Genomic DNA, 55,245 nt, shown 5'->3' on the forward strand with positions numbered 1-55,245 from the left:
CGGCCCGGGTTGCCGGGCGTTGGGGTGAGGAGTGTCGATGAGGTGAACGGCGGTCGGCGACCCGTGGCGGTGCCGGCCGGCGGGCGTGCGAGGCTGCCGGGGGCGTACCGGCGACGGGGCCGGACGCCGCGCTGCGGGAGGTTCTAATGATCATCGAGTCGCGCCACAACGGGCCGCCCGGCTCGGGCAACGGCGGCTGGAGCGCCGGGGTCTTCGCCGCCGCGTCCGGCGCCCCGGGGCCGGTCGAGGTGACGCTGCGCCGCCCGCCCCCGCTGGAGATCCCGCTCACTCTCGTCGAGGGGGAGGTCCGCGACCCGGAGGGCCTGGTCGTGGCCCAGGTCCGCCCTACGGAGGACCCCCGCGCGGTCGTGCCGCCGGTGGACCTGCCGGCCGCTCGGGCCGCGTCGGCGGCGTACCCCGGACTGGTCGACCACCCCTTTCCGGGCTGCTACGTCTGCGGCCCGGACCGCCCCGACGGACTGCGGATCTTCCCCGGCCGGCTGCCGGACGGCCGGACCGCCGCGCCGTTCCGCGTCCCCGCCACGGTCGCTCCCGCCACGGTCTGGGCGGCACTGGACTGCCCCGGGGGCTGGGCGGTCATCGCCCCCGGCCGGCCGTACGTCCTCGGCCGGATCGCGGCGGTGGTCGCGGCGCTGCCCGAGCCGGGCGACGAGTGCGTGGTGACCGGCGCGATGGTCGGCGGCGAGGGCCGCAAGGCGCTCGTGCACACCAGCCTGTACGCCCCCGACGGCACCCTCCTGGCCTGGGCCCGCGCGACCTGGATCGCCGTGGCGGCGACCGGCGCGTAGTCGTCCCTGGGGAGGAGGGCCTCCTGCCTGAGGCGGAGGTGGATCTACGGAGCGCGCCTGATTGACCTCGTTGCGCCCGCCCGCCACGCTGTGTCACGGCGTACCCCGAAGCCCCCGCACGAAGGAGAGCAATGACTGACGGGCAGCGAAGCCCCACCGGCGACGGTCAGATCGTGGTGTCCGGCCTGACGAAGCAGTACAAGAACGTCCGGGCCGTGAACAATCTGTCCTTCACGGTCGAGCCGGGGCGGGTGACCGGGTTCCTCGGCCCCAACGGTGCCGGCAAGACCACCACCCTGCGCATGCTGCTGAACCTGGTCACCCCGACCGGCGGAGAGGCGACCATCAGCGGCCGCCGGTACGCCGACCTGGCCGACCCGCTGCGGCACGTCGGCGCGGTGCTGGAGGCGTCCAGCGCGCACAAGGGCCGCACCGGGATCAACCACCTGCGGGTGCTCTGCGCGGCGGCGGGGCTGCCGAAGCGGCGGGCCGACGAGGCGCTGGCGCTGGTCGGGCTCACGCCGGCGGCGAATCGCAAGTTCAAGGGCTACTCGCTCGGCATGAAGCAGCGGCTCGGCATCGCCGCCGCGATGCTCGGCGACCCCCAGGTGCTGATCCTCGACGAGCCGGCCAACGGCCTGGACCCGGAGGGCATCCGGTGGATGCGCGGGTTCCTCAAGAACCTCGCGCACGAGGGCCGCACCGTGCTGGTCTCCAGCCACCTGCTGTCGGAGATGCAGCTGCTCGCCGACGACGTGGTGATCATCGCCGCCGGCCAGCTCGTCCGGCAGGGCACGGTCGAGCACGTGATCGGGTCGATGTCGCAGGGCGTCCGGGTCCGCGTGCGCACCCCGCAGGCCGACGCGCTGACCGTCGCGCTGAAGGACGGGCCGGCCACCGTCGACGTCGACGAGCACGGCGTCCTGCTGGTGGGCGGGGTGGACGCCCCGACCGTGGGCCGGGTCGCCCTCGCCGCCGGCGTCGAACTGCACGAACTGACCACGGAACGGCCCGACCTGGAACGGGTCTTCCTGGAGCTGACGGCCGGAAAGGCGGGCATCCGATGAACCTCGTCCGAGCCGAACTGCTCAAGATCCGCACCACCAGCACCTGGTGGTGGCTGGCCATCGGCGCGTTCCTGTCGATCGCGCTGGCGTTCTCGTTCAACGCCTGGGTCGCCAACGAGACGTTGAGCGGCAAGGGCGAGAGCCTGGGTATGACCGGCGACCTGGCGACCGAGGCGTCGCAGGCCGCCAACCTCTACACCTCCGGGCAGTACCTGGGCCTGATGTTCGTGATGCTGATCGGCATCCTGATGGTCACCAACGAGTTCTTCCACCAGACGGCCACCACGACGTTCCTGTCGACGCCGCGGCGCACCTCGGTGATCATCAGCAAGCTCGTCGCGGCGAGCGTGCTGGGCTTCGGTTTCTGGCTGGTGACCACGCTGATCGACCTGGCCGCCGGGGCGGTCTTCCTGTCGATCAACGACTACGGCACCCTGCTCGACGAGTGGGCCGTGCAGCGGGCGCTGCTGCTCAACCTGCTGGCGTACGCGATCTGGACGGTCCTCGGCGTGGGCATCGGCACGCTGATCACCAACCAGCTCGGCGCGGTGATCACCGCCGCGGTGCTGTACCTGGTCGGCACGCAGGTGGTGGGGCTGCTGTTCATGCTGCTGGCGAACGTGCTGGACAACATGGCCGTGGCCAAGTGGCAGGTGCTCTGGCCGGCCGTCGCCTCGACGGTCATGGTCAGCGAGGGCCAGACGGAGTTCACCCCCGAGTGGTGGGTCGGCGCGCTCGTGCTGATCGGCTACGCGGTGGTCAGCGGCGTGGTCGGCATCATGATCACCCGCCGGCGCGACATCTCCTGACGCCTCGGACGGCGGGGGCGGGGGTGGTGCCGGGCACCACCCCCGCCCCCGTCGAACCGGGCGCCGGCGACACATCGGGCCTTAGCAGCAGTCGGCGGAACACGCAGCGTTTGGCGAACTTCTGGCATCTTCTGTGAAACGGACCACGCAGCGGAGGCGGAAATGCCTGCGGCATCCGCACGGCGTAGCCTGGGAGCCGTCTCGTGCGCGCCCGCAGGCAGGGCCGCACGGCGACGTCGCGTGACACACAAACCCGCGTGAAAGAGGCGATTACCGGCCGTGTCGACCCAGCAGACTTCGCAGGAGAACCCACTGGCGGGTTTCGGCCCGAATGAGTGGATCGTCGAGGAGATGTACCAGCGCTACCTCGCCGACCCCACCAGCGTCGATTCGGCCTGGCACGACTTCTTCGCGGACTACCGTCCGGCGCCCGGCGCCGGGACGCCCCGCGCGGAACAGCAGGCCCCGAAGCCGGCCGCCCGGCCGGAGCCCGCCGGGCAGCAGGAGGCGGCCACCTCGGTCGCGCAGCCGGCCGCCGCCAAGCCGGCGGAGCCGAAGCCGGAGGCCAAGCCGGAGAAGCCGGCCGCCAAGGCCGCCCCGGCCAAGCCTGCGCCCGCCAAGGCCGCCCCGGCCAAGCCCGCGCCGACCAAGCCGACCGCCGCCGGCCCGCAGACCACCCCGCTGCGCGGCGTGGCGGCGAAGATCGTCCAAAACATGGACGCCTCGCTGGCCGTGCCGACCGCCACCAGCGTGCGCGCCGTCCCGGCCAAGCTGCTGGTCGACAACCGCATCGTGATCAACGACCACCTCACCCGTGGGCGCGGTGGCAAGGTCAGCTTCACCCACCTCGTCGGGTACGCGATGGTCCGGGCGCTGGTCGCCCACCCGGAGATGAACAACTCCTACGCCGAGGTCGACGGCAAGCCGGTCATGGTCCGGCCCGAGCACGTCAACCTGGGCATCGCGATCGACCTGGTCAAGCCGGACGGCAGCCGCAACCTGGTGGTCCCGTCCATCAAGGCCTGCGAGCAGATGGACTTCCGGCAGTTCTGGCAGGCGTACGAGGACGTGGTCCGGCGCGCCCGCCGCAACGAGCTGACCATGGAGGACTACTCCGGCACCACGATCTCGCTGACCAACCCCGGCGGCATCGGCACCGTGCACTCGATGCCGCGCCTCATGCAGGGGCAGAGCGCGATCATCGGCGTCGGCGCGATGGAGTACCCGGCCCCCTACCAGGGCATGTCCGAGGCCACCCTCGCCGAGCTCGCGGTCAGCAAGGTCATCACCCTGACCAGCACGTACGACCACCGGATCATCCAGGGCGCGCAGTCCGGCGAGTTCCTCAAGGTCATGCACGAGCTGCTGCTGGGCGAGCACGGCTTCTACGACCAGATCTTCACCTCGCTGCGCATCCCGTACGAGCCGGTGCGCTGGATGCGCGACGTCGCGGTCAACAGCGAGGGCCAGATCAACAAGACCGCCCGGGTGCACGAGCTGATCCACGCCTACCGGGTGCGCGGGCACCTGATGGCCGACACCGACCCGCTCGAGTTCAAGATCCGCAAGCACCCGGACCTGGACGTCCTCCAGCACGGGCTGACCCTGTGGGACCTGGACCGCGAGTTCCCGGTCAACGGCTTCGCCGGCAAGCAGCGGATGAAGCTGCGCGACATCCTCGGCGTGCTGCGCGACTCGTACTGCCGCCGGGTCGGCATCGAGTACATGCACATCCAGGACCCGGAGGAGCGGCGCTGGATCCAGGAGCGGATCGAGCGCAAGTACGAGAAGCCGTCGGCCGACGAGCAGAAGCACGTGCTGAACCGGCTCAACGCCGCCGAGGCGTTCGAGACCTTCCTGCAGACCAAGTACGTCGGGCAGAAGCGCTTCTCGCTGGAGGGCGGCGAGTCGCTGATCCCGCTGCTCGGCGAGGTGCTGGAGGCCTCCGCAGAGGACGGGCTGGACGAGGTCGTCATCGGCATGGCCCACCGCGGCCGGCTCAATGTGCTGGCGAACATCGTCGGCAAGCCGTACGAGAAGATCTTCTCGGAGTTCGAGGGGCACCTGGACCCGCGCTCCACGCAGGGCTCGGGCGACGTGAAGTACCACCTGGGCCAGAACGGCAAGTTCACCACGCCGGACGGCGACCACGCGGTCAAGGTCTCGGTGGTGGCGAACCCGTCGCACCTGGAGGCCGTCGACCCGGTGCTGGAGGGCATCGTCCGGGCCAAGCAGGACCGGATAGACCTCAAGCTGGAGGGCTACACCGTGCTGCCGCTCGCGGTGCACGGCGACGCCGCCTTCGCCGGTCAGGGCGTGGTGGCCGAGACCCTCAACCTCTCCCAGCTGCGCGGCTACCGCACCGGCGGCACCGTGCACGTGGTGGTCAACAACCAGGTCGGCTTCACCACCGCCCCGGAGTACAGCCGCTCCAGCCTCTACAGCACCGACGTCGCCCGGATGATCCAGGCACCGATCTTCCACGTCAACGGCGACGACCCCGAGGCCGTGGTCCGGGTCGCCCGGCTGGCCTTCGAGTACCGGCAGGCGTTCAACAAGGACGTCGTCATCGACATGGTCTGCTACCGCCGGCGCGGGCACAACGAGGGCGACGACCCGTCGATGTCCAACCCGCAGATGTACAAGATCATCGACTCGAAGCGGTCCGTCCGGAAGCTCTACACCGAGGAGCTGATCGGGCGCGGCGACATCACCGTGGAGGACGCGGAGGAGCTGCTGCGCGACTACCAGGCGCAGCTGGAGCGGGTCTTCAAGGCCACCCGCGACGCGGCCACCACGCCACGGCAGCTCAGCCGCCCCAAGCGGGAGGACGAGCCGGAGCCGCAGGTGGAGACCGCCACCGACGCCGCCGTCGTCAAGGCCGTCGGCCAGGCGCACGTCAACCTGCCGGAGGGCTTCACCCCGCACAAGCGGATCCAGCAGTTGCTCGACCGGCGGGCCAAGATGTCCGTCGAGGGCAACATCGACTGGGGCTTCGGCGAGATCATCGCGTTCGGTTCGCTGCTGCACGACGGGGTCACCGTCCGGCTCGCCGGTCAGGACTCCCGCCGGGGCACCTTCGTGCAGCGGCACGCCGCCGTGGTCGACGCCGAGACCGGCCAGGACTACCTGCCCCTGCAGTCGCTGACCGGCGACGGCGAGCGGTCCCGGTTCTTCGTGCACGACTCCCTGCTCAGCGAGTACGCGGCGATGGGCTTCGAGTACGGCTACTCGGTGGAGAACATCAACGCGCTGGTCTGCTGGGAGGCGCAGTTCGGCGACTTCGTCAACGGCGCCCAGTCGGTGATCGACGAGTTCATCTCCTCGGGCGAGGTGAAGTGGGGCCAGCGCTCCGCCGTCACCCTGCTGCTGCCGCACGGCCACGAGGGCCAGGGCCCGGACCACACCTCCGGCCGCCCGGAGCGGTTCCTGCAGATGTGCGCCGAGGACAACATGCGGGTGGCCATCCCGACCACCCCGGCGAACTACTTCCACCTGCTGCGGCGCCAGGCGCTCTCGCCGAAGCGCAAGCCGCTGGTGGTGTTCACGCCGAAGTCGCTGCTGCGGCACAAGCTCTGCGTCTCCTCCGTCGAGGAGTTCACCACCGGCAGCTTCCAGCCGGTGCTGCGCGACCCGGGCGCCCCGGCGCCGGAGTCGGTGAAGCGGGTGCTGCTCTGCTCGGGCAAGGTCTACTACGACCTGTTCCAGGCCCGGCAGGAGCGCGGCATCACCGACACCGCGATCATCCGGCTGGAGCAGCTCTACCCGATGCCGGTGGAGGAGATCCGGGCCGCGCTGGCGGCGTACCCGAACGCCGAGGACTACGCCTGGGTGCAGGAGGAGCCGGCCAACCAGGGCGCCTGGTCGTTCGTCGCGCTCAACCTGCTGGAGCACCTGGCCGACGTCCGGCTGCGCCGCATCTCCCGCCCGGCCGCGGCCGCCCCGGCCGTCGGCTCGGCGAAGATGCACGACGTGGAGCAGACCGCGCTGATCGAGGCGGCCCTCCCCCGCCCGTGACCTGAGCAGCGCACCGACAACCGGGGCAGAGACCGTCGCGCCGACGGTCTCTGCCCCGTCGGCGTCCCGGCCCGTCCGGGGCGGTCCCGGCCGGCGTCCGCCCGGACGGTCGGACGCCCACCCACAGCAGACAGACGAGCGAGGAACGGACAGCATGTACTTCACGGACCGTGGGATCGAGGAACTGGTGCAGCGGCGGGGCGAGGAGTCCGTCAGCGTCGAGTGGCTCGGCGAGCGGCTGCGCGACTTCGTCGACCTCAACCCGGAGTTCGAGACCCCGATCGAGCGCTTCGCCACCTGGCTCGCGCGCCTCGACGACGAGGACGACGAGTGATCCGACCCGCCCAGGGTGCGTTGATCATGGCGTTGTCCCACGCGGCGAGGCGGGCGGCGGCAACTTCATGATCAATGGCCCGGGTGGGTGGGGGCTAAGGTCCCGGGCGGGCGGCAACCCGATCTTCTAGGGTGGGTGCGTGGCCCGGAGTGTGTACCTGACCAGCGTGGGATCCGGCGGGGGCAAGTCGACCGTCGCGCTCGGCCTGGCGGAGCTGTTGTCCCGGCAGGTCGAGCGGATCGGGGTGTTCCGGCCGCTGGTGGGCGGGCACGGCCCCGACCCGATCCTCGCCCTGCTCAGCGACCGGTACCGGGTCGAGCTGCCGCTGGCCGACCTGAGCGGCACCACCTACGCCGAGGCGACCGCGCTGGTCGCCGACGGGCGGCGGGAGGAACTCGTCACCGGCATCGTCGAGCGCTACCGGGCGGTCGAGCGACGCTGCCCGGCGGTGGTCGTGGTGGGCAGCGACTTCGCCGACGGCGGCGACGGCGCCGGCCCCCGCGAGCTGGCCTTCAACGCCCGGCTGGCCACCGAGTTCGGCAGCGTCGTGGTGCCCGTGGTCGACGGCTTCGGGCAGGAGCCGGCGGCGATCGCGGCGGCGGCGCGCGGGGCGTACCACGATCTGGCGGACCTCGGGGCGACGGTGCTGGCGGTCGTCGCCAACCGGGTGCCCGGCCCGATGACCCTGCCCGAGCTGCCCGTCCCCGCGTACGCCATCCCGGAGGTGCCGACCGTGTCGGCGCCGACGGTGGCCGAGGTGGCGGCGGCGCTCGGCGCCACCCTGCTGGCCGGGGACGACGACTCGCTCGGCCGCGACGTGCTCGACTTCGTGGTCGGGGCGGCCCACGTGCCGACGCTGCTGGACCACCTGACCGAGGGCGCCCTGGTGATCATGCCGGGCGACCGGGACGACCTGCTGGTGGCCACCAGCGCCGCGCACGTGGCCGGCCGGGTCTCGGTCGCCGGGATGGTGCTCACCCTCGGCGAGCAGCCGGATCCGCGGGCGATGCGGCTGGTCGAGGCGCTGAAACCCGGCCTCGCGGTGCTCTCGGTGGCCAGCGACAGCTACGACACGGTGGCCGCGTCCAGCCGGATCGAGGGTCGGCCCAGCGCCGACAACCCGCGCAAGGTGGAGGCCGCGCTCGGCGCGTTCGAGCGCTGCGTGGACACCGACGACCTGGCCCGCCGGCTGCGGGTCAGCCGCTCCGAGCGGGTCACCCCGCTGATGTTCGAGTACGACCTGATCGACCGGGCCCGGGCACAGCGCCGGCACCTCGTGCTGCCCGAGGGGGCGGAGGAACGGATCCTGCGGGCGACGGAGATCCTGCTGCGCCGGGGCGTCGCCGACATCACCCTCCTCGGGCGCCCCGACGACGTCGCGCGGCGGACCCGCGAGCTGGGCATCGACATCGGCGGCGCGCGGGTGGTCGACCCGGTCACCAGCGAGTGGCGGGACCAGTTCGCCACCGAGTACGCGAAGCTGCGCGCCCACCGGGGGGTCACCGCCGAGCTGGCGCACGACATCGTCGCCCAGCCGAACTACTTCGGCACCCTGATGGTGCAGACCGGGCACGCCGACGGGATGGTCTCCGGCGCGACCCACACCACCGCCGCCACGATCCGGCCGGCCTTCGAGATCATCCGTACGGTGCCGGGCGTTTCGGTCGCCTCCAGCGTCTTCTTCATGCTGCTCGCCGACCGGGTGCTGGTCTACGGCGACTGCGCGGTCAACCCCGACCCCGACGCCGCCCAGCTCGCCGACATCGCCATCTCCTCGGCGGACACCGCCGCCCGGTTCGGCATCCAGCCCCGGGTCGCCATGCTCTCCTACTCCACCGGCAGCTCCGGAGCGGGCGCCGACGTGGAGAAGGTCGCGGCGGCCACGAAGCTGGTCCGGGAGCGCCGCCCCGACCTGCTGGTCGAGGGGCCGATCCAGTACGACGCGGCGATCGACCCGGCGGTGGCGGCGACGAAGTTGCCCGGCAGCGAGGTCGCCGGCCGGGCGACGGTCTTCGTCTTCCCCGACCTGAACACGGGCAACAACACGTACAAGGCGGTGCAGCGCTCCGCCGGGGCGGTGGCCGTCGGGCCGGTGATGCAGGGCCTGCGCCGGCCGGTGAACGACCTGTCCCGGGGAGCCACCGTGCCGGACATCGTGAACACCGTGGCGATCACCGCCATCCAGGCGGCCGCCGCCGGAAGGAGTCGCCTGTGAGCCGGGTGCTCGTACTCAACTGCGGGTCGTCGTCGGTGAAGTACCGGCTCTTCGACGGGGACCGGGTGCTCGACAAGGGCACCGTGGAGCGGGTCGGCGAGCCGGGCGGCGGCCCGGCCGACCACGAGACCGCCGTCCGGGAGATCCTCGCCGGGCTCGACCTGGCCGGCCTGGCCGCCGTCGGGCACCGGGTGGTCCACGGCGGCAAGCGGTTCGGCGAGCCCGTCCTGGTCGACGACGCGGTGCTCGCCGCGATCCACGACCTGATCCCGCTCGCGCCGCTGCACAACCCCGCCAACCTGACCGGCATCGAGGTCGCCCTGGCCGCGCTGCCGGACGTGCCGCACGTCGCCGTCTTCGACACCGCGTTCCACACCACGCTGCCCGAGGCCGCCGCGACCTACGCGGTCGAGCGGGAGACCGCCGAGCGGTACGGCATCCGGCGGTACGGGTTCCACGGCACCTCGCACGCGTACGTGTCGCGGCGCACCGCCGAGCTGCTCGGCCGCCCGTACGCGGAGGTGAACACGATCACCCTGCACCTGGGCAACGGGGCCAGCGCCTGCGCGGTCGCCGGCGGCCGGAGCGTGGCCACCTCGATGGGCATGTCCCCGCTGGAGGGCCTGGTGATGGGCACCCGCAGCGGCGACCTCGACCCGACCGTCATCTTCCACCTGCGCCGGGAGGGCGGGCTCTCCGTCGACGAGATCGACGACCTGCTCAACCACCGCAGCGGCCTGCTCGGGCTGACCGGCGCCAACGACATGCGCGAGGTCCTCGCCCGCCGGGCGGACGGCGATCCGGCCGCGACGCTCGCCTTCGACGTCTACTGCCGGCGGATCACCGGCTACGTCGGGGCGTACTACGCGCTGCTCGGGCGGGTGGACGCGATCGCCTTCACCGCGGGCGTCGGCGAGCACGCCGCGCCGGTGCGCGCCGCCGCGCTGGCCGGCCTGGACCGGCTCGGCATCGCGGTGGACGCGGAACGCAACGCCGGCAGCGGCGACCGGATCATCTCACCGGAGGGCGCCGAGGTGACGGTCTGCGTCGTCGGCACCGACGAGGAGCGCGAGATCGCCCTCCAGACCCGCGCGGTGGTCGACGCCGCCGGCTGACCCGGGCCCGGGCGTCAGCCCAGCGTGAGCCAGGCGAGGAGGGCGACCAGCACGACCGCGACCGCCCCGGCGCCGACGAGCAGCGGCGTGCGGGACGCGCCGGCCGGCGCCTCGGGCTCGGCGGTGTTGGCGAAGGCGCGGAACGCCGCGGTGTTGCCGCTCGGGTCGGTGTGGTTCTCAGGCATGCCGGTGACCCTAGCCAAGCCGTTACCGCCCGGCCGTCCCTCACGCGCCGCCCGGCCCCAGGTCCGGCCGGCCGGTGGACCGGGTCCGGCCGGGTGGCGGGGATGTCCGGGCCGGACGGCGGGGACGATCCGGGCAGTCGGGCACCTACCGTGGAACGGTGGGGGTGAAGCGGCTGGTCGCCGTGCTGATGACGGCGCTGCTGGCGGGCTGCGCGCCGGCCACCGCCGCGCCCGGAACCAGCGCACCGCCGGCCCGCCCGGCCCCCGAGACGACGTACGCCGTCGGGGTGCGGACGTTCACCCTCGACCCGGCCTCGGCCCGGCCGCTGCCGGTGACGCTCTGGTACCCGGCGGACGGGGACGCGGTGGCGGCCGGACGCTTCCCGGTGGTGGTCTACAGCCACGGGCTGCACAGCCTGCCCGAGCTGCACGCCGGGCTGACCGCGCGCTGGGCCGCCGCCGGGTTCGTGGTGGCCGCCCCGGCCTACCCGCACACCCGGCGCGGGACGCCCCGGTTCAGCCGTGCCGACGTGCGCCACCAGCCGGCCGACGGCTGGCGGGTGATCCGGCACCTGGTGCGGCTCGACGCCCGACGCGGTGATCCGCTCGCCGGGCACCTCGACGTCACCCGGTTCGCCGCCGCCGGCCACTCGGCGGGCGGCTTCACCACGGCCGGCATGTTCACCTCCGGCCGGTCGGGCCGGCTGCGGTCCGGCATCGTGATCGCCGGCGGCGGGATGGCCGGCGGCTTCGCCGCACCGGCGGCCCCGCTGCTGTTCGTGCACGGCACGGCCGACCCGGTCGTGCCGGCGTCGGTCGGTCGGGCCGCGTACCACCGCACGACCGGCCCGGCCGCCTTCCTGAGCCTGCTCGGTCAGGGCCACGGCGAGTACCTGGCCCCGGGGCGGCCCGGCTTCGACCAGGTCCTCGCCACCACCACGGACTTCCTCCGCTGGACCCTCTACGGCGACCCGGACGCCGGCCGGCGCCTGCCCGGCGGCGCCCGCTTCCCGGGCGTCACGGCGTACGAGACCCGCCCCGCCCGCTGACGGGGTCGCGGCGGTGCGGGGCGTCGGGCTACGGTCCGGCGATGGACGGTCTCGCGGGACGACAGCTCGACGGCATCGCCGAGCTGGCCGGGCTGGCGTCGGCGGCCGGCATCGAGGTGTGGCTGCGAGGCGGCTGGGCGATGGACTTCCACCTCGGCGAGGTGACCCGGCCGCACGTCGACGTCGACTGGTACTGCTGGCGGGCCGACGCCGAGCGGCTGGCCGGCCTGCTGCGGGCGCACGGCTGGCGGCCCGACCCGAGGATGCCCGTCGACCTGCAGCTCGACCTGGTCCGCGACGACGTCGAGGCGAGCGTCGCGTACCTGGCGCGGGACGCGGCCGGGCGGGTGGTGGTGGGCGCCGGCCCGTGGGCGGGCACCCCGCTGCCCGACGGCATGCTGACCGGCCCGCCCGGCCGGATCGGCCCGCTGACCGTCCCGGTGATCTCGGTGGCCGCCCAGATCGAGTTCAAGGAGATGTTCCCCGTCTGGATGCCGGAGCGCCCCCGCCGCCCCAAGGACGCCGCCGACCTGGCCCGCCTCCACGCCGCCCCCGGGATGCCTGCGATCGGTTGACGGCGGGGCGGGTGGCGCGGCGAGGCACAATCGGAGCCATGTCGCGTCGCGCCACCCCAGCCCTGCTCGCCACGGCCCTGCTCACCGCCGGTCTGGTCGGCTGCTCCGCCGACGCCGCGCCGGTCGCCCGCCCGGCCGCTCCCGTCGAACCGCCGAAGGCGAGCACCCCGGCGCCGCGCGTGCCCGCCGGCACCGCCCCCGACAAGGCTTTCGCCGTCGGCGTACGCACCCTCAAGCTGAACCGCGACGCGGACCGGCCGCTGCCGGTGACCGTCTGGTACCCGGCGACCGGCAGGGCCGGTGGGCAGCCCGGACGGTCGGCGACGGCCGCCACGGGGAAGTTTCCCGTCGTCATGTTCAGCCACGGCCTGAACGGGCGGCCCGCCGACTACGAGACGCTGCTGACCCGCTGGGCGGCGGCCGGGTTCGTGGTGGCCGCCCCGACCTTCCCGCACACCGCCCGGGGCGGCGACGGCAACGTGCTCGACGTGCTCAACCAGCCCGCCGACGTGTCGTACGCGCTGACCCAGGTGCTCGCCCTCGACGCGAAGTCGGGCGACCCGCTGCGTGGCCGGCTGGCCACGCAGCGGGTGGCGGCAGCCGGGCACTCGGCCGGCGGGGTGACCACCATCGGCCTCTTCACCGCCGGCCGGGACGAACGGCTGGACGCCGGCGTGGTCTTCGCCGGCACCGCGCTCGGCGTCGGCACCGCCTTCGCGGGCGCCGCAGCCCCGCAGCTCTTCGTGCACGGCGAGGCCGACGAGGTGGTCGGGTACGCCGCCGGCAAGGCCGCCTACGACAAGGTGCCCTGGCCGAAGGCGATGCTGAGCCTGCCGAAGGGCGACCACGGCCGGGCGCTGCTCAGCGACGGCGCCGCGCTGCGGGTGGTCTCGGACACCACGGTCGAGTTCCTGCGCTGGTCCCTCTACGGCGACGAGGCCGCCAAGCGCCGCATCCCCACCGACGCCGCCCGCAGCGACATCGCCACCCTCGACAACCGCCTCTGAACGGCCGCGCCCGCCGCAGGGGCGAACGGGCGCGGCCGCCGGGGAACGTCAGGCGGTGTGGTCGACGACGACCTTGCCGAAGACGTCGCCGGAGTGCAGGCGGGCGAAGGCGTCGGCGACCCGGCTGAACGGGACGACCGAGTCCACCACCGGGCGCACGCCCCGCTCGGCGCAGAACGCGAGCAGGGCGGTCAGCTCCTCGGGCGTACCCATCGAGGTGCCCAGGATCTCCAACTGCATGGCGAAGACCCGGCGCAGGTTGACCTTCGGCTCGTGCCCGGCGGTCGCGCCGGAGACGACGATCCGGGCCATCGGCGCGGCGGACTTCAGCGAGTGGTCGAAGGTGGCCGCCCCCACCGTCTCGATCACCACGCCGACCCGCTCGGGCAGCCGCGCCCCGGGCTCGACGGCGGTGGCGCCCAGCTCGGCGATCCGCTCCCGCTTGGCGGCGTCGCGGCTGGTCGCGTACACCCGCTTGCCCATCGCGGCGGCGAGCGCGACGGCCGCGGTCGCCACGCCGCCCCCGGCGCCCTGGACCAGCACGGCGTCGGCCTCGTCGATCCGGCCCCGGGTGGTCAACATCCGCCACGCGGTCAGCCAGGCGGTCGGCAGGCAGGCCGCGTCCGTCACGGTCAGGCCCGCCGGCAGCGGCACCAGGTTCGACCGGGGTACGGCGACCCGCTCGGCCAGCGTGCCGGGAAGGTGCTCGGAGAGGATGGAGACGCCGCGCGGGTCGCCCGGGGTGGCGACCACCGGGTAGACGACGACCTCGTTGCCGTCCGGGTCCACCCCGACGGCGTCGCAGCCGAGGATCATCGGCAGCTGCTCCGCGCGCAGCCCCACGCCGCGCAGCGACCAGAGGTCGTGGTGGTTGAGGGAGCTGGCCCGCACCTGCACGGTCACCCAGTCGTCGGCCGGGTGGGTGGGCTCGGGCTGCTCGCCGACGGTGAGCGCGGCGAGCGGGTCGGCGTCGTCGAAGCGGGAGGCGAAGGCGGCACGCATGATCGGCACGGTAACAAGCCGAGCGGCCGACAAGAAGGCCTGCTCGCTGTGCGACAGGTGATAGGAAGGGCCCTTCCTATCGCTATGCGACAGGAAGGGGCCCTTCCTTACACCTCAGCGGGTGACGCCGTCGCGGCGGGCGGCCTCGGCGACCGCCTCGGCCACCGCGGGGGCGACCCGGGGGTCGAGCGGGGACGGGACGATCGCCTCGGCGGTGAGCGACTCGGCCACGACACCGGCGATGGCGTCGGCGGCGGCCACCTTCATCCCGTCGGTGATCCGGGTCGCCCGGGCGTCCAGCGCGCCCCGGAACACGCCCGGGAACGCCAGCACGTTGTTGATCTGGTTGGGGTAGTCGCTGCGGCCGGTGGCGACGACCGCCACGTGCCGGGCGGCCACCTCGGGGTGCACCTCGGGTGTCGGGTTGGCCAGCGCGAAGACGATGCCGCCGGACGTCATGCCGGCCACCGCCTGCTCCGGGATCTGCCCGCCGGAGACGCCGATCAGCACGTCCGCGCCGCGCAGCGCCTCGGCGATGTCGCCCTCGCGGCCCTCGGCGTTCGTCATCGCGGCCAGCTCGGCCTTGGTGCCGGTCAGCCCGGCCCGGTGCCGGCCGATGATGCCCTTGGAGTCGCAGACCACCACCCGGTCCGGGTCCACGCCGCCGGCGACCAGCATCTTCGTCACCGCCACCCCGGCCGCGCCGGCGCCGCTGACCGCCACCCGCAGGTCGCCGAGCTTGCGATTGAGCAGCGTGGCGGCGTTGCGCAGCGCGGCGAGCACGACGATCGCGGTGCCGTGCTGGTCGTCGTGGAAGACCGGGATGTCCAGGGCCTCGTCGAGCCGGCGCTCCACCTCGAAGCAGCGCGGGGCGCTGATGTCCTCCAGGTTGATCCCGCCGAACGACGGCGCCAGCGCCCGTACCACCGCGACGATCTCGTCCACGTCCTGCGTGTCCAGGCAGACCGGCACGGCGTCGACGTCGGCGAACTGCTTGAACAGCACCGCCTTGCCCTCCATCACCGGCAGCGCCGCGCGCGGGCCGATGTTGCCCAGCCCGAGTACGGCCGAGCCGTCGGTGACCACGGCCACGGTGTGCGCGGCCCAGGTGTAGTCGTCGGCGAGGCCCGGGTCGGCGGCGATCGCCTCGCAGACCCGGGCCACACCCGGGGTGTACGCGAGGGAGAGGTCCTCCCGGCTCGTCAGCGGGACGGTCGAGGCGACGGCCATCTTGCCGCCCCGGTGCAGCCGGAAGACGGGATCAGCGGGGTCCACGGTGGACAGCGACATGGTGACTCCAGGATCTGTCGAGCAGACGGGGCGGCGGCGCGGACGCGAGGTGAGGCGCCGAGCGGCGACACGCGGTGCGGGGGTCACCCGGGCACGCCCCGAGCATAATGTTGCCACCGTCACACCGATGTGAGCGGGGTCATAACCGACGCGGGCGCACCCGCCCCGGCCGGGGCCAGTAGCGCGCGACCACCCGGCCCCGCACGTCGGCCACCCCGTACGCCCGGGAGTCGTCGGTGACCAGGTCGTTGTCCCCGACCAGCCACCAGCCGCCGTCCTGGGCGCGGACCGCCCGCTTGACCACGAGCAGCTCGGGGCGGCTGCGGAACACCGCGACCACGACGTCGCCGGGGCGGACGGCCCGCCCGCCGGGGCGGACCAGCACCGCGTCGCCGTGCCGCAGCGTGGGGGACATGGACGGACCGGTCACCAGCACGGCGGTCAGCGGCCACCGCAGCCGGGGTGCCCCTGCCGGGTGAGCGGCCCCCATCGGTTCACCTCCACCCGGCCTCTCGGCACGCGTCCAGGAGTAATGTCGTGTTGGATCATCGCAAACTTCCCATGGAGGATCCTGATGCGACTTCCACGCATCCTTACGCCCCGCGTGACCGCCAGCGCCCACTGCGACCTGCCCTGCGGCGTCTACGACCCGGCGCAGGCCCGGATCGAGGCCGAGTCGGTGAAGGCGATCTGCGAGAAGTACCAGGCCAACACCGACCCGGAGTTCCGCACCCGCGCCATCCTGATCAAGGAGCAGCGCGCCGACCTGGTGAAGCACCACCTGTGGGTGCTCTGGACCGACTACTTCAAGCCGGCCCACTTCGAGAAGTACCCGCACCTGCACCAGCTCTTCAACGAGGCCACCAAGCTGGCCGGCGCCGCCGGCGCCAAGGGCGGCACCGACCCGACCAAGGCCGACGAGCTGCTGCAGAAGATCGACGAGATCTCCAAGATCTTCTGGGAGACCAAGAAGGCGTGACCCTCGCCGGTCCGCCGACGATCCGGCCGGCACGTCCCGGGGACGTGCCGGCCGTCGTCGCCATGGTGCACGAGCTGGCGGCGTACGAACGCGCCTCCGACGAGTGCCACCTCACGGAGGAACAGCTGACCGCCGCCCTGTTCGCGACTGCTCCGGGTCGCGGCGCGGCGTCAGACGCGCCGAGCTGGAGCAGTCGTAGCCCGGCCCCGGCGCTCTACGGGCACGTGGCCGTCGACGCCGACGACGAGCCGGTGGGCTTCGCGCTGTGGTTCCTCAACTTCTCCACCTGGGCCGGGGTGCACGGTATCTACCTGGAGGACCTCTACGTCCGCCCGGCCGCCCGGGGCACCGGCGCGGGCCGGCTGCTGTTGGCGACCCTCGCCGCGATCTGCGTCGAGCGGGGCTACCGGCGGCTGGAATGGTGGATGATCGACTGGAACCCGGCCGCCGGCTTCTACGCCTCGATCGGGGCGCGGCAGATGTCCGAGTGGGTCCCCTACCGGCTCGACGGGGACGCCCTGGCCGGCCTGGCCGCGCAGGCACGTGGCGGCCCCCACACGTCCGGGCGACCGAGCGGGTAGAGTCCCCGACCGGGGGGATGAGTGGTGACTCAACTGACCGGGCAGCCGACGAGCGAGGACGACGTCGTGCACCTCACCGTGCCCGCGGACGGGGGCTACCTCGGGGTGCTGCGGACGGCCACCGCCGGGCTCGCGGCGCGGCTCCAGTTCGCCCTCGACGAGATCGAGGACCTGCGCATCGCCGTGGACGAGGCGTGCGCCATGCTGCTCGCCATCGCCACCCGCGACGCCGAACTCGACTGCCGGTTCGCGGTCACCGACGACGCGCTCACGGTCGAGGTCACGGTGCCGACCGTCCGGGGCGCCACGCTGCCGGCGGAGTCGTCGTTCGCCTGGAAGGTGCTCACCGCGCTCACCACGTCGGCGTCCGCGAGCGCCGCCGACGGCCGGGCCACCATCTCGCTGCTCACCCGGCGCGCCTCCGGGTACTGAGCCGCCGGTCGCCCCGGCACGCCGGCGGCGGGGCGTCACTCGAAGCCGAGGGCCCGCGTGGTCGGGGTGCTCACCAGCAACGCGGTGACGCCGAGACCGAGCGCCATCAGCGGTACGCCGAGCCACGCCACCCCGCCCTGAAGCATGAACCACCCGACCGGCAGCAGCATGAGCTGAAGCACTATCGCCGGGGCGCGGGCACCCGCCCGGCGTCGGGCCAGCGCGCCGCCGAGCGCCCAGAGCGCCGCCGCCGCACCCACCGCGAACGCGGTCACCAGCAACGCCGAGGTGAGGTCGGTGGTGGCGGCGGTGAGATCGGCCCAGACCAGCCACGCGGCGACCAGCCCCACGGCGACCGCCTCGCCCCATAGCAGCCGGACCGCCCAGCGGAGGGTGACGGGAATCGGGTCCGAGTCGATGGTCACGCGCGCCACGATACCCGGGCTACCGCGGGGTACAGTGCCGCCCATGCGGGCCGTCCTGGTGGTCAATCCGAAGGCCACCACCACCAGCGAGCGCAGCCGGGACGTGCTGGTCCGGGCGCTGCGCAGCGAAGTCGACCTCTCCGTGCGCTACACCCGGCGGCGCGGGCACGCGACCGACCTCGCCCGCGAGGCGGCCGAGGAGGGCGTGGACGTCGTCGTCACGCTCGGTGGCGACGGCACGGTCAACGAGGTGGTCAACGGCCTGATGACGGCCGAGCCGCCGACCGTGCCGGGCGCCGCCACGCCGGCCGAGCGGCTGCCTGCCCTGGCGACCGTGCCCGGGGGCTCGACCAACGTCTTCGCCCGGGCGCTCGGCCTGCCCCGGGACTGGCCGGACGGCACCAGCATGATCCTGGAGGGCCTGCGGCTGGGCCGGTACCGGACCATCGGGCTCGGCCGCGCGGACGACCGCTACTTCACCTTCTGCGCGGGCTTCGGCATCGACGCGGCGGTCATCCACCGGGTGGAGCAGTCCCGCCGGCGGGGCCGGGTCTCCACCCCCGCGCTCTACTTCCGCTCCACGGTCGCCCAGTACTTCCTCAACTCGGACCGACGGCATCCGGCGATCAGCCTGGAGCAGCCGGGCGAGCCGGCGGAGGGCGAGCTGGCCACGGTCATCATCCAGAACACCGCGCCGTGGACGTACCTGGGCGACCGGGAGGTCAACCCGAACCCGGAGGCGTCGTTCGACCTGGGCCTCGACGTGTTGGCACTGCGGCAGCTCCGGGTCGCGAGCACGACACGCACCGTGACGCAGTTCTTCGCCCGGACGCCCGACCCGCACGGCCGTCAGGTGCTGCGGCTGCACGATGTTGCCGAGTTCACCCTGCTCTCAGCCCGTCCGCAGGCGTTCCAGCTCGACGGGGACTATCTCGGCGAGCGGGAGAAAGTTAGATTCACATCCGTTCCCGCCGCACTGAGAGTAATCTGCTAGGTCTCGGGTACTGCCCTAGGTCGACGCGGCGACGACCGCACGGACGAGGCGGCCGCCACACCGAGAGGCAGGTGTCGGAAATGTCAGCAATGTCACGCGGACTGTACTATATTGATCCTCGACTGTGGTACGCCGGGTAACCAGGAAGGCACTGGAATCCGGACAAATGGGTTGTGGGCTTGCTCACCGCCCGGAGTTTTTCCGAGCGCCACCCTTGACATTCAGAGCGTTCGTGAAAGTATTCACAAGCGAACTTGAGTTACCGGGACATTGCCTGGATATGCTCGGCAGGTTGAGCTGTTCCAGCAGGTCCGCGGGGCCAACGACAGCCTGCTCACGCACTGCCGAATAAGCGGACGCGAACCGTCACCGTCGGCGCTGCGGATGCATATAGGAAAAGCACCAAAGCAATATCTGCCACCCACCCAGAATGAGGAGTGTTGCCGCCATGGACTGGCGTCACCATGCTGTCTGCCGCGACGAGGACCCGGAGCTGTTCTTCCCGATCGGGACGTCCGGACCGGCTCTCCTGCAGGTCGAGCAGGCCAAGGCCGTCTGCCGGCGCTGCTCCGTGACCGACCAGTGCCTGCAGTGGGCGCTGGAGTCCGGTCAGGACGCTGGCGTCTGGGGCGGGATGAGCGAGGAGGAGCGGCGCGCCGTGAAGCGTCGCGGTGGCCTCCGGGTGCTGCGCGCTCACTCCGCCTGATCCCACGCACCACAGCTGCACGCCCCGGCCGGGTCCGCCCGCCGGGGCGTCTCGCTGTCCGCACCCCGGTCACCTACCCACCGGGGTGCCCTACCGATCATGAATGGGCTGTGACCCCGGCCACCCGGGCGGTGGCGTCGACGCGCCGCAGGACCAGGTCGGCCAGCTCCGGGGCGTCGGTCAGCGGGGCGGACACCGCCACCGCGCCGGCGTCCCGCGCCGCCGCGGCCACGGCGTCGTGGAAGAGGCCGGGCGCCAGGAAGTACGCCGACACCGCCACCCGCCGGGCACCCCGGGCGCCTAGCCGGGCCACCGCCGCGTCGACGGCCGGCGGGGCGGCCGAGGCGTACGACACCCGGGTGGGCACCCCGAGACCGGCGCACAGCGCGGCGGCCACCCGCCCCACCGACCCGCGCGCCCGGGCGTCCCGCGTGCCCGCGGCGGCGAGCACCAGCCCGTCGAACCGCCCCGGCTCCGCCTCGCGCAACCGCCGGCGCAGGCCCGCCAGCAACCCGCCGTCGACCTCCCCGTCGGCAGGACCGAGCACGTCGGTCACCCGTACCGCGATCGGCGGCCCCGCCGCGCGGGCCGCCGCCACCGCCGCCGGGATGTCCACCCGCCGGTGGTACGCGGCGGTGAGCAGCAGCGGCACCAGCACCGCCCGGGGATGCCCGGCGCCGGCCAGGTCCCGCAGCACGGTGGCGGGTCCCGGCTCGGTGTGGTCCAGCCAGCTCGCCAGCACCGGCGTGCCGGGCCGGGCGGTCGACACCGCCCGGGCCAGCGCGCGGGTCGCCTCGGCGGCCCGCGGATCCCGGCTGCCGTGGGCCACCAGGACCACGGGGTCGGCCGCCCCCCACGGCCCGGGCGCCCCCGGTGCGGGAGCGGCCGGGCCCGGCCCGGTCAGACGTGCAGGCCGCACTCGGTCTTCTCGAACATGGCCCAGCGGCCGGCCCGCGGGTCCTCCCCCGCCTTCGTGCGGCGGGTGCAGGGCCAGCAGCCGATCGAGCCGTAGCCCTGCCGGAACAGCTCGTTCACCGGCACGTTCCAGCGGGCGACGTAGGCGTCCACGTCCGCCTGCTTCCAGGCCGCGATCGGGTTGACCTTGACCTTGCCCCGGCGGGCGTCGAAGGTCACCACCGGCGTGTTCGCCCGGGTCGGCGACTCGTCCCGGCGCAGCCCGGCGGCCCAGGCGTCGTACCCGGCCAGCGCCCGCTCCAGCGGCTCGACCTTGCGGAGCTGGCAGCAGTCGTCGGGGGACTTGTTGAACAGCCGGGGGCCGTACTCGCCGTCCTGCTGGCCGACGGTCAGCCGCGGCCGGATCGACCGGACGTTCACCGGCAGGGTCCGGGCCACCTCGTCGCGGACCTTCAGCGTCTCCGGGAAGTGCAGGCCGGTGTCGAGGAAGACGACGTCCACCCCGGGGGCGACCCGGGAGACCAGGTGGGCCAGCACGGCGTCGGCCATCGAGCTGGTGACGCAGAACCGGTCGCCGAAGGTCTCGGCCGCCCAGCGGGCGATCTCCAGCGCCGGTGCGCCCTCCAGCTCCCGGCCGGCCTCCTCGGCCAGGGCGCGCAGCTCGTCGGGGCCGCGGCGGGCCGGGTCGGCCGGCTTCGGGCCGCCGACGCCGACCAGGCCCAGGTCCGCCGCGGAGACGAGGCCCGCCGGCTCCCCCGTGCCCCCGCTCACCGGGCCACCGCCCGGCTGAGCAGGCCGGTGAACCTCACCGAGAACACCCGGGCGCACGCGTGGCACTCCCAGGCGCCGTGGCCGGCCTCGCTCGGCCGCAGGTCCTCCTCGCCGCAGTAGGGGCAGTACAGCGGCGCGGAACGGGTCTCGCTCATCGCGTCACCCCGCTGTGGCCGACGCCGCGACGGCGCTCCACGACACTCGGCCGGCTGACTCGTTCGCTCATCGGAGTTCCTCCTCGTCGACCCTGATCACCCAGTTGGCGAACGCCTCGCCCGCTTCCCGGCCGGCCAGGTAGCGCCGGGCGAGGCGTTCCACGTACTCCGGAAGCTCCTCGGCGGTGGTCTTCAGGCCGCGCAGCTTGCGGCCGAAGCCGGCGGTCTGCCCCTCGGCCATGCCCAGCCCGCCGCCGAGGTGGACCTGGAAGCCCTCCACCTGACGGCCGTCCGGGCCGACCACCAGCTGGCCCTTCAGGCCGATGTCGGCGACCTGTGTGCGGGCGCAGGCGTTGGGGCAGCCGTTGAGGTGGATGGAGATGTCGGCGTCGAAGTCGCGCAGCCGCTCCTCCAGCCGGGCCACCAGCTCCTCGCCCCGGGCCTTGGTCTCGACGATGGCCAGCTTGCAGTACTCGATGCCGGTACACGCCATGGTGCCGCGCCGCCAGGCCGACGGCTGCGCCTCCAGCCCGATGCCGCGCAGCGCGGTGACCAGGGACTCCGTCCGCTCCGGCGCCACGTCGAGCACCAGCAGCTTCTGGTACGGGGTCAGCCGCACCCGGTCGCTGCCGTGCGCCTCGACGACGTCGGCGAGCCGGGCGAGCTGCCCGCCGGAGACCCGCCCGACCACCGGGGAGGCGCCGACGTAGTTACGCCCGTCGCGCTGCGGGTGCACGCCGATGTGGTCCACCGGCCTGTCGGGAAGCTGCGGGGCCGGCCCGTCGAGCAGGGCGCGGCCCAGGTACTCCTTCTCCAGCACCTCGCGGAACTTCGCCACACCCCAGTCGGCGACCAGGAACTTCAGCCGCGCCCGGTTGCGCAGCCGGCGGTAGCCGTAGTCGCGGAAGATGCCGACCACGCCGGCCCAGACGTCCGGCACCTCGGCCAGGGGCACCCAGACGCCGAGCCGCTGGGCCAGCATCGGGTTCGTGGACAGCCCCCCGCCCACCCAGACGTCGAAGCCCGGACCGTGGTCCGGGTGGTCCACCCCGAGGAACGCGACGTCGTTCGCCTCGTACGGGGTGTCGACCAGCCAGGAGATGGAGGTCTTGAACTTGCGCGGCAGGTTGGAGAACGCCTGGTCGCCGACGTACCGGCGGACGATCTCGTCGACCGCCGGCGTCGGGTCGACCAGCTCGTCGCGGGCGACGCCGGCCACCGGGCTGCCCAGCACGACCCGGGGGCAGTCGCCGCACGCCTCCGTGGTCTGCAGGCCGACGGACTCCAGCCGGCGCCAGATCTCCGGCACATCCTCGATCCGGATCCAGTGGTACTGGATGTTCTGCCGGTCGGTGATGTCGGCGGTGTCCCGGGCGAACTCGCGGGAGATGTCCGCGACCACCCGCAGCTGCGCCAGGCTCAGCTCGCCCCCGTCCACCCGGACCCGGAGCATGAAGAACTCGTCCTCCAGCTCGTGCGGCTCCAGCACGGCCGTCCGGCCGCCGTCGATGCCCGCCTTGCGCTGGGTGTAGAGCCCCCACCAGCGGAACCGGCCGCGCAGGTCCTGCGGGTCGATGGAGGCGAAGCCGCGGTGGGCGTAGATGTTCTCGATCCGGGCCCGCACGTTCAGCGGGTCGTCGTCCTTCTTGATCCGCTCGTTGGCGTTGAGCGGCTCGCGGTGGCCGAGCGCCCACTGGCCCTCGCCGCGCGGGCGGCGCGGGGCCCGGGCCGGTCGGGGGGCCGTCGGATCGCCGGCCCGGGCCGGGATGCTGCTGACCGCCATGGCGGCGTCCTCCGTTGTCTGGGGGGTGCCTCAGGATGCGCGGACGCGGCGGCCGGCCCGTGGGAACGGGCTGGAGACAACGGTGTCGGAACAGCCGGCGCGGGGGCGCGCCCGAGACAGATTGGTCGGGCGTCGTCAGTGGGCCGGACAGATGGCGCTGCGCACGCGGCCGTAGTCGACGTGGCGGCGGGCCACGAAGCGTCGGACGACGGCGGCGGTCATGGAGTCATGCTGCCACACCCGGCGGGGGCCGGCCAACGAGCGCGTGCGTGATCCCACATCACGGGCGACGCGCCCGTCACCGCGCGGCGCGGCGACCCCGGCGGCTGATCGGTGGACCGGCACAACGGCACGGCCCGGCTGTGTGACGCTGCGGTATGTGACCGGTTCTTCTGATTTGTCGGCCGACGGCACGCGCCGGCTGACCGCGCCGCCGGCGCCCGCCGGCGCCCCGGTCCACGCGGGCCGGCTGGTCTGGCTCGGCCCGACGCTGGTGACCCTGGCCGTCGTGCTGGCCGGGATCGGCCACGCCCAACCGTGGCGCGACGAACTGGCCACCTGGAGCGCGGCGACCCGGTCGCCCGGGGACCTGATCCGGCTCGCCGGCACCATCGACGCCGCGACGGGCCCGTACTACCTGCTCATGCACGCCTGGGTGGCGCTCGCCGGCGACTCGGTCACCGCGCTGCGGCTGCCCGCCGCACTGGCCATGGCCGCCACGGCCGGAGCGACCGCCGTACTCGGGCAGCGGCTGGTCGGCACCCGGGCGGGGCTGCTCGCCGGGCTGTTCCTCGCGATGCTCCCGGGCACCTCGCGGTACGGCCAGGAGGCCCGTCCGTACGCGCTGGCCGCGTTCTTCGCGGTGCTGGCGACCCTGCTGCTGGTGACGGCGCTGCGCCGGCCCGGGTGGGCGCGCTGGGCCGGGTACGCCGCCGCCGTGGCCGCCCTCGGGCTGACCCACCTGGTCGCGCTCACCCTGCTCGCCGCGCACGCGGTGGCGGTGCTCACCGCCCGCCGCGAGGGGCCTGCGAGCCGCCCGCTGCGCTGGGTGCTCGCCCTGGTGCCCGCCGCGCTGCTGGTGACCCCGCTGGTGCTGCTGGCCAGGGGCCAGCGGGCCCGGCAGCTCGACTGGGTGGACACGGTCCGGCCGACCGACCTGACGGCGCTGCCGGGCGGGGTGGCGCAGAGCGGCGTGGTGGGCGGGCTGCTGGTCGGCCTCGCCGCGCTCGGGGCGGCCCGGCTCGGCCGGCGTGCCCTGCTGCCCGGGTGCGCCGTGCTGCTGCCGGTGCTGCTGCTCTTCACCGCCGGCCTGGTCGTGCCCCTCTGGGTGCCCCGCTACCTGTTCTTCGTCGTGCCGTTCGCTTGCCTGCTGGCCGGCGCGGCGCTCGCGACGGTGCCGCTGCCGCCCGCGTTGGCGGTGGTTGCCCTGGCCGGGCTGCTCGGCCTGCCGGACCAGGCGGCGCTGCGGCGTACGCACGAGTGGCCGCGCAGCGCCCCGGTCGACTACCGCGGGGCGGCCCGGGTCGTCGCCGACGGCCAGCGGCCCGGCGACGCCGTCGTCTACTCGCCCCGGGAGAGCTGGCTCTTCCTCGACCTCGGCCTCGGCTACCACCTGGGCGACCGCCGCCCCCGGGACGTGCTGGCGACCGAGGACCAGGCCCGCCGGGGCGACCTGTGGGCCGCCGAGTGCGCCCAGCCGGCCGGGTGCCTGGCCGGCACGCAGCGGGTCTGGCTGATCGTGGCCGGCCGCCGCGACGACCCGCTGGCCGCCGTGCCGGGCGCCAAGGGCGACGCGCTACGCGCCGGCTACACCGTCGAACGGGTCTGGCACCGCCCCGGCCTGACCGTCGCGCTGCTCACCCGCTGACCCGTCCCGCCCGCGGCGGGTCAGCCGGCGGCGCGGCCCTCCGGGGCGCTGCGGGCCAGCGGCACGACGAGCGTCGCCTCGGTGCCGCCGTTCACGCCGTCGCGCAGCTCGATGGTGCCGCGCAGCTCGCCGGTCACCAGCGCCCGGACGATCTGCAGACCGAGGTTGCCGCCCCGCTCGGCGTCGAAGTCGGGCGGCAGCCCGCGCCCGTTGTCGGTCACCGAGACGTGCAGCATCTTCCGGAACCGGTGCGCCGACACCACCACCTCGGGCGCCGCGCCGACGGTGCCGGCCGCGGCCGGCGCGGCGGCCGCGTCGGCGGCCGGCGGGAAGCCGTGCTCGACGGCGTTGAGCAGCAGCTCGTTGAGGACCATCACCAGCGACGTGGCGACCTCGGCGGGGAGCACCCCGAAGCTGCCCGTCCGCCGCATCCCGACCGTCGACTCGGCCGCCGCCACCTCGGTCGCCGCGCTGGCCACCCGGTCCACGATGCCGTCGAACTCGACCGCCTCGTCGCTGGACAGGGAGAGGGTCTCGTGCACCAGCGCGATGGAGGCGACCCGGCGTACCGACTCCTCCAGGGCGACCCGCGCCTCCGGCATGGACACCCGGCGGGCCTGGAGGCGCAGCAGGGCGGCGACGGTCTGGAGGTTGTTCTTCACCCGGTGGTGGATCTCCCGGATGGTGGCGTCCTTGGTGATCAGGGCGCGGTCCCGGCGGCGCACCTCGGTGATGTCCCGGACCAGCACCAGCGCGCCGATCGGCACCCCGGCGGGCATCAGCGGCAGCGCCCGGGTGAGCATCGTCGCGCCGCGGGCGTCGATCTCCCGGCGGGGCGGCGCCTCGCCCCGCAGCGCGGCGAGGATGCCGTTCGCCGCGTCCGTCCCCTCCAGCGGGTCGCCGGCCAGCCGGCGGTGCAGCGCCGCCAGGTCCTCGCCCACCAGGTGCGAGGCGTAGCCGAGCCGCCGGTACGCCGACTGCGCGTTCGGGCTGGCGTAGGTGACCTTGCCGCCGGCGTCGAGCCGGACCAGCCCGTCGCCGACCCGGGGCGCCGAGGTGGTCTCCCCCGGGTGGCGCGGCGGCGGGAAGGTGCCGTCGGCGATCATCTGCGCCAGGTCGTCGGCGGTGGTGAGGTAGTTCAGCTCCAGTTGGCTCGGGGTGCGCGCGGTGGAGAGGTTGGTGTCCCGCCCGACCACGGCGACCACCTCGCCGGCCTCGCCGTCCGCCGTACGCAGCCGGACGGGGATCGCCTCGTGCCGGGCGGGCACGTCGCCGTACCAGACCGGGTCGCCCTCCCGCCAGATCCGGCCCTGCCGGTGGGCCACCTCCAGGTGGGCCACCTCCGGCCCGCCGACGATCCGCCCCACCTGGTCGTCCAGGTACGCGGTGGGGGCGGTCGTCGGCCGGACCTGGGCGACGCAGAGGAACGTCCCGTCACCGTCGACGGGCACCCAGAGCAGCAGGTCGGCGAAGGACAGGTCGGACAGCAACTGCCAGTCGCCGGCGATCCGGTGCAGGTGGTCGATGTCGGCCGGACGGAGGCGGGTGTGCTCCTCGGCGAGGTCGCGCAGCGTGGACACGCTGACCAGCGTGCCACGCCGGGCGTCACATCGTCGCGGTGACCTTCTTCAGCCCCCGCGGCGCGTCCGGGTCCTCGCCCCGGGCCAGCGCCAGCGCCAGCGCCAGGCGCTGCAACGGCAGGATGTCGAGCAGCGGGGCGTACCGCTCGTCGACCTCGGGGACGGCCATCCGGGTGGCGCCCTCGACGTCGGCGGAGCCGACCACCACCACGTCGGCGCGGCGCTCGCCGAGCCGGGGCAGCACCTCGCCCATCGACCGGCCGCCCGGCCCGGAGCCGACCACGGCGAGCACCGGCACGTCGGGGTCGGTCATGGCGAGCGGGCCGTGCAGCAGGTCGGCGCCGGAGAACGCCAGCGCCGGCAGGTAGGAGGTCTCCATCAGCTTCAGCGCGGCCTCCCGGGCGGTCGGGTACGCGTATCCCCGGCCGGTGGTGACGAGCTGGCCGGCGAACCGGTAGCGGGGCGCGAGCTGGGTCGGGGTGGGGTCGTCCAGGGTGCGGGCGGCCAGCTCGGGCAGGGCGGCGAGCGCGTCACGCTCGTCGGCGGGCAGCGTGCCGTCGCCGGCCCGGACGCCCTCGACGAGCATCAGCAGGGCGAGCAGCTCGGCGGTGTACGTCTTGGTGGCGGCCACCGCGCGCTCGTGCCCGGCGGCGATGTCGACGCTCAGCTCGGCGACGCCGGCCAGCGGGGAGTCGGGCGCGTTGGTGACGGCCAGGGTCAGCGCGCCCGAGGCGCGGGCGGTGCGCAGCACCTCGGCGAGATCCGGTGAGCCGCCGCTCTGGCTGACGCCGACGACCAGCGCGTCGGAGAGGTCCGGGCGGGCGCCGTAGACGGTGACGGCGCTGGGCGAGGCGAGCCCGGCGGGCAGGCCGAGCCGGATCTCGGTCAGGTACGCCCCGTAGAGGGCGGCGTGGTCGGAGGTGCCCCGGGCCGTGAAGACCACGTGCCGGGGTCGGCGCTCCGCGATGACCGCCGCCACCCGGGCGATCGCCCCGGCGTGTTCGGCGGAGAGCAACCGGGCGTAGCCCGCCGGCTGCTCGTCGATGTCGGCGGCCATGCCAGCCCCTGCACGCGTCACGGAAACTCCTCCCACTGCGCGGTTGCCGCGCGTTTCCTGCTCAGTCTTGCATCTTTGATCTGATCAGAGCAATCGAACGAGCAGGACTGCGCAGTGGATCACCACGTCGGTGCAACATCACCTACGCTTGCCCGGCCCACCGGAGCACCGACGAGCGAGAGGACGACGTGGCCGAGGACGACCGGGCGCTGCCCGCGGCGGAGGAGCTTGCCCTCGCCCGGCTCGCCATGGACTCCGGCGACCTGGAGCACGCGGCCGGGCACGTCGCCGCCGCGCTCGCCCAGGCCCCGACCCTGCCCGAGGTGCACGAGACGCTCGCCCGGCTCGCCGCCGCCGACGGCGCCGGCGGCGTGGACCTCTTCCCGCTGCACCGCCACGCCTTCGTCGGCGCCGTCGTCGCCCGCGCCCACCTGCTGGCCGCCACCGGCCGGCCCGCCGAGGGACTGGACCTGCTGGTCGCCGCGACCGGGCACGCCCCGGGGACGGACTGGGCCGGGGTGCCCTGGGTGACCGCCCCGGAACTCGCCGAGCGCCTCGAACCGGACCGCACCGCCCGCATCCTGATGCAGGTCTGCGCCGCCGTGCCCGACCCGGCGCCCCGGGCCGACCGGGCGGCCCTGGCCCCCTACCTGACGCTGGCCCGCAACGCGGTCACCGTCCACGCCGAGCACGGCCTGCTGCTGGGCGCGGCGTCCGCGCTGGCCCGGCGGGTCGGCGAGGTCGACCTGGCGATCCGCTGGGCCGCCCGGGGCGTACGCGCGGAGCCGTCGAAGATCGGCGAGGTGTGGCTCGGGTACGCGTACCGCAGCGGCGGCCGCACCCGGGAGGCGCTGGCGGCACTCGGCCGCGCCGTCGCGCACGACCCCGACGACCTCGCCGTGTACGCCGACATCGCCGGCACCCTGGCCGACATCGGACGGCTCGACGAGGCGCTCGACTGGATCGACCGGGCCCTCGCCCGGGATCCCACCTTCGACTGCGCCGTGCACACCGCCCACCGGCTGCGCCACCAGCGCGACGGCGACGTGGCGCACCTGGTCGCGCTCGCCGACTTCGTCCGTGACCACCCCGACGACTCGCACGAGCACGGCGACCTGGCCGAGTGCTGCCGCGGCCGGGCCTGGCTCGGGCAGGTGACCCCGGCGACCGGGACGGTGGTGGACGCGCTGCGTCGGGCCGTCGCCGACGACCACGGCGGCGTCGGCGCCGCCGTGCTGCTGGACTCACCCGCGCCGCCGAGCGCGCTGCGTACCGCCGCCACGACCGCGCCGGCGATGCGGGTCGAGGTGGCCGGCGTGCCGGAGCCGGACCCGCGCGAGCCCCGGCGGGCGGACGCCCGCCAGCTCTGGCGCTGGGACGGGGCGACGGTCGCGCCCGCGGTGCCGGCGCCCTCGGCGGAGGCGGCCGCGAAGCTGCGGCAGCTCGCCCACCCGGCGTGGCCGCACCCCCCGGCGGCGTACGACGCGGCGGTCGGCCTGGCCACCCTGGACCTGGCCGATCTGGTGGGCCTGCTGGCGCACCCGCCGGACGCGCCGCGCACCGCCCTGGGCCAGGTGCTGGGGCAGGACCCCTCGCTCTGGGTGCGCTGCGTCCAGGTGTGGGCCTGCCTCGGCCTGCTGCACCACCGCACCGACGAGCCGTGGGCGACCTCGACGCGCCGCCGGGTGCTGCTGGACCTCGTCTGGGGCGTCGAGGACTGGGTCACCGAGGCGGCCCTGTTCGCCATGGTTACCGCCGCCTGGGTCGACCCGGAGGTCCGCCCCGACGTGGCGCGGGTGGTGGCCGAGCGGCTGGCCGACCTCGCGGCGGTGGCGCGGCTGCGCCCGGTGCCCATCGCGGCCTCCCTCGCCCATCTGGCCCTGGCGACGCCGGCCCTGGACGCGGAGACGGCGGCCCTGGCGACCTCCCTGGTCGCCACCCCTCTGGTCCCCCGCCCCCGCGCCGGGCTTCACCGCCTCTGGCGCCGCCTCACCAGCCCCTTCCGACGGCGCTGAGGCGGGTCAGGAGACGGGGGCCTTGCCGAGGGCGGCCTCGGCCTGCTCCTCGCCGGCGCCCTGCGGGGCCGGCGGCTCGTTGGCGGTCCGCAGCGGGATCTCCCTGACGAACCAGGCCAGCACCGGCACCGCCACGGTGAACAGCACGGCCCACCAGAAGACGTGCGAGATCGCGTCGGCGAGGCCGCCGAGCACCAGCTCACGGGCCTGCGTCGGCAGTTCCTTGAGCTTCGCCAGGTCCATCGCCGCGCCGGCCTCGCCGCCGCCGCTGAAGGCGCCGCCGGCCGGGGAGTCGGCCAGCCGGTTGGCGAAGATCGCGCCGAACAGCGAGATGCCGAACGAGCCGCCGATCGAGCGGAAGAAGGTGGCGGCGCCGCTCGCCGCGCCCAGGTCCTTCTGCGCCACGCTGTTCTGCGCGATGAGCATCGAGGTCTGCATGAGGAAGCCCATGCCGACGCCGAGCACGACCATGTAGAGCGAGGACTCCAGCTTGCCGGTGTGCAGGTCGAGCAGGGTCAGCAGCGCCATGCCCACGGTCATCACCACGCCGCCGACGATCGGGTAGATCCGGTACCGCCCGGTCTTCGTGATCGCCCGGCCGACCACCAGCGAGACCACCAGCATGCCGAACATCAGCGGGAGCAGCAGCAGCCCGGAGTTCGTCGCCGAGGCGCCCTGCACGGTCTGCTGGTACAGCGGCAGGAAGTTCATCGCGCCGAACATCGCGAAGCCGAGCAGGAAGCCGATCACGGAGATCAGCGCGAAGTTGCGGTTGGCGAAGAGCCCCAGCGGCAGGATCGGTTCGGCGGCCCGCCGCTCGACCAGACCGAAGACCACCAGCGCGACCACGGCGAGCGCGGCCAGGCCGAGGATCTGCGGCGACACCCACGCGTACTCGTTGCCGCCCCAGGTGGTGATGAGCACGATCGCGGTGATGCCGACCGACAGCAGCCCGGCGCCGAGCCAGTCGATCCGGTGCTCGGTGCGGTACCTCGGCAGATGCATGGTCGTGGCGAGGACCAGCAGCGCGACGCCGCCCAGCGGCAGGTTCACGTAGAACGCCCAGCGCCAGGAGAGGTGGTCGGTGATGAAACCGCCGACCAGCGGGCCGGCCACCATGGCGATGGCCATGATGCCGGCGATCATGCCCTGGTAGCGGCCCCGCTCCCGGGGCGGCACCAGGTCGCCGATGATCGCCATCACGCCGACCATCAGGCCGCCGGCGCCGAGGCCCTGCACCGCCCGGAAGGCGATCAGCTCGACCATGCCGTCGCCCGGCCCGCCGAGCAGGTCGGAACCGGCCATTCCGCACAACGCCGAGCCGACCAGGAAGACGACCACCGAGGTGAGGAAGACGGACTTGCGACCGTAGAGGTCGCCCAGCTTGCCCCAGATCGGGGTCGAGACCGTCGTGCCCAGCACGTACGCCGTCACCACCCAGGTGAAGTGGTCGAGCCCGCCGAACTCGCCCACGATCCGGGGTAACGCCGTGCTGACGATCATGTTGTCGAGCATCGCCAGCATCATGGCGATCATCAGACCGAAGAGGACGACCCGCACGTTGGGTCGCGCTGGTGCCTGTGCCTGGCCTGCCTGCGTCATGGGTAAGCTCCCCCGAGATGTGCCGCACTTACTTGCCGCCCGGCTAGTTAACTTACTAGCCGCACGGTAAGTTGGGCGGCAGGACCGGTCAAGCGAATTGGGTGGTACGCGTGAGGGAGAGCACAGGCGGCACGCGGGAGCGCATCAAGTCCGTCGCGCTGGAGCTCTTCACCGAGCAGGGGTACGAGAAGACCTCGCTACGCGAGATCGCCGAGCGGCTGAACGTGACGAAGGCCGCGCTCTACTACCACTTCAAGAGCAAGGACGAGATCGTCACCAGCGTCGTCGAGGACCGGCTCGAGCGGATGGACGCCCTCATCGCCTGGGCCGAGTCGCAGCCGGCGAGCCTGGCCACGCGGCGCGCCGTGATCGGCCGGTACGCCGACGCCATGTTCACCGGCGACGAGCCGTCGGTGATGCGGTTCTTCGAGCAGAACCAGACGGTGCTGAAGAGTCTCGCCGCCGGGCAGCAGATGCGCGGCCGGATGCTGCGGCTGGCCGAGATGCTCTGCCGGGGAGACGACTCGCCCGCCGCGCAGCTCCGCGCGATCCTGTCGCTCTTCGCCGTGCACAGCAGCTGGTTCGCGATCCGTACGCCGGACATCACCGACACCGAGCGGCGGAAGCTCGCGCTGGAGATGGCCGACGAGCTGCTCGCCCCCATCGGGACCGGGCCCGACGCCGCCGCGACGGAGGCGCCCTGACGCCCGCCGGTCCCAGCGACCGGCGCCAGGCCCGCCTGGTCCGGGCCGGCTCAGGAGGCGGTGAGTTCCAGCCGGAGACCGAGCAGTCGCACCCCGGCGAGGGGTGACCAGTCCAGCTCCGGCACTCGCACGAAGCCCCGGCGCTGGTAGAGCCGCTGGGCGGAGGCGGCGAAGCCGCTGCGGACGCAGATCACCACCGCCGAGCAGCCCAGCTCTCCCGCCCGTGACACGCACGCCTCGACCAGGGCCACGCCGACGCCCCGGCCCTGCGCGGCCGGGTCCACGGCCAGCATCCGGAACTCCGCCTCGCCCGGCCGGGACAGCTCCGCGTACGGCGTGCCGGGAAGGACGAAGGTCACCGAGCCGAGCGCCGCGCCGGTCTCCTGGTCGACGGCGACCAGGACCTCGCCGTGCTCCGCCCGGCCCGCCACGTCGGCGAGCACGGCGGCGTAGCCGTGCTCCCCCTTGAGCTGGCCGTCGGCCTCGTACGCGGCGACCGTCAGCCGGGCCACCGCCGCGAAGTCGGCCGGCCCGGCCCGCCGCACCGAGAGGCCGGTCAATCGATCACCGCGATGAGGTCGCCGTCCTGCACGACGTCACCCTCGTTGACCGCGAGCTGCTTGACGACACCGTCGGACTCGGCGACGACCGGGATCTCCATCTTCATCGACTCCAGGATCACCAACGTGTCCCCCTCGGACACGGTGTCCCCGGCCGACGCGACGACCTTCCAGACGTTCGCCACCATCTCGGCGCGGATCTCCTCGGCCATCTCCACGGCCCCTTCCCTCGCGTTTGCCTGCCGACGTATCCAATCATGCGGACCCCCCGCCGGGGGCGTGGAGCGGTCGCGTCCGGATAGTCCACTGTCGGTCGGGCGTGCCGCGGCGTCCCCACCGGCCGGGACGCGGCGACGCCGGGAGACGGCGACGGGCGGCGACGCCGAAGAGGCGGGCGACGGCGACGGGCGGCGACGCCGGGGAGGCGGGCGGCGTGTCGCGCGGCGCGGCGTACGGCCGACGGCCCCGGCGCACGACGGCGCGCGGTGGCGGCACTAGCATCAGCGGGTCGGACCCCGGCGCCGGGAGGACCGGTGCGTGCACCGGCGCCGAGGTCGTGCGCAGGCGGATCCGACCATCACGAGGAGGTCACCATGGCGAAGAAGGCCCGGAAGAAGAAGGCCCGTAAGAAGAGCGGCGCCAACCACGGCAAGCGCCCCAACTCCTGACCGGCGGCCGGGCCCACGGTCCGGCGTCGATCAGCCAGCGAAAAGCCGGTGGCCCGGGTCGTCTCCGACCCGGGCCACCGGCGTTGCTGTCGGTGCCGCCGACCTCAGTCGGCCAGCTCCCGCGACTCGCTGTTCTCGAACACGACCAGCTCGGTCAACCGGACCCGGAGCCGCTCCCGCAACTCGTCGGGCGCGGTCTCGTTGCCGCAGCAGCGGGCGACCAGCGCCCTCACCTCCTGCTCGATGCCGTACTCGCGCAGGCACGGCCCGCACTCGTCGAGGTGGTAGCGGATCAGCGTGCGCCGCTCCTCGGCGCACTCCAGATCCAGGTAGAGGTAGACCTCCGCCAGCACCTCACGGCAGTCCGTCTCGTGCGGTTCCCCACAGCTCACGTCACACCTCCCGGCCGGCGGCAGCGGTTGAGCCCTTCTTCGACGACGCGGAGGTGAAGCCCCGCTCCGCGGCGTACTGCTCGAGCAGCTTGCGCAGATTACGTCGACCCCGGTGCAGTCGCGACATCACCGTGCCGATCGGCGTGCCCATGATGTCGGCGACCTCCTTGTAGGAGAAGCCCTCGACGTCGGTGAGGTAGACGGCCAGGCGGAACTCCTCCGGCAACTGCTGGAGGGCCTCCTTGACGTCGCTGTCCGGCAGCCGGTCCAGCGCCTCGGTCTCGGCCGAGCGCAGCCCGCTGGAGGTGTGCGACTCGGCCTCGGCGAGCTGCCAGTCGGTGATCTCGTCGGTCGGCGCCTGGACGGGCTGGCGCTGCCGTCGCCGGTAGGAGTTGATGTAGGTGTTGGTCAGGATCCGGTAGAGCCAGGCCTTCAGGTTCGTGCCCTGCTCGAACTGGTGGAAGGCGGCGTACGCCTTCAGGTAGGTCTCCTGGACCAGGTCCTCCGCATCCGCCGGGTTGCGGGTCATCCGCAGGCCGGCAGCGTAGAGCTGATCGACGAAGGGCATTGCGTCCCGCTCGAAGCGGGCCCTGCGCTCGTCCGTCTTTTCGGTGGTCAACCGCACATCCCCTCGCGTCGGATGCTTTCCCGCCGAGGATACGCGCACGAGCCTGCCCACAGATTCACTTCCGGCGGGTGTGCTGGTGCTCACCGCGGCCACGCCGACCGGCGGCGCCGTCGCCGGCCAGTCCGGAGCCCCCAGCAACTGTCGCAGCTGCCGCGCTCCCCGCTCGTCCCGTTCCCGGGCCTGCGTCTCGATCGGCACCCGGTCACCCCCTCGCCAGAAATGTCGTCCGGGGGGTGCAACGCGCACGGACGGGCAGGACATTCCGGCCGGGCCTCCCGTTCCTGGCCCCGGCCCCGGCGGGACGCCGACGCTGGGACCAGGAAGGGCCTGGGAGGACCGGCGCCGCCGCCCGAACCGGGCATCCGGCGCCATCCGATGCAACGACCCGCCGCGGCCACCGGACACGGCCGGCCGGAGCGCCGCCCCTCCCCCGGCGCGCGTCGTCGCCCGCCGGGATCAGGCCCGCGCCCAGCCCCGGTCGCGCAGCCAGTCGCGCACCACCGCGGCCGTGCCGGTCGGATCGCCCCGCAGGTCGTGCCGCTCCCCGGGACGGGTGACCACGCGCACCGCGGGCCCCGGATCCGGCACCCCGAACGGGTCGCGGTCGCCGTTGACCACCAGGGTCGGCAGGCCGGTCCCCAGTTCCGCCGCCCGGGACCGCTCCGGGCGGCCGGGCGGATGCAGCGGGAACGCGAGCGCGACGACGCCGGCGGCGCCGACCGCCCGCGCGGTGCGGCAGGCCACCCGCGCGCCGCTGGATCGCCCACCCACCAGCAGGGGTACGCCGGGATGCCGTTCCCGCAGCACGGCGAGCACGGCGGTCCACGCCTCGTCGAGGTGCCCGGCCGGGGCCGGGGCGCGCCGGCCGGCCACCCGGTACGGCTGCGTCACCCGGGCCACCACCAGGCCCGCGCCGGTCGCCGCGTCGCGGAGCGCGAGCAGGTCGGGAGCGTCGACGTCACCGCCCGCGCCGTGGCCGAGCGCCAGCACGGCGGTCGGCGGCCCGGCCGGCAGGTCGGTGGCGACCCGGGCGGGCCCGCGCGGGGTGGGTAGCTCGTCGGTCTCGGGCACCCGCCCATTCTCGGACGTCCGGGACGCGACGCGGGGCCGGCCCGCGCGATCGCGGACCGGCCCCGGCCGGTCGGTCGACGGTCAGCTCAGCGGCACCAGCGTGAGCAGGCGGTCCCGGACCGGCGGACCCGCCTCGTCGGCGGCGTCCGGATCCGGTTGCACCTCGTCGCGCCAGGCGACCAGCATCGCCCGCCGCTCGCGCGGGGTCGTGCCGCCCCAGACGCCGTGGCAGTCACCCACGTCCAGCGCCCAGGCCAGGCAGGAGCCCTGCACGTCACAACTTCGGCAGAGCGCGACAGCCGCGTCGGCCGGCTCGTTCGGCGCCGGAAAGAACGTTTCCGGGTCGACACTCTGGCAGGTTCCTCTGGTCCGCCACGCCTCGTCCTGCCGCCGCTCCCGCAACGCCCGCAGCAGTCGCGGATCTCGTCGTGCGGCGGCCACCTCGTGCGGGCGGGGCATGCGTGCCCGTGTCATCCACCCACCTCCCCCGTGGGACCGGCAAGATCGGTGAGCGTCGTCCGCCCCGTGCGAGTCGCGCCCACTACCGGCGCTGTGTTCTATCGCACTTCCGGACACGGAGACAAGCCTCTACGGCAAATACGGGTAAACAAGCAGGCGACGTTTCATCCGCAACTCTGGCAAATCACGCCCGACAATGTGCCGGCACTGTCAGAAGAGCGTCATTTCCTCCGGCGCGGCGGCGCGGGCGACCGGCACCCTGGCGGTCAGCTCCGGCCCGTCGTTGCGCACGTCGCCCACCGCCGGCCCCACTGGGCGGACCTCCAGCCCGGCCAGCCAGTCGAGCGGGGGCGGGGCGAGCAGGCCCGCCGGCTCGTCGGTGGCCGCCAGCCACGACCCCCACCGCTGCCGGGGCAGCAGCAGCGGCATGCGCTCGTGCACCTCGGCCAGCTCGCCGAGCGCGGCGGTGGTCAGCACGCTGCACGTCAGCAGGGGGCCATCGGGGCCCTCCCAGACCGACCAGATGCCGGCGAAGGCGAGCACCGAGCCGTCCAGCGGAGTCATGTAGTACGCCTGCTTGCCCCCGCCGGGCGAGCGGACCCACTCGTACCAGCCGTCGGCCGGGACGAGGCAGCGGCGGCGGGCGAACGCTCCGGCGTACGCCCGGCTGGTGGCGACCGTCTCGGCGCGGGCGTTGATCATGCGGGCGGCGCCGGCGGGCGACCGGGACCAGGCCGGCACCAGCCCCCAGCGCCCGACCGACAGCGCGCGGTGGCCCTCCGGGCTGACCCGCACCAGCGGCACCGGGTCGGTGGGCGCGACGTTGTGGTCGGGGCCGAGCCGGCCGCCGGTCTCGTCGTGGGACTCGAACAGCGCGCTCAGGTCACCCGCGCTCCGGGTCGTCGCGTACCTCCCGCACATGCCGCACACGCTAACCCGCCGGGCGTCGCCCGGCTGTCCCGCTGACCGGGAGCCGGGACGGTGGCCGGGGTCATCCACCGGCGGACACGGCAGAATGTAACCGTGGGGAACCTGACCGCGACCCGGCCGCCGCAGCCGTGGACCGCTCCGACCGCCTCCGACCCGGTGGCGGCCACGCTCCGCCTGCCCGGCTCCAAGTCGATGACCGCCCGCGCCCTGGTGCTGAGCGCGCTGGCCAGCGGTCCCTCGACGCTGGCCGGGCCGCTGCGCGCCCGGGACACCGAGCTGATGGCCGCCGGGCTGCGCGCGCTGGGCGCGCACATGTCGATCAGCGACGACGAGCGCTGGCTGGTCCGGCCGCACCCGCTGGTCGGCCCCGCGCACGTCGACGTCGGGTTGGCCGGCACGGTGATGCGCTTCGTCCCGCCCGTGGCCGGCCTGGCCGACGGGCGGATCACCTTCGACGGCGACCCGCAGGCCCGCATCCGGCCGCTCGGCCCGCTGATCGGCGCGCTGCGCTCCCTCGGCGTACGCGTGGACGCCCCCGCCACCGGCAGCCTGCCGCTGACCGTGCTCGGCGCGGGTCGGGTGGCCGGCGGCGAGGTGGTGATCGACGCCTCGGCCTCCAGCCAGCTCGTCTCCGGGCTGCTGCTGGCCGCCCCGCGCTTCGACCGGGGCGTCGTGGTCCGGCACGTGGGCCCGCCGGTGCCCTCCGCGCCGCACCTGCGGATGACGGTGCAGATGCTCCGGGCCGCCGGGGCGGCGGTCGACGACGGCACCCCCGATGTCTGGGCGGTCGAGCCGGGCCCGCTGAGCGGGCGCGGCTGGGAGATCGAGCCGGACCTGTCCGGGGCGGTGCCGTTCTTCGCCGCAGCGCTGGTCACCGGCGGCGAGGTGACCCTCCAGGGCTGGCCGCGCAGCAGCGCGCAGCCCGTCGAGCAGCTCCGCTCGCTGCTGCACCGGATGGGCGGCGAGGTGACCCTCTCCACCGCCGGGCTGACCGTCCGGGGCACCGGCGCGGTGCACGGCCTGGACGCCGACCTCTCCGACGTCAGCGAGCTGACCCCCGCGCTGACCGCGCTGGCGATGCTCGCCGACTCGCCGTCCCGGTTCACCGGCGTCGGCCACATCCGGGGTCACGAGACCGACCGGCTGACCGCGCTGGCGCGGGAGTTCACCGCGCTCGGCGCGGACATCACCGAGTCCCCCGACGGGCTGGAGATCCGGCCCCGGCCGCTGCGCGGCGGGGTGTTCGAGACCTACCACGACCACCGGATGGCGCACGCCGCGGCGGTGGCCGGCCTGGCCGTGCCGGGCATCGAGCTGAGCGACGTGGCGTGCACCTCGAAGACCATGCCCGAGTTCCCGGCACTATGGTCGGCGATGGTGACCGGCAAGAGCTGACACGACGGGGGGCGGGTCCTGGCGACCAGACGGCGGGAGTACGACGAGGACGACGTCCGGGTCCGACCCGGGAAGTCGTCGCGCCCGCGTACGCGCACCCGCCCCCGGCACGAGAACGCCGTCGACGGCTTCGTGACCGCCGTCGACCGGGGCCGCTACACGTGCGTGCTGCCCGACGCCGGGCCGGACGCGCCCACGGTCACCGCCATGCGGGCCCGGGAGCTGGGCCGCAAGTCGGTGGTGGTCGGCGACCGGGTCGGCCTGGTCGGGGACACCTCCGGCACGGCCGGGGCGCTGGCCCGGATCGTCCGGATCGCCGAGCGGACGTCGGTGCTGCGGCGCACCGCGGAGGACGACGCGACCACCGCCGAGGGGCGGCTGGAGCGGGTGGTCGTCGCCAACGCCGATCAGTTGGTGATCGTCAGCGCGCTGGCCGACCCGCCGCCGCGCACCGGGTTCATCGACCGCTGCCTGGTGGCCGCGTACGACGCCGACATCGAGCCGCTGCTCTGCCTGACCAAGGCCGACCTGGCCGGTCCCGAGGGGGTGCTCGGCTACTACGCCGAGCTGGAGCTGCCGTACGTGCTGATCCGGCCGGACTCCGACCTCGACGCCCTGCGCAGCCTGCTCGCCGGCCGGATCTCGGTCATGGTGGGGCACTCCGGGGTGGGCAAGTCGACGCTGGTGAACCGGCTGGTGCCGGACGCCGCGCGGGCGGTCGGCACGGTCAGCGCGATCGGCCGGGGCCGGCACACCTCCACGAGCGCGGTGGCGCTGCGCCTGCCCCCGTTGCCGGACCGCGACGGCGGCCCACGGCAGCCCCAGCCCGGCGCGTCTCCCACCGCGCCGCGCCCCGGAGCCGCCGCCGGCTGGATCGTCGACACCCCGGGGGTGCGCAGCTTCGGGCTGGCCCACGTCTCCGCCGACAGCCTGCTGCACGGCTTCCCCGATCTGGTGGAGGGCACGGTCGACTGCCCCGCCAACTGCCCGCACACCGCCGAGACCCCCGACTGCGGGCTCGACGCCTGGGTGGCGGCCGGCAAGGCCGACCCGCGCCGGCTGGCCTCGTACCGCCGGCTGCTCGCCTCCCGGGCGGGCGAGGTCGACCCGCCCGCCGGGTCGTGACGCCCGGGCCGTCGGTAGGTTGGGGCACGTGACCGGGTACGCCGACGACCTCGCCCTCGCCCACCTGCTCGCCGACGCCGCCGACGCCGTCTCCACGGCCCGGTTCCGGGCGCTCGACCTGCGGGTCGACGCGAAGCCCGACCTGACCCCCGTCTCCGACGCGGACACCGCCGTGGAGCGGGAGATCCGGGCGCTGCTGGCCGCGCACCGGCCAGCCGACGGCCTGCTCGGCGAGGAGTACGGCGAACAGCCGGCCAGCGGCCCGGACGGCCGGCGCTGGGTGGTCGACCCGATCGACGGCACGAAGAACTTCATCCGCGGCGTGCCCGTCTGGGCCACCCTGATCGCGCTGCTGGAGGGGGACCGCCCGGTCGCCGGCCTGGTCTCCGCGCCGGCGCTGGGCCGCCGCTGGTGGGCGGCGCTCGGCGAGGGCGCGTACGCGGGGCCGGACGCCGCCGGCGGCGCACCCATCCGGGTCTCCGGCGTCCGGGACCTGGCCGACGCGAGCTTCTGCTACTCGTCGCTGACGGGCTGGGAGTCCGCCGGCCGGCTGGACGCGATGCTCCAGCTCATGCGGGACACCTGGCGCAGCCGGGCGTACGGCGACTTCTACGGCTACATGCTGCTCGCCGAGGGCGCGCTGGACGTCATGGTGGAGCCGGAGCTGTCGCTGTGGGACGTCGCCGCGCTGGTGCCGATCGTCACCGAGGCGGGCGGGACGTTCACCGACCTGGCCGGCCGGCCCGCGCCCTCGGGCGACGCCGGCACCGAGAGCAGCGCGGTGGCCAGCAACGGCCCGCTGCACGCCGACATCCTCGCCCGGCTGGGTCGGCCAGCCGAGCACTGACCTTCCGCAACCTCTATCCTCGCCAGGTGGTCTCCTCCGGCTGGTGTTTCCTCGCGGCGATGATCGTCGCGTACGGCGTCGCCAACCTGCTCCAGTCGGTCGCCGCCGCCCGCACCACCGTGCACCACACCTTCGATCCGGGGCTGCTGCTGCGGCTGGCCAGCCACCGCACCTACCTGGTCGGGCTGGCCTGTCAGGTGGCCGGGTTCGTACTCGCCTTCCTGGCCCGGCGGGACCTGCCGCTCTTCCTGGTGCAGTCCAGCGTCGCCGCCGGGCTCGGGGTCACCGCCCTGCTCGGCGTGCTGGTGCTGAAGTGGCGCCTGCCGGCGGCCGAGGTGGCCCTGCTGGTGCTGCTCTTCGCCGGGATCTCCGCGTTGGTGCTCTCCGCCCGGCCCGCGCCGTCCAAACCGCTCGGCACCGCCGGCATGATCGCCCTGGCGGCGGTGCTCGGCGTGATCGCGGTGCTCGGCTTCTTCGCCGTACGCCTGCACGGGGCGCCGGGCTCGGTGGCGCTCGGCTCGCTGGCGGGGCTGGCGTTCTCCGCCGCCGCGGTGGCCGCCCGCCCGCTGGCCTCGGCCTCCACGGCGGAGGCGTTCGTCCGGGATCCGCTGCTCTACCTGCTGATCGCGCACTCGATCGTCGGCCAGTTGCTGCTCGGCCTGGCCATGCAGCGGGGCTCCACCACGGCCGCCGTGGCCGCGATGGACGCCGCCGGGGCGGTGCCCGCGGCGATCGTCGGCCTGCTGCTGCTCAACGACAAGATCTGGCCCGGCCGGGAGTGGCTCGCCGCGACCGGCTTCCTGGTCACCCTCGCCGCGGTCATCGGCCTCACCCGGTACGCCGAGCCGCAGCACCACCACGCGGTGGCCGGGGCCCGGGACCGGGCCGTGGCCGGCGTCGGCGCCCCCGGCCGCCCGCTCTGAGGCACGGGGCCGGCGGGCTGCTCCCTCAGGCCGCCTCGACCGGCTTGCGGCGGCGCACCACCCGCTCGTAGAGCCGCTCCAGCGCGCCCGCCGTCCGCTCCCAGGTGTAGCTGCACCGCACCCGGTCCACGGCGGCGTGCCCGTACGCGAACCGCCCGGCGTTGTCGGAGAGCAGCCGGCGCAGGGTCACGCCGAGGGTGCGCACGTCGCCCGGCGGCACCAGCCGCCCGGTGACCTCGTCGACCACCGCGTCGGCGATCCCGCCCATGGCGTAGCCGACCACCGGCACGCCGCAGGCCATCGCCTCCAGCGACACCCGCCCGGCGGACGAGTAGTGCGGGGTGCAGGCGACCACGTCGGCCGAGCGGTACCAGGTGGCCATCTGCTCGTGCGGCACCGCGCCCACCAGCGTCACCTGGTCGGCCACCCCGTTCCGCTCGGCCAGCTCGCGCAGGCGGCGGGCCTCGGCGTGGTGGGCGAGCTGCTCGGCGGGCGGGCCGCCGGCGATCACCAGCTCGGCGTCGCCGACGAGCCGCATCGCCCGGATCAGGTCCTCCTGGCCGTGCCCGGCCGACAGCCCGACGGAGAGGATCCGGGCCCGCTGGTCGCGGGGGGCGGCCTCGCCGTCGGGGTGGAAGTACTCGGTGTCGACGCCGGCCGGCACCATCGCCACGGAGGCGCGTTGCAGCCCCATCCGGGTCAGCTCGTCGACCTCGTCGTTGCACTGGGCGACCGCGATGTCCACCGCCCGGGTCAGCGCCCGCTCCAGCGGGATCCGCTCCCCCGGGCCGTCGTACTGGCGGCCGAGGTGGCGCAGCTGCTCGACGCCGAGGGAGTGGAAGGTCTGCACCACCGGGAGGTCGGTCTCGCGCACCGCGTGCGCCGCGGCCAGCCCGCCGATCCAGTAGTGCCCGTGCACCACCTCCGGCTGCCAGTCGCCGGCCCACCGGTCGGCCAGCCAGGTGCCGAACTCGGCCACGTACGGGACCAGCTCGGCGGTGGGGATCGGGGCGGCCGGGCCGACGGGCACCCGCTCCACCCGGTAGCCGTCGACCGTCGCCGTGTCCGGCAGGCCCGGGTCGTCGCGTCGTGCGTACACCCGGACGTCGTGGCCCCGCGCGGCCAGTTCGGCGGCGACCCTCGCGATGTGCTGGTGGGTGCCGACGGTCGGAGCGTCGGCACGCCTGGGCGGGCCGGCGTGCGCGCAGACGAGGCCGACGCGCATGGGTCACCTCCATGCGATCTTCTCGAGCGGTGGTCCTCGGTCAGAGGGTCCCATTAACCAGACCCCCGGGAGCCGAAACCTGGCAGATCGGGAAGAGCCCGGCGGGTACTTGCGCGACGGCAAGCGTCCGGGCCGGTCGTTTCACCGGTCGCCGACGGCAGTCGTCCCGGCCGGGCGGGTCACGGGTCGCGCACCGATCGTCATCCGACCCGGAATCGGTCGCATGACCCCTGCCAGCCGGGGTACCGCCCAGGAATGCCTCTCACCCGCAGCCTCGCCGACGCCACCGTGGTGCTCACCGGCGCCTCCAGCGGGATCGGCACGGCCACGGCGTACGCCCTCGCCCGACGCGGCACCGCCGTCGTGCTCGCCGCCCGCAGCGAGCCGGCCCTGCGGCAGGTCGCGCAGCGGTGCCGGGAGCTGGGCGGCCGGGCACTGGTCGTGCCCACCGACGTGACCGACCCGGCGGCCGTCGAGCGGCTCGCCGCCCGCGCGGTGGCGGAGTTCGGCCGGATCGACGGGTGGGTCAACAACGCCGCGGTCAGCGCCGTCGGGCTCTTCGACGAGATCCCGGTGGCGGAGTTCCGCCGGGTGCTGGAGGTGAACCTGCTCGGCGCCGCGTACGGCACCCGGGCCGCCCTGCCCCACCTCGGCGCGGCGGGGGGCGGGGTGGTGGTCAACAACGCCTCGGTGCTGGCCGAGGTGGCAATGCCCTACCAGTCGGCGTACAACGCCACGAAGCACGGCATCCGCGGCCTGGCCGACACGGTCCGCCAGGAGCTGCGGGTCACGGGGCGGGGCAACATCTCGATCTGCACGGTGCTGCCGGCCACCATCGACACCCCGTTCTTCCGGCACGCCGCCAACCACAGCGGGCGGGAACTGGTGCCGCCGCCCCCGGTCTACCCGCCGGAGGTGGTGGCGGAGACGATCGTCCGGATGCTGCGCCGGCCGCGGCGCGAGGCGTACGCCGGTGGGGCCGCCCGGCTGATCGGCCTGCAGTGGCGGCTCGCCCCGGCGCTGGCCGAACGGGCCCTCGGCTGGTACACCCACCGCACGCAGTTCGGGCCGACCCCGCGGCTGGACAGCACCGGCAACGTCTTCCAGGCCGACGCGGCGGCCCGGCGCGACGGCGGCTGGCACGGCCGGCGACGGCACCTGGTGCGGATGACGGCCGCCTTCGGGCTGGCGGCGGCGGGAACGGCCGTCGGGACGGTGGCGGCGATGGCCCGCCGGGCGCGGACGGACCGCTGATGCGCCGGGCCGAGCGGAGCGGTGCGGGGCCCGGCCCGGGAGGGCACAATGGGACGATCATGCCGACCGACGTGCGCTGCCGGGTGGAGGCGGACGAGTCGTCCGCGGTGGTCCGGCTGACCGGCCTCCTCGACCGGCCCGAGGTCGGCACCGTGCGCGCCGGGCTGCTCGCCCGGCTCTGCGACCGGCCCGGCCCGGTGGTGGCCGACCTGACCCGCCTGGAGATGCCCGACCCGGCCGCCCGGGGCGTCTTCGCGGAGGTGCGCCGGGAGGTCCTCGACTGGCCCGCCGCCGACCTGCTGCTCTGCGACCCGACCGGCACCGTCGACGGCGTGCCCGCCTGGCCGACCCTGACGGGGGCGATGGCCGGGCTGGCCGCCGCGCCGATGGCCGCGGTGGTCAGCGCCGACTTCCCACCCGCCGTGGAGGCCGCCCGGGAGGCCCGACGCCTGGTCACCGAGGGCTGCCACCGCTGGGGGCTGGACGAGCTGGCCGAGCCGGGGTGCATCGCGGTCACCGAGCTGGTCGGCAACGTGGTCGCCCACGCGCACACCGCGATGACGGTGCGGCTGGCCCCCCGCGACGACACCCTGCACCTCGCCGTGCGCGACCACTCGACGCGACAGCCGGCCTTCGCCGGGCCGGCGCCGGTGGACACCGTCGGCGGGCGCGGCCTGCTGCTGATCGACACCGTCGCCCACCGCTGGGGCAGCAGCCGGGTGCCGGACGGCAAGGTCGTCTGGTGCGTCCTGTACGCCGCGGACGAGGTCGGCCTCGGCGGCTGACGGCCGCCCCGATCCTGCCCGTCCGTTCCCGAGGGCGACGTTTCCGCCCGGATGGCCACGCCCGGCACCGGTTACGCCGGGAGGGCAGTGGGTAGTGGTCAGCCATGCGCGACGACCAGTACCCGACCCCCGTGTCCGACCCCGAGGCGGAGGGCCTGCCCGACACCGCCGACGACGACTCGACCGCCAACGACGACGTCCTGACGGGGCGCGAGGCGGACGGACCGGAGCCGGCGCAGCTGCCGGGCGACCGGACGCCGGTGGCGGTGGACCGGTACGGGACCACCGCCGAGGAGCAGCTCGACGGCGAGTCGCTGGACTACAAGCTCGACCGGGAGCAGCGCGAACGCCCGGCCGACGACCCGCTGGCCGGCCCCGTCGACCCGGACATCGCCGCCGAGGCCGACAGCGAGGAGGCGGCGGCGCAGGCCCAGCTCGACGCGGACGTGATGGAGCCGGGGCCCACCTCCGACCCGCACTCGCCGGTCTCCCTCTACGACCACGGCAAGCTCGGCACCGTCGGTGACGCCCAGGTCGGCCGGCTCGTCGAACCGGACGAGGGGGCGCACACCGACCAGGAGACCGACTCGGTCGCGTACGACGCCGGGTCGGCCGGCGGCGGGGCGAGCGCCGAGGAGCTGGCCATCCACGAGACGCGCCCGCCGCACTCGGTCTGAGTCGGCCCAGGGCTGCCGGGCGAGGTCCCGGCAGCCCTCAGTCGTCCAGGCCCCGCTCGATCGCGTACCGGGTCAGCTCGACCCGGTTGTGCAACTGGAGCTTGCCCAACGTGTTCTGCACGTGGTTCTGCACCGTGCGGTGGGACAGCCCCAGCCGGTCGGCGATCTGCTTGTAGGACATCCCCTTGGCCACCAGGCGCAGCACCTCGGTCTCCCGGTCGGTGAGCCGGGGCGCCGGGTCCCGGCCCGCCGCCGGCGCGGCCCCGGCCGGGGCGGCGGCCAGCCGGCGGTACTCGCCGAGGACCAGCCCGGCCAGGCCGGGCGTGAAGACCGGCTCCCCCGCCGCCGTCCTGCGCACGGCGTCGAGGAACTCGGCCGGCGCGGCCGACTTCACCAGGTAGCCGGTGGCGCCCGCCTTCACCGCGTCCAGCACGCTCTGCTGCTCGCCGCTGGCCGACAGCATCAGCACCCGCACCTCCGGCAGCACGGCGCGCAGCCCGCGGATCACCTCCACCCCGGAGACGTCCGGCAGTTGCAGGTCGAGGACCACCACGTCGGGCCGGGCGGCGGCGGCCACCCGGACGGCCTGCCGGCCCTCGCCGCTCGTCGCGACGACGACGTGGCCGGCCTCGGTGAGGTCCCGGGCCACCCCTTCCCGCCACATCGGGTGGTCGTCGACCACCATCACGCGCACGCCCGTCACGGCACTCCCTTCGTCAACGACCGCGGGACCCGGCATGCCCGGCCGCGCTCCCCCCGCTCACCGTGCCCTCGTCGTACCGGGGACCGCAGGCCCACGCCGGCCGTGCTCACCGTGCCGTCTCCCTCGGGACGGTCAGTTCCACCTCCGTGCCGGTACCCGGCGCGGAGGTGATCCGCACCGTGCCGCCGAGGTCGGCGAGGCGACCACGGATGGACCGGGCGACGCCGAGCCGCCCCTCGGCCGCGGCCTCGGCCAGGCGGCCGTCCGGGAATCCCGGCCCCTCGTCGCGGACGGAGACCGTCACCGTCGCCCCCTCGTCCTCGATCAGCACCCAGGCCCGCCCGTCCGCGTGCCGGGCGACGTTGTCCAGCGCGGCGGCGGTCGCCGCCGCCAGTTCGTGGGCCACCGGGCCGGGCAGCGGCACCGGGGTGGCCGGCGCGGACAGCGAGACGGTCGCCGAGGCGTACCGGCCGACCAGCGCCCGCAGGTCCACCGGCCCGGTGTCGGCGCCCGCGCCGGCCGGCGCGGCGCCGGCGATCAGGGCGCGCAGCGCGGCTTCCTGCTCCCCCGCGAGCCGGGCCAGCTCGCCGGCCTCGCCGTCCAGGTGGGCGCCGCGCCGCTGCACCAGCGCGAGCACCTGGAGGACGCCGTCGTGGATGTCCCGGGCCAGCCGCTCCCGCTCCCGGGTGGCCGCCTCCAGCTCCACCGCCCGGTGCAGCCGCTCCTCGGCGGTCACCGCCAGCCGGGCGACGTGCCCGACGACGACCCCGGCGAGCAGCAGCAGGATCACCCCGGTGAGCGAGGACTGGCCGACCCGTTCGCGGGTGGCGAGGTCCACCGCGCCGACCGCCAGGGCGGCCACCGTGCCCCGGCGCCGCCCGCCGGAGACGGCCCAGGCGAGCACCGGGCCGGCCAGCCAGGCCACCGCCAGGGTCGGCACCCCGGCGGCGAGCGCCGCACGCCCGACCACCCACGGGCTGACCAGCAGGATGCCGAGGACGACGGCGAGGTCCGCGGCGAGCAGCGGCCAGCCCCGCCGGGCCGGACGGGCGTAGCCGACGGCGGTCACCCCGGTCCAGGCCGCCATCAGCAGGACCAGACCGCCGGCCGCGAGGGGGTGGGCGTACCGGTCGACGTGCCGGAGCGCCAGCACGCAGACGTACGCCAGAGACGTCACCCGGAACACGGCGATGGCCCGCCAGAGCGGGACCTCGAAACCACCGGGCGGCGTCGGCACGGTCGTCACGATGCCACAGCCCGCCCGGCGGCCGGCGGGCCGGCGGATGCACGCCGGGCAGCGCTGGCGTACGGTGGGATTTCCGCAACAAGTTCTGTGATCGGCTGTCGGGACGGGGCCATGACGAGTGCAGAATCCCCGGTACCGCGTACGGTTGTGCCCATCGAACCTTCCCTCCTGATCGCCGAGGCCTTCGACCAGGCCCAGGTGACCGAGTTGCGACACTCGGTCACGTCCTGCGCGCACGCCGCCGGTCTGGCCGGCCAGCGCCTGGACGACTTCGTGCTGGCGGTCAACGAGCTGATCACGAACGCGGTCCGGCACGGCGGGGGCCGGGGCTGGCTGCGGCTGTGGCGGAAGACGGGTCTGCTCGTCTGCGAGGTCTCCGACCACGGCGGGGGAATCAGCGCGCAGCGGCTCGGCGAGCGGGCCCGCCCCGCGCCGGACACCGCCGGCGGGTGGGGCCTCTGGTTGGCCCGGGAGCTGAGCGACAGCATGGAGGTCGAGACCGGCGCCGCCGGCACGACCGTACGGATCAGCGCCACCGTCGGCGCCCCGGAGCACATCGGCCGCCACCGCCGCGACTGACCGTGGCGCTCGACGGCGGCCGGGTCGAATCCCCGCTCAGGCGAAGAGGGCGCTGACGGACTCGCCGTTGTGGATGCGGCGCATCGCCTCGGCGAGGGCCGGTGCCACCGAGAGGACCTCGAGCTTCGGCACCCGCTTGTCGGCCGGGATCGGCACGGTGTTGGTGCACACGATCTCCAGCACGCCCTCCTGCTCGCTGAGCCGCTGGAGCGCGCCGCTGGAGAAGAGGCCGTGCGTGCAGGCCAGCCGGATCGAGCGGACCTTCCGCTCGCGCAGGTGCTCCATCAGCTCGATCACCGTGCTGCCCTTGGCGATCTCGTCGTCCAGCACGATCACGTCCCGGTCGGCCACGTCGCCGATCACCGCGCTGATCTTGACCAGGTCGTCGCTGAACCGCTGCTTCGCCCCGGCCGCCACCGGCGTGCCGAGCCGGCGGGCGAACGCCGCGGCCTCCTTGGCGTTGCCCAGGTCCGGCGAGACCACCACCGTGTTGCTCAGGTCGTAGCGGCTGAAGTGGGCGGCCAGCTCGCGCAGCGCGTGCAGGTGGTCGACCGGCACGCTGAAGAAGCCGTGCACCTGGGGCGAGTGCAGGGTCATCGCCAGCACCCGGTCCGCGCCCGCCGAGGTGAGCAGGTCGGCGACGAGCCGCCCGCCGATGGAGATGCGCGGCGCGTCCTTCTTATCCGACCGGGCGTACGCGTAGTGCGGCAGCACCACGGTGATCCGGCCGGCGGAGGCGCCCCGGGCCGCGTCGATCATGAGCAGCAGCTCGACCAGGTTCTCCTGCACGGGCGGCACCAGCGGCTGGATCAGGAAGACGTCCCGCTCCCGGCAGTTGGCCTGCAACTGGACTTCCAGGCAGTCGTTGGCGAACCGGGAGACCCGCACCGGGTGCAGCGGCACACCGAGGTGGGCACAGATCTCGGCGGCGAGGTCGGGATGGGCGGTTCCACTGAAAACGGCGATGTCACGCACGTCTGCACATCGTACGGACGGCACCCGGGCCGGGCCCCGGTCGGGGCCGCGCCGGTCGGCGGGGCGCGGCCGGTCCGGGTACGGTGCTGCCGTGACCCCCCAGTACGTCGCCGCCATCGACCAGGGCACCACCTCCTCACGGTGCATCGTCTTCGACCGGGCCGGGGAGATCGTCTCCGTGGCGCAGCGGGAGCACCGGCAGGTCTTCCCCCGGCCGGGCTGGGTGGAGCACGACGCCGAGGAGATCTGGGCCAACGTGCAGCAGGTGGTCCGGGAGGCGCTGCACGCCGCCGGCACCGACGCCGCCGGGCTCGCCGCCGTGGGCATCACCAACCAGCGGGAGACCACCCTCGTCTGGGACCGGGCCACCGGGCGGCCGGTGGCCAACGCGATCGTCTGGCAGGACACCCGCACCGGGCCGCTGCTGCGCGAGCTGGCCCAGGCGTACGGCGAGGAGTGGTTCCGCTCCCGCACCGGCCTGCCGCTGGCCACCTACTTCGCCGGGCCGAAGCTGCGCTGGCTGCTGGCGCACGTCGACGGGCTGCGCGAGCGTGCCGAGGCCGGCGAGGTGCTCTTCGGCACGATGGACAGCTGGCTGGTCTGGAAGCTGACCGGCCGGCACGTGACCGACGTGACCAATGCCAGCCGCACCATGCTGATGGACCTGACCACCCTCGACTGGGACCCGGAACTGCTCGACGCGATGGGCGTGCCGGCCGCCATGCTGCCGGAGATCCGCAGCTCCGCGGAGGTCTACGGGGAGGCGACCGGGGTGCTGGCCGGGGTGCCGGTGGCCAGCGCGCTCGGCGACCAGCAGGCCGCCCTGTTCGGGCAGACCTGCTTCCAGCCGGGCGAGGCGAAGTGCACCTACGGCACGGGCAGCTTCCTGCTGCTCAACACCGGCGCCAGCCCGGTCACCTCGTCGCACGGCCTGCTCACCACGGTCGCCTACCGGATCGACGGCCAGCCCGCGGCGTACGCGCTGGAGGGGGCGATCGCGGTCACCGGCTCGCTGGTGCAGTGGCTGCGGGACAACCTCGGGCTGATCTCCACCGCCCCCGAGGTGGAGGAGTTGGCGGGCACCGTTGACGACAACGGCGGCTGCTACGTCGTACCGGCCTTCTCCGGGCTGTTCGCCCCGCACTGGCGCAGCGACGCGCGGGGCGTGATCGCAGGGCTGACCGGCTACATCACCAAGGGGCACCTGGCCCGGGCGGTGCTGGAGGCGTCGGCCTGGCAGACCCGCGAGGTGGTCGACGCGATGAACGCCGACTCCGACGTGGCGCTGCGCCGGCTCCGGGTCGACGGCGGCATGACCGCGAACGGGCTGCTCATGCAGTTCCTCGCCGACGTGCTCGACGTGCCGGTGGTCCGCTCCCGGATCACCGAGACCACCTGCCTCGGCGCCGCGTACGCGGCCGGCCTGGCAGTCGGCTTCTGGCCGGACCTGGCGACGCTGCGCGCCAAGTGGCGCTCCGACGCGCAGTGGGAGTCGACCATGGACCCGGCCCACCGCGAGCGCGAGCTGCGCAACTGGCGCAAGGCCGTCGAGCGCACCCTCGACTGGGTGGACTAGTCGGGAAATTTCGCCCGCATGCTGTAGCCGGTCTTCAGTGGCCGCATCATCTGCGCGAGGAGCGTCATGGTGAGTGCCGCCCGTCGCACCCCGTTGTCCAACCCCAGCTCGGAACAGCCGCTGTAGGTGACCCGGACCGGCGTCTCGCCGTCCGGGCCGCGCACGAGGAGCAGGGCGTCGTAGCGGGCCAGGTCGTGCCGGCAGTCGTTTCCGGCGAGGTCGGGGTTGCCGCCGGGCCGTGCCCTGTTGAGCGCGCTCGCGAGGGTGGCCGCGTCGGAGCCGGTCAGCCGGGCCGACGTCCGGAGCCGGTCACCGTGCACCCCGTCCCTCTCCTCCCCGTAGGCGCAGATGGCGATCGAGGACGGATCGGCCGGGACGAAGGGGGTGCGGCCAGGGAGCATGGCCACCTCGGGCACCGGGGCGCCGGACCTGTCCTGCTCCGGCGGCGGGGCCGAGGCGACAAACGGGCGGCGGGTGGCGCAGCCGATGTGGTCGGTCTCCACCAGCCGGAGGCTGTCGAGGATCCGCCGCGTGGTGGCCTCGTCCCGGGTCCGCACGGTCACCGCGACCTGCCGCGCCGGGACGGTGATGGTACCGGCGTACCGCCCGTCGGGCAGCCGCCCCTCGGCGCGGACGGCGGGCACCCCGCCCACGTCGACGGCCCGCTCCGGCAGCGTGACGGCGACTGGCCGCCCGCTCGGCTGCCTGGCGGGCAGTTCGGTCAGCGGGCCGCCGCCCGGCCGCTCGCCGATTTCCGCGAGCTCCTTGTGGGCCGGCTCCGGGGTGAAGCAGATGGGCTGCGGGCCGACACCCCGTACCACGCTCGGCGCGCCGGTCATCCCGCAGCCGGAGTCGTTGACCGTCCAGTGAGCCGGCACCCGGATCTCCGCGCCGAGGGAGCTCTCCCAGCGCCAGTTTGCGGTCGCCGCCCGGTCCTCGGCCGCCACGTCCACGGCAGGGGGGCGGGCCGGACGCTCGCCGGTCAGCGCCGGCACCACCCCCACGGTGACGAGCACCGCCACGGCCGCCGCCCCGGCCCCGGCCGCCCGGGCCCGGCGACGCCGCCGGGCCACCCGCGCCCGCACCGCCCCGGTCAGGTCCCGCGCGCCCCCGTCGGCCTCGGCCTCGTGGCTGAGGAACGTGTCCTGGAGCAGCGTCTCGACGTCGTACCGGCTCATGGCAGCGCCTCCCGATCGATCGTGGGCACCGTGGCCCGGAGCGTGGCGAGGGCCCGGGCAGCCTGCGACCGCACGGTGGCCGGGGCGCAGCCGAGGACCTCGGCGATCTGGGTGTCGGAGAGGTCCTCGTAGTAGCGCAGCACCAGCACCGCCCGCTGGCGGCGCGGCAGCCGGCGCAGCAGCGCCCAGGCGGCGTCGCGCGCCGCGTGGCTGCCGGCGTCGTCCGGGCCGGCCGCCCCGTCAGCGGGGGCGGCCACCGGCAACTCGCGCGAGGAGAGCCGCCGCCACCAGCGCAGGTTCTCGTTGACCAGGACCCGCTTGAGGTACGCCTCGGGCCGGCTCATCCCGGCCACCCGCGCCCACCGCACGTACGCCTTGGCCAGCACCGACTGCACCAGGTCCTCGGCCTGGTGCCGGTCCCCGGTGAGCATCAACGCGAACCGCAGCAGGGCTGCCCCGCGGGCGGTCACGAACTCCTCGAACGTCGGCTGCATGGCACCTCCGCCCCAGAAAGTCCGTGGGGCGGCCGAGGCGCTGCACCGGTCGGGAAATCAGTCCCAGCGGTTGCCGGTGAGCTTCTCGTAGACGTCGACGTAGCGGGCCCGGGTCGCCTCGACCACCTCGGCCGGCACCTCGGGCGCCGGGGCCTGCTTGTCCCAGCCGCTCTCCACCGCCCAGTCCCGGACGTACTGCTTGTCGTACGAGAACTGCGCCCGGCCCGGCTGGTACGACTCGGCCGGCCAGAACCGCGACGAGTCGGAGGTGAGCAGCTCGTCGCCGATCATGAGGGTGCCGTCGGGCGCCCAGCCCAGCTCGATCTTGGTGTCGGCGACCAGGATCCCCCGGTCGGCGGCCAGCTCGGCGCCCCGGCGGTAGACGTCGATGGTGATCTGGCGCAGCCGCTCGGCGGTCTCGGCGCCGACCTTGTCCACCACCTCGGCGAAGGTGATCGGCTCGTCGTGCTCCCCCACCGGCGCCTTGGTCGACGGGGTGAAGATCGGCTCGGGCAGGATGGACGCCTCAACCAGGCCGCGCGGCAGTTCCACGCCGGAGACCGCACCCGTGCGCTGGTACTCCTTGAGGCCGCCGCCGGTCAGGTAGCCCCGGGCGACGCACTCCACGGGCACCATCTCCAGCCGCCGGCAGCGGATGGCCCGGCCGGCGAACTCCGCCGGCACGTCGGTGGCGGAGATGACGTGGTTCGGCACCAGGTCGGACAGCTGCTCGAACCACCAGACGGAGAGCGCGGTGAGCAACTTGCCCTTGTCGGGGATCGGCGTCGGCAGCACCACGTCGTAGATCGAGATGCGGTCGGAGGCGACCAGGATCAGGTCGTCGCCGTCGGCGTAGACGTCCCGTACCTTGCCCGAGTGCAGAAGTTCCACGCGCCCTAGTACACCATGCGACCTGCGTACGGCCTGCGGCGGTGGCGGACCGCGTCGATGCCGACGACCGCGGGCGCGGCGGTGTGGCCGGACGGACGTTGACACCCTCCCGCGCCGCCTGCGTGAATGATCCGGCCGCCCGCCCACCCGGCCCACCAGGAGACTCCGTGCCCGCTGCCCGCTCCCCGCTTCCCCGTCACGGGGCGGACCCGGGCCGGCGGCGGGTGCTCGCCGCGCTGCTGGGGGCGCCCGTGCTCGCCACCGGCGGGCTCACCGGGTGCAGCGAGGAGCAGGCGGCCCCGGCGGAGAGCGGCCCGATCGAGCTGTCGGTCTTCTGGTACGGCGGGGCGAAGCGGGCCGAGCTCACCGAGCGGGTGCTGCGGCTCTACACGGACCGCAACCCCCAGGTCGGCTTCCGGATCACCTGGCAGGGCGTCGACGGCTACTACGACCGGCTGGCCACCCAGGCCGCGGGCGGCAACGTGCCCGACCTGATCCAGGTCGACGACAGCATGCTCGCCGAGTACGCCCGCCGCGAGATCGTCCTGGACCTCACCGGCTACGTCGCCGACCACCGGCTGGACCTGCGGAGCCTGCCCCCGGGCCTGGTCCGCTACGGGCAGGTCGACGGGCGGACGGTGGGCGTCGCCGCGGGGCAGACCGCCGCCGCGCTGGTCCACAACCGCACGCTGCTGCGCCGGCTGGGCGTGCCCGAGCCGGACGGCGAGATGACCTGGCCGGAGTACGTCGCCTGGGCACGACGGGTAACCCAAGCCAGCGAGGGCCGGGTGGCCGGCACGATGGACGCCTCCGGCGACTACCGCGCGTTCTGGCACTGGCTGCGCGGCCAGGGCGGTGAGCTGTACCGGGGCCGGCAGCTCGGCTTCGGCGCCGACGCGCTGGTCGAGTGGTTCGAGCTGTGGCGGCGCGCCCGGTCCGGCCGGGCCACCCCGAGCGCGGCCCTGGTCGAGCAGGCCGACAGCGGCGAACCGGCCCGGCAACTGGTGGTCACCGGCGCCGCGGCCGCCTCCTTCGCCTGGTCGCACCAGCTTCCGGAGCTCCAGCGGCTCACCGGCGCCGACCTCGGCCTGGCCGCCCTGCCCGGCCCGCCGGCGGCTCAGTGGGCGCGGGCGTCGATGTACTGGGCGGGCTTCCGCGGCACGCGCCATCCCGCCGTGGTGGCGGACGTGATCAACTTCCTGACCGGCAACGGCGAGGTGGGCGCGGTGCTCGGTCACGAACGCGGGCTCAGCCCCAGCCTCGCCGTCCGCCGCTACGTGGAGGACAGCATCACCGACCCGGCGCAGCGGCGCGCGGCGGCGTTCGGCGCTGCCCTGGACGACCGGTTGGGGCCGGCGCCCGGCCCGCCGCCGCAGGGCCACCCCCGGGTGCGCACGCTGCTGTTGGATGCCGCCGAGAGCATCCGCGGCGGGGCGGCCGACAGCCGGGCGGCGACGTCGCAATTCATGGCCAGGGCGGAAGCCGCCCTGGCCGGATAGCCGCCGTCCCGCAGGCGTCGACCCGTCCGGCTCAGCGGGGCGGGCCGCCGCGCCGGTTGCGCATCATCCGCAGCACCAGGAAGACGATCACGGCGACCACGACGAGGCAGCAGAGCAGGCCGAGGAAGCCGAAGCCGCCACCGCGGCGTCGCCGCGCGGCCTCCACCACCAGCTCACCGGTGCCGGTGGACGCCCAGGCCGCGACGGGCACGAACACCGACAGCACGACGGCGCCGAAAACGGCGCTGATCCGGCCCCACCACTTACCGAAGGAAGACATGCTGACATCCTCGCCGACAACCGCAACCGTGGCACGGCAAGCGGCCGGGAACCCTCGGATCCCGGCGGGTGCGGTCGGGTCCGGAGACGCCGAGAGACCCCGGAGTGATCTCCGGGGTCTCTCGCCAGAGTAGCGGGGACAGGATTTGAACCTGCGACCTCTGGGTTATGAGCCCAGCGAGCTACCGAGCTGCTCCACCCCGCGTCGGCTCACCTACTCTATCGCATGCCCCGCCCCGATGATCAGCGGGACCCCCGATCCCAACCGGATTCGTCCCCGGGCCCGCACCACCGAGGCAGCCGGGGTTGCCTGACCCAGGCCCGGCTCCGGCTTCCGGGTCGCCTCCGGCCCCGGGCCGGAGCCCGGTTCTTGCCCCGAAACGCGGAACGGCCCCGAGGATGTTCCTCGGGGCCGTTCCGACGTGGTAGCGGGGACAGGATTTGAACCTGCGACCTCTGGGTTATGAGCCCAGCGAGCTACCGAGCTGCTCCACCCCGCGTCGGCTCGTACACCGTATCCCACCAACCCCGGCCGCCGCAAAACGACTCCCGACCGGGGGGTCCGGGCCGCGCGCCGCCGCCCGGACCGCCGTACGGCTCAACCCAGCCAGTCCTCGATCGCGCCGACCGCCCGCCGGCTGTCGGCGTCGACCTGGGACCGTTCGGCCGAGGTGCCCTCCCAGCCCTGCTCCCAGAGCACGGTCACCACGTCCCCGACCCGGATCGCCCGGATCAGCCGGACCTCCTCGCCGCCCGTCGGCTCGCCCTCGACGTCCCGGCCCGGCGTCCGGATCTCGAACAGCACCGAGTCGTCGCCGAATCCGCCGTCGGCCAGCAGCCGCAGCC

General features: G+C 74.5%; 56 protein-coding genes, 2 tRNA genes and 1 pseudogene (1 of these 59 cut by a window edge). 29 read left to right on the plus strand and 30 right to left on the minus strand.

Annotated elements, in window-relative coordinates; translation table 11 throughout:
- Positions 1-146: 146 nt before the first annotated feature.
- The 7 genes from ACFY23_RS18795 to ACFY23_RS18825 all read left to right on the plus strand — a co-directional run bounded on the left by ACFY23_RS18795 (position 147) and on the right by ACFY23_RS18825 (position 10,366).
- Positions 147-809 carry a hypothetical protein gene (locus tag ACFY23_RS18795; protein WP_350680279.1) on the plus strand — a complete coding sequence of 221 codons (663 nt, stop codon included), beginning with the start codon at positions 147-149 and terminating at the stop codon, positions 807-809.
- Positions 810-940: 131 nt separating this feature from the next.
- On the plus strand, positions 941-1,876 hold the full coding sequence (locus ACFY23_RS18800) for an ABC transporter ATP-binding protein (RefSeq protein WP_350680281.1): 936 nt from the start codon (positions 941-943) through the stop codon (positions 1,874-1,876).
- The gene (locus tag ACFY23_RS18805) at positions 1,873-2,685 is read left to right on the plus strand and encodes an ABC transporter permease (protein ID WP_350680283.1); all 813 of its coding nucleotides are present in this window, start codon (positions 1,873-1,875) and stop codon (positions 2,683-2,685) included. The genes ACFY23_RS18800 and ACFY23_RS18805 overlap by 4 nt, the downstream gene beginning before the upstream one ends.
- 279 nt (positions 2,686-2,964) lie before the next feature.
- Positions 2,965-6,702: a multifunctional oxoglutarate decarboxylase/oxoglutarate dehydrogenase thiamine pyrophosphate-binding subunit/dihydrolipoyllysine-residue succinyltransferase subunit gene (locus ACFY23_RS18810; RefSeq protein ID WP_350819008.1), complete on the plus strand. Its 3,738-nt coding sequence runs from the start codon at positions 2,965-2,967 to the stop codon at positions 6,700-6,702.
- 154 nt (positions 6,703-6,856) lie between these two features.
- Positions 6,857-7,036, plus strand: a complete 180-nt coding sequence (locus ACFY23_RS18815) for a DUF6104 family protein (protein WP_350680287.1) — start codon at positions 6,857-6,859, stop codon at positions 7,034-7,036.
- Between the two features lie 139 nt (positions 7,037-7,175).
- The gene (gene pta / locus ACFY23_RS18820; protein WP_350680289.1) at positions 7,176-9,251 is read left to right on the plus strand and encodes a phosphate acetyltransferase; all 2,076 of its coding nucleotides are present in this window, start codon (positions 7,176-7,178) and stop codon (positions 9,249-9,251) included.
- Positions 9,248-10,366 (plus strand): acetate kinase, encoded by a 1,119-nt coding sequence (locus tag ACFY23_RS18825; RefSeq protein WP_350680291.1) that lies wholly within the window; start codon positions 9,248-9,250, stop codon positions 10,364-10,366. Before pta ends, ACFY23_RS18825 begins: the two co-directional genes overlap by 4 nt.
- 14 nt (positions 10,367-10,380) lie before the next feature.
- Here the strand turns inward: ACFY23_RS18825 and ACFY23_RS18830 are convergent, their stop codons facing one another.
- Entirely contained in the window at positions 10,381-10,551 is a 171-nt protein-coding gene (locus ACFY23_RS18830) for a hypothetical protein (RefSeq protein WP_350680293.1), read from the minus strand.
- 158 nt (positions 10,552-10,709) lie between these two features.
- Here ACFY23_RS18830 and ACFY23_RS18835 point away from each other — a divergent pair, with 158 nt between their 5' ends.
- Genes ACFY23_RS18835 through ACFY23_RS18845 form a run of 3 tightly spaced genes read left to right on the plus strand, consistent with a single transcriptional unit; the run spans position 10,710 to position 13,182 of the window.
- A complete protein-coding gene (locus ACFY23_RS18835; RefSeq protein ID WP_350680295.1) occupies positions 10,710-11,600 on the plus strand; it encodes an alpha/beta hydrolase in 891 nt (296 codons plus the stop codon).
- 41 nt (positions 11,601-11,641) lie between these two features.
- Positions 11,642-12,175, plus strand: coding sequence for a nucleotidyltransferase domain-containing protein (locus tag ACFY23_RS18840; RefSeq protein ID WP_350680297.1), 534 nt, complete (start codon positions 11,642-11,644; stop codon positions 12,173-12,175).
- A 38-nt stretch (positions 12,176-12,213) separates the two neighbouring features.
- Complete coding sequence (locus ACFY23_RS18845) at positions 12,214-13,182, plus strand: chlorophyllase (RefSeq protein WP_350819007.1); 969 nt, start codon at positions 12,214-12,216, stop codon at positions 13,180-13,182.
- A gap of 48 nt (positions 13,183-13,230) precedes the next feature.
- On the opposite strand, the gene ACFY23_RS18850 is transcribed toward ACFY23_RS18845, so the two are convergent.
- From ACFY23_RS18850 to ACFY23_RS18860, 3 genes are all read right to left on the minus strand, one after another.
- The gene (locus tag ACFY23_RS18850; protein ID WP_350685544.1) at positions 13,231-14,193 is read right to left on the minus strand and encodes a zinc-binding dehydrogenase; all 963 of its coding nucleotides are present in this window, start codon (positions 14,191-14,193) and stop codon (positions 13,231-13,233) included.
- A gap of 105 nt (positions 14,194-14,298) precedes the next feature.
- Positions 14,299-15,474: an NADP-dependent malic enzyme gene (locus ACFY23_RS18855; protein WP_350685545.1), complete on the minus strand. Its 1,176-nt coding sequence runs from the start codon at positions 15,472-15,474 to the stop codon at positions 14,299-14,301.
- A 139-nt stretch (positions 15,475-15,613) separates the two neighbouring features.
- Positions 15,614-15,964 (minus strand): S24 family peptidase, encoded by a 351-nt coding sequence (locus ACFY23_RS18860; RefSeq protein ID WP_350685547.1) that lies wholly within the window; start codon positions 15,962-15,964, stop codon positions 15,614-15,616.
- 84 nt (positions 15,965-16,048) lie between these two features.
- Between ACFY23_RS18860 and sodN the strand changes: the two genes are divergently transcribed.
- The 3 genes from sodN to ACFY23_RS18875 are packed head-to-tail and all read left to right on the plus strand — an operon-like array spanning position 16,049 to position 17,466.
- On the plus strand, positions 16,049-16,453 hold the full coding sequence (sodN, locus tag ACFY23_RS18865; protein ID WP_350685548.1) for a superoxide dismutase, Ni: 405 nt from the start codon (positions 16,049-16,051) through the stop codon (positions 16,451-16,453).
- The gene (locus tag ACFY23_RS18870) at positions 16,450-17,034 is read left to right on the plus strand and encodes a GNAT family N-acetyltransferase (protein ID WP_387036393.1); all 585 of its coding nucleotides are present in this window, start codon (positions 16,450-16,452) and stop codon (positions 17,032-17,034) included. The genes sodN and ACFY23_RS18870 overlap by 4 nt, the downstream gene beginning before the upstream one ends.
- A gap of 24 nt (positions 17,035-17,058) precedes the next feature.
- Complete coding sequence (locus ACFY23_RS18875; protein ID WP_350685550.1) at positions 17,059-17,466, plus strand: ATP-binding protein; 408 nt, start codon at positions 17,059-17,061, stop codon at positions 17,464-17,466.
- Between the two features lie 35 nt (positions 17,467-17,501).
- On the opposite strand, the gene ACFY23_RS18880 is transcribed toward ACFY23_RS18875, so the two are convergent.
- Positions 17,502-17,891, minus strand: coding sequence for a hypothetical protein (locus tag ACFY23_RS18880; RefSeq protein WP_350685551.1), 390 nt, complete (start codon positions 17,889-17,891; stop codon positions 17,502-17,504).
- Positions 17,892-17,934: 43 nt separating this feature from the next.
- On the opposite strand from ACFY23_RS18880, the gene ACFY23_RS18885 reads away from it, so the two are divergent.
- Together ACFY23_RS18885 and ACFY23_RS18890 are read left to right on the plus strand one after the other, a co-directional pair.
- On the plus strand, positions 17,935-18,885 hold the full coding sequence (locus tag ACFY23_RS18885) for a diacylglycerol kinase family protein (protein ID WP_350685553.1): 951 nt from the start codon (positions 17,935-17,937) through the stop codon (positions 18,883-18,885).
- A 448-nt stretch (positions 18,886-19,333) separates the two neighbouring features.
- Positions 19,334-19,591, plus strand: coding sequence for a WhiB family transcriptional regulator (locus ACFY23_RS18890; protein WP_007072794.1), 258 nt, complete (start codon positions 19,334-19,336; stop codon positions 19,589-19,591).
- 97 nt (positions 19,592-19,688) lie between these two features.
- Here the strand turns inward: ACFY23_RS18890 and ACFY23_RS18895 are convergent, their stop codons facing one another.
- From ACFY23_RS18895 to ACFY23_RS18910, 4 genes are all read right to left on the minus strand, one after another.
- Positions 19,689-20,510: a sirohydrochlorin chelatase gene (locus tag ACFY23_RS18895; protein ID WP_387036390.1), complete on the minus strand. Its 822-nt coding sequence runs from the start codon at positions 20,508-20,510 to the stop codon at positions 19,689-19,691.
- Positions 20,492-21,277, minus strand: coding sequence for a phosphoadenylyl-sulfate reductase (locus tag ACFY23_RS18900; RefSeq protein WP_350685554.1), 786 nt, complete (start codon positions 21,275-21,277; stop codon positions 20,492-20,494). The genes ACFY23_RS18895 and ACFY23_RS18900 overlap by 19 nt, the downstream gene beginning before the upstream one ends.
- A complete protein-coding gene (locus tag ACFY23_RS18905; protein WP_350685555.1) occupies positions 21,274-21,432 on the minus strand; it encodes a hypothetical protein in 159 nt (52 codons plus the stop codon). The genes ACFY23_RS18900 and ACFY23_RS18905 overlap by 4 nt, the downstream gene beginning before the upstream one ends.
- Before the next feature lie 67 nt (positions 21,433-21,499).
- Positions 21,500-23,215 carry a nitrite/sulfite reductase gene (locus tag ACFY23_RS18910; RefSeq protein WP_350685556.1) on the minus strand — a complete coding sequence of 572 codons (1,716 nt, stop codon included), beginning with the start codon at positions 23,213-23,215 and terminating at the stop codon, positions 21,500-21,502.
- A gap of 469 nt (positions 23,216-23,684) precedes the next feature.
- Here ACFY23_RS18910 and ACFY23_RS18915 point away from each other — a divergent pair, with 469 nt between their 5' ends.
- Positions 23,685-25,082 carry a glycosyltransferase family 39 protein gene (locus ACFY23_RS18915; RefSeq protein ID WP_387036498.1) on the plus strand — a complete coding sequence of 466 codons (1,398 nt, stop codon included), beginning with the start codon at positions 23,685-23,687 and terminating at the stop codon, positions 25,080-25,082.
- Between the two features lie 20 nt (positions 25,083-25,102).
- On the opposite strand, the gene ACFY23_RS18920 is transcribed toward ACFY23_RS18915, so the two are convergent.
- Positions 25,103-26,662 carry a histidine kinase N-terminal domain-containing protein gene (locus ACFY23_RS18920; protein WP_350819005.1) on the minus strand — a complete coding sequence of 520 codons (1,560 nt, stop codon included), beginning with the start codon at positions 26,660-26,662 and terminating at the stop codon, positions 25,103-25,105.
- Between the two features lie 25 nt (positions 26,663-26,687).
- Positions 26,688-27,719 carry an SIS domain-containing protein gene (locus ACFY23_RS18925; protein ID WP_350683241.1) on the minus strand — a complete coding sequence of 344 codons (1,032 nt, stop codon included), beginning with the start codon at positions 27,717-27,719 and terminating at the stop codon, positions 26,688-26,690.
- A 188-nt stretch (positions 27,720-27,907) separates the two neighbouring features.
- On the opposite strand from ACFY23_RS18925, the gene ACFY23_RS18930 reads away from it, so the two are divergent.
- Positions 27,908-29,734: a tetratricopeptide repeat protein gene (locus ACFY23_RS18930; RefSeq protein ID WP_350683195.1), complete on the plus strand. Its 1,827-nt coding sequence runs from the start codon at positions 27,908-27,910 to the stop codon at positions 29,732-29,734.
- 6 nt (positions 29,735-29,740) lie between these two features.
- Here the strand turns inward: ACFY23_RS18930 and ACFY23_RS18935 are convergent, their stop codons facing one another.
- A complete protein-coding gene (locus ACFY23_RS18935) occupies positions 29,741-31,336 on the minus strand; it encodes an MDR family MFS transporter (protein WP_350683197.1) in 1,596 nt (531 codons plus the stop codon).
- A gap of 110 nt (positions 31,337-31,446) precedes the next feature.
- On the opposite strand from ACFY23_RS18935, the gene ACFY23_RS18940 reads away from it, so the two are divergent.
- Entirely contained in the window at positions 31,447-32,040 is a 594-nt protein-coding gene (locus tag ACFY23_RS18940) for a helix-turn-helix domain-containing protein (protein WP_350683199.1), read from the plus strand.
- Between the two features lie 50 nt (positions 32,041-32,090).
- Here the strand turns inward: ACFY23_RS18940 and ACFY23_RS18945 are convergent, their stop codons facing one another.
- Together ACFY23_RS18945 and ACFY23_RS18950 are read right to left on the minus strand one after the other, a co-directional pair.
- Entirely contained in the window at positions 32,091-32,600 is a 510-nt protein-coding gene (locus tag ACFY23_RS18945; protein WP_350683201.1) for an N-acetyltransferase, read from the minus strand.
- Positions 32,597-32,818: a biotin/lipoyl-binding carrier protein gene (locus ACFY23_RS18950; RefSeq protein WP_176737378.1), complete on the minus strand. Its 222-nt coding sequence runs from the start codon at positions 32,816-32,818 to the stop codon at positions 32,597-32,599. Before ACFY23_RS18950 ends, ACFY23_RS18945 begins: the two co-directional genes overlap by 4 nt.
- A 375-nt stretch (positions 32,819-33,193) precedes the next feature.
- On the opposite strand from ACFY23_RS18950, the gene ACFY23_RS18955 reads away from it, so the two are divergent.
- Positions 33,194-33,268, plus strand: a complete 75-nt coding sequence (locus tag ACFY23_RS18955) for a 50S ribosomal protein bL37 (RefSeq protein ID WP_369700219.1) — start codon at positions 33,194-33,196, stop codon at positions 33,266-33,268.
- Positions 33,269-33,372: 104 nt separating this feature from the next.
- Here ACFY23_RS18955 and rsrA read toward each other — a convergent pair whose 3' ends face one another.
- From rsrA to ACFY23_RS18980, 5 genes are all read right to left on the minus strand, one after another.
- The gene (rsrA, locus tag ACFY23_RS18960) at positions 33,373-33,660 is read right to left on the minus strand and encodes a mycothiol system anti-sigma-R factor (RefSeq protein WP_350683203.1); all 288 of its coding nucleotides are present in this window, start codon (positions 33,658-33,660) and stop codon (positions 33,373-33,375) included.
- 1 nt (position 33,661) lies between these two features.
- The gene (locus ACFY23_RS18965; RefSeq protein ID WP_350683205.1) at positions 33,662-34,486 is read right to left on the minus strand and encodes a sigma-70 family RNA polymerase sigma factor; all 825 of its coding nucleotides are present in this window, start codon (positions 34,484-34,486) and stop codon (positions 33,662-33,664) included.
- A gap of 258 nt (positions 34,487-34,744) precedes the next feature.
- Positions 34,745-35,359 (minus strand): alpha/beta family hydrolase, encoded by a 615-nt coding sequence (locus tag ACFY23_RS18970; RefSeq protein WP_350683207.1) that lies wholly within the window; start codon positions 35,357-35,359, stop codon positions 34,745-34,747.
- An 81-nt stretch (positions 35,360-35,440) separates the two neighbouring features.
- Positions 35,441-35,833 carry a WhiB family transcriptional regulator gene (locus tag ACFY23_RS18975; protein ID WP_350683209.1) on the minus strand — a complete coding sequence of 131 codons (393 nt, stop codon included), beginning with the start codon at positions 35,831-35,833 and terminating at the stop codon, positions 35,441-35,443.
- Positions 35,834-36,028: 195 nt separating this feature from the next.
- Positions 36,029-36,739 carry an SOS response-associated peptidase gene (locus ACFY23_RS18980; RefSeq protein ID WP_350683211.1) on the minus strand — a complete coding sequence of 237 codons (711 nt, stop codon included), beginning with the start codon at positions 36,737-36,739 and terminating at the stop codon, positions 36,029-36,031.
- Positions 36,740-36,841: 102 nt separating this feature from the next.
- Here ACFY23_RS18980 and aroA point away from each other — a divergent pair, with 102 nt between their 5' ends.
- The 4 genes and pseudogenes from aroA to ACFY23_RS19000 all read left to right on the plus strand — a co-directional run bounded on the left by aroA (position 36,842) and on the right by ACFY23_RS19000 (position 41,109).
- Entirely contained in the window at positions 36,842-38,143 is a 1,302-nt protein-coding gene (gene aroA, locus ACFY23_RS18985; protein WP_350683213.1) for a 3-phosphoshikimate 1-carboxyvinyltransferase, read from the plus strand.
- Between the two features lie 165 nt (positions 38,144-38,308).
- The gene (locus ACFY23_RS18990; RefSeq protein WP_350683243.1) at positions 38,309-39,268 is read left to right on the plus strand and encodes a ribosome small subunit-dependent GTPase A; all 960 of its coding nucleotides are present in this window, start codon (positions 38,309-38,311) and stop codon (positions 39,266-39,268) included.
- 28 nt (positions 39,269-39,296) lie between these two features.
- Positions 39,297-40,115 (plus strand): histidinol-phosphatase, encoded by an 819-nt coding sequence (gene hisN / locus ACFY23_RS18995; protein ID WP_350683215.1) that lies wholly within the window; start codon positions 39,297-39,299, stop codon positions 40,113-40,115.
- A 59-nt stretch (positions 40,116-40,174) separates the two neighbouring features.
- A pseudogene (locus ACFY23_RS19000) lies at positions 40,175-41,109 on the plus strand (hypothetical protein).
- Here the strand turns inward: ACFY23_RS19000 and ACFY23_RS19005 are convergent.
- Positions 41,064-42,263, minus strand: a complete 1,200-nt coding sequence (locus tag ACFY23_RS19005; protein WP_350683217.1) for a glycosyltransferase — start codon at positions 42,261-42,263, stop codon at positions 41,064-41,066. The pseudogene ACFY23_RS19000 and the gene ACFY23_RS19005 overlap by 46 nt on opposite strands.
- Before the next feature lie 255 nt (positions 42,264-42,518).
- Here ACFY23_RS19005 and ACFY23_RS19010 point away from each other — a divergent pair, with 255 nt between their 5' ends.
- The 3 genes from ACFY23_RS19010 to ACFY23_RS19020 all read left to right on the plus strand — a co-directional run bounded on the left by ACFY23_RS19010 (position 42,519) and on the right by ACFY23_RS19020 (position 44,979).
- Entirely contained in the window at positions 42,519-43,517 is a 999-nt protein-coding gene (locus ACFY23_RS19010) for an SDR family oxidoreductase (protein ID WP_350683219.1), read from the plus strand.
- A gap of 59 nt (positions 43,518-43,576) precedes the next feature.
- Positions 43,577-44,302, plus strand: a complete 726-nt coding sequence (locus ACFY23_RS19015) for an ATP-binding protein (protein ID WP_350683221.1) — start codon at positions 43,577-43,579, stop codon at positions 44,300-44,302.
- Positions 44,303-44,406: 104 nt separating this feature from the next.
- Positions 44,407-44,979: a DUF5709 domain-containing protein gene (locus tag ACFY23_RS19020; RefSeq protein WP_350683223.1), complete on the plus strand. Its 573-nt coding sequence runs from the start codon at positions 44,407-44,409 to the stop codon at positions 44,977-44,979.
- 37 nt (positions 44,980-45,016) lie between these two features.
- Here ACFY23_RS19020 and ACFY23_RS19025 read toward each other — a convergent pair whose 3' ends face one another.
- The gene (locus tag ACFY23_RS19025; RefSeq protein WP_350683245.1) at positions 45,017-45,664 is read right to left on the minus strand and encodes a response regulator transcription factor; all 648 of its coding nucleotides are present in this window, start codon (positions 45,662-45,664) and stop codon (positions 45,017-45,019) included.
- Positions 45,665-45,788: 124 nt separating this feature from the next.
- Positions 45,789-46,919, minus strand: a complete 1,131-nt coding sequence (gene macS, locus ACFY23_RS19030; protein WP_350683225.1) for a MacS family sensor histidine kinase — start codon at positions 46,917-46,919, stop codon at positions 45,789-45,791.
- 120 nt (positions 46,920-47,039) lie between these two features.
- Here macS and ACFY23_RS19035 point away from each other — a divergent pair, with 120 nt between their 5' ends.
- A complete protein-coding gene (locus tag ACFY23_RS19035) occupies positions 47,040-47,507 on the plus strand; it encodes an ATP-binding protein (protein ID WP_350683227.1) in 468 nt (155 codons plus the stop codon).
- A 36-nt stretch (positions 47,508-47,543) separates the two neighbouring features.
- On the opposite strand, the gene ACFY23_RS19040 is transcribed toward ACFY23_RS19035, so the two are convergent.
- Entirely contained in the window at positions 47,544-48,482 is a 939-nt protein-coding gene (locus ACFY23_RS19040; protein ID WP_350683229.1) for a ribose-phosphate pyrophosphokinase, read from the minus strand.
- Between the two features lie 91 nt (positions 48,483-48,573).
- Here ACFY23_RS19040 and glpK point away from each other — a divergent pair, with 91 nt between their 5' ends.
- On the plus strand, positions 48,574-50,058 hold the full coding sequence (gene glpK, locus ACFY23_RS19045; RefSeq protein WP_350683231.1) for a glycerol kinase GlpK: 1,485 nt from the start codon (positions 48,574-48,576) through the stop codon (positions 50,056-50,058).
- Here the strand turns inward: glpK and ACFY23_RS19050 are convergent.
- The 3 genes from ACFY23_RS19050 to ACFY23_RS19060 are packed head-to-tail and all read right to left on the minus strand — an operon-like array spanning position 50,055 to position 52,621.
- Positions 50,055-51,236 carry a hypothetical protein gene (locus ACFY23_RS19050; RefSeq protein ID WP_350683233.1) on the minus strand — a complete coding sequence of 394 codons (1,182 nt, stop codon included), beginning with the start codon at positions 51,234-51,236 and terminating at the stop codon, positions 50,055-50,057. The two genes, glpK and ACFY23_RS19050, sit on opposite strands and share 4 nt — an antisense overlap.
- A complete protein-coding gene (locus ACFY23_RS19055) occupies positions 51,233-51,730 on the minus strand; it encodes a SigE family RNA polymerase sigma factor (RefSeq protein WP_350683235.1) in 498 nt (165 codons plus the stop codon). The genes ACFY23_RS19050 and ACFY23_RS19055 overlap by 4 nt, the downstream gene beginning before the upstream one ends.
- Before the next feature lie 57 nt (positions 51,731-51,787).
- Entirely contained in the window at positions 51,788-52,621 is an 834-nt protein-coding gene (locus ACFY23_RS19060) for a phosphoribosylaminoimidazolesuccinocarboxamide synthase (RefSeq protein ID WP_350683237.1), read from the minus strand.
- A 167-nt stretch (positions 52,622-52,788) separates the two neighbouring features.
- On the opposite strand from ACFY23_RS19060, the gene ACFY23_RS19065 reads away from it, so the two are divergent.
- Complete coding sequence (locus ACFY23_RS19065; RefSeq protein ID WP_350819003.1) at positions 52,789-54,120, plus strand: extracellular solute-binding protein; 1,332 nt, start codon at positions 52,789-52,791, stop codon at positions 54,118-54,120.
- A 31-nt stretch (positions 54,121-54,151) separates the two neighbouring features.
- Here ACFY23_RS19065 and ACFY23_RS19070 read toward each other — a convergent pair whose 3' ends face one another.
- From ACFY23_RS19070 to ACFY23_RS19085, 4 genes are all read right to left on the minus strand, one after another.
- Positions 54,152-54,400: a hypothetical protein gene (locus tag ACFY23_RS19070; protein ID WP_350686375.1), complete on the minus strand. Its 249-nt coding sequence runs from the start codon at positions 54,398-54,400 to the stop codon at positions 54,152-54,154.
- A 130-nt stretch (positions 54,401-54,530) separates the two neighbouring features.
- Positions 54,531-54,604, minus strand: a tRNA-Met gene (locus tag ACFY23_RS19075).
- A 218-nt stretch (positions 54,605-54,822) separates the two neighbouring features.
- Positions 54,823-54,899 (minus strand) — tRNA-Met (locus tag ACFY23_RS19080).
- A 98-nt stretch (positions 54,900-54,997) separates the two neighbouring features.
- Positions 54,998-55,245 carry the final stretch of a hypothetical protein gene (locus tag ACFY23_RS19085; RefSeq protein WP_350686373.1) on the minus strand. It continues 676 nt past the right edge of the window, so 248 of the gene's 924 nt are visible here — the last part of the coding sequence; the start codon falls outside the window, past its right edge; the stop codon is at positions 54,998-55,000.

It is taken from the genome of Micromonospora sp. NPDC000121 (genome assembly GCF_042899165.1).
Lineage (GTDB): Bacteria > Actinomycetota > Actinomycetes > Mycobacteriales > Micromonosporaceae > Micromonospora.

Bases quoted from the DNA above. Each gene is read 5' to 3' on its own strand.
- ACFY23_RS19055 (WP_350683235.1), bottom strand. From the start codon at position 51,730: ATGCAGCCGACGTTCGAGGAGTTCGTGACCGCCCGCGGGGCAGCCCTG.
- ACFY23_RS19005 (WP_350683217.1), bottom strand. From the start codon at position 42,263: ATGCGCGTCGGCCTCGTCTGCGCGCACGCCGGCCCGCCCAGGCGTGCC.
- ACFY23_RS19070 (WP_350686375.1), bottom strand. From the start codon at position 54,400: ATGTCTTCCTTCGGTAAGTGGTGGGGCCGGATCAGCGCCGTTTTCGGC.
- ACFY23_RS18975 (WP_350683209.1), bottom strand. From the start codon at position 35,833: ATGACACGGGCACGCATGCCCCGCCCGCACGAGGTGGCCGCCGCACGA.
- ACFY23_RS19025 (WP_350683245.1), bottom strand. From the start codon at position 45,664: ATGGTGGTCGACGACCACCCGATGTGGCGGGAAGGGGTGGCCCGGGAC.
- ACFY23_RS19020 (WP_350683223.1), top strand. From the start codon at position 44,407: ATGCGCGACGACCAGTACCCGACCCCCGTGTCCGACCCCGAGGCGGAG.
- ACFY23_RS18905 (WP_350685555.1), bottom strand. From the start codon at position 21,432: ATGAGCGAGACCCGTTCCGCGCCGCTGTACTGCCCCTACTGCGGCGAG.
- ACFY23_RS18855 (WP_350685545.1), bottom strand. From the start codon at position 15,474: ATGTCGCTGTCCACCGTGGACCCCGCTGATCCCGTCTTCCGGCTGCAC.
- ACFY23_RS19010 (WP_350683219.1), top strand. From the start codon at position 42,519: ATGCCTCTCACCCGCAGCCTCGCCGACGCCACCGTGGTGCTCACCGGC.
- ACFY23_RS18860 (WP_350685547.1), bottom strand. From the start codon at position 15,964: ATGGGGGCCGCTCACCCGGCAGGGGCACCCCGGCTGCGGTGGCCGCTG.
- ACFY23_RS19035 (WP_350683227.1), top strand. From the start codon at position 47,040: ATGACGAGTGCAGAATCCCCGGTACCGCGTACGGTTGTGCCCATCGAA.
- ACFY23_RS19015 (WP_350683221.1), top strand. From the start codon at position 43,577: ATGCCGACCGACGTGCGCTGCCGGGTGGAGGCGGACGAGTCGTCCGCG.
- ACFY23_RS18845 (WP_350819007.1), top strand. From the start codon at position 12,214: ATGTCGCGTCGCGCCACCCCAGCCCTGCTCGCCACGGCCCTGCTCACC.
- ACFY23_RS18885 (WP_350685553.1), top strand. From the start codon at position 17,935: ATGCGGGCCGTCCTGGTGGTCAATCCGAAGGCCACCACCACCAGCGAG.
- ACFY23_RS18910 (WP_350685556.1), bottom strand. From the start codon at position 23,215: ATGGCGGTCAGCAGCATCCCGGCCCGGGCCGGCGATCCGACGGCCCCC.
- ACFY23_RS18980 (WP_350683211.1), bottom strand. From the start codon at position 36,739: ATGTGCGGGAGGTACGCGACGACCCGGAGCGCGGGTGACCTGAGCGCG.
- ACFY23_RS18840 (WP_350680297.1), top strand. From the start codon at position 11,642: ATGGACGGTCTCGCGGGACGACAGCTCGACGGCATCGCCGAGCTGGCC.
- ACFY23_RS18800 (WP_350680281.1), top strand. From the start codon at position 941: ATGACTGACGGGCAGCGAAGCCCCACCGGCGACGGTCAGATCGTGGTG.
- ACFY23_RS18890 (WP_007072794.1), top strand. From the start codon at position 19,334: ATGGACTGGCGTCACCATGCTGTCTGCCGCGACGAGGACCCGGAGCTG.
- ACFY23_RS18795 (WP_350680279.1), top strand. From the start codon at position 147: ATGATCATCGAGTCGCGCCACAACGGGCCGCCCGGCTCGGGCAACGGC.
- ACFY23_RS18830 (WP_350680293.1), bottom strand. From the start codon at position 10,551: ATGCCTGAGAACCACACCGACCCGAGCGGCAACACCGCGGCGTTCCGC.
- sodN (WP_350685548.1), top strand. From the start codon at position 16,049: ATGCGACTTCCACGCATCCTTACGCCCCGCGTGACCGCCAGCGCCCAC.
- ACFY23_RS19050 (WP_350683233.1), bottom strand. From the start codon at position 51,236: ATGAGCCGGTACGACGTCGAGACGCTGCTCCAGGACACGTTCCTCAGC.
- ACFY23_RS18815 (WP_350680287.1), top strand. From the start codon at position 6,857: ATGTACTTCACGGACCGTGGGATCGAGGAACTGGTGCAGCGGCGGGGC.
- ACFY23_RS18805 (WP_350680283.1), top strand. From the start codon at position 1,873: ATGAACCTCGTCCGAGCCGAACTGCTCAAGATCCGCACCACCAGCACC.
- ACFY23_RS18925 (WP_350683241.1), bottom strand. From the start codon at position 27,719: ATGGCCGCCGACATCGACGAGCAGCCGGCGGGCTACGCCCGGTTGCTC.
- ACFY23_RS18935 (WP_350683197.1), bottom strand. From the start codon at position 31,336: ATGACGCAGGCAGGCCAGGCACAGGCACCAGCGCGACCCAACGTGCGG.